Below are 56,032 nucleotides of genomic sequence, written 5' to 3' on the forward strand. Positions count from 1 at the left end.
CCTCCGGATGCAAAGCATCCGGCAGATGCTGGCGTTGGTTATCGACGCTGACCTCCACGCCGCTGGCGGCGAGATCGTCGCTCAGCTCAGGATGATAGCGGCCATCGATAAACACCAGCCGCCAGGCGTCCAGCGGCAGCGCCAGCGCATCTCGCTGTTCAGCGCTGAGCGATGCCCCCTCGTCGGCGACAAAGTGACCGTTGAGTAGCGCGTCCAGCGGGGTGTATTTCCAGTCCTCGTGCTTGCGTGTCGGCAGCCCCAGGCGCAGCAGCTGCTGCAGATGCTGGGTGGCCTCCGCCGTACGCTGGCCGCCCTGCGCTTCAAACAGGTGGTGCCACTGCTGCAGCGCGTTACTGCTGTTCGGTAAGCCAGCCATAGCCCTGCTCCTCCAGCTGTTTGACGAGGGTGAAATCCCCCGACTTCACAATCCGCCCCTGATACAGAACATGGACGTAGTCCGGCTTGATATAGTCAAGAATGCGCTGATAGTGGGTGACAATGATGAAGGCGCGTTTGCCGTCGCGTAGCGAGTTGACACCTTCCGAGACAATCTTCAGTGCATCAATATCTAGCCCGGAATCTGACTCATCAAGAATGCACAGCTCCGGCTCCAGCACCGCCATTTGCAGAATATCGTTACGCTTTTTCTCACCGCCGGAGAAGCCAACGTTCACCGAGCGGGTCAGCAGATCTGCCGGCATCTGCAGCAGCCTGATTTTCTCTTCCATCAGATCCTGGAAGTCGAAGCGATCCAGCGGCTCCTGGCCGCGATAGTTGCGCACGGCATTCAGCGCGGTCTGCAGGAAGAACTGGTTGCTGACGCCGGGAATTTCCACCGGATACTGGAAGGCCATAAAGATACCTTCTCCGGCGCGATCTTCCGGGGCAAGTTCCAGCAGCTCTTTACCCTTAAATTCGACGCGGCCGCCGGTCACCTCGTAATCCTCACGCCCGGCCAGGGTGGCCGAAAGCGTACTTTTCCCCGAGCCGTTTGGCCCCATAATGGCGTGGACCTCCCCCGGGCGCACCTCAAGGTTCAGCCCGCGCAGGATCGCTTTATCTTCGACGGCGACGTGTAAATCTTGAATACTTAACATCTTTTTTCCTTAATTATCAGCCGACGCTATGTTCAAGGCTAATGGCCAGCAATTTTTGCGCTTCGACGGCGAACTCCAGCGGCAGTTCGGAGAAGACGTCTTTACAGAAACCGTTGACGATCATCGAGATGGCATCGTCTTCGCTGATCCCACGCTGCAAACAGTAGAACAGCTGATCTTCGCCAATCCGCGAAGTGGTCGCTTCATGTTCCAGCTGGGCGCTGTTGTTGCGGCATTCCACATACGGGAAGGTATGCGCCCCGCAGTCCGGGCCGATCAGCATCGAATCGCACTGGGTGAAGTTGCGGGCGTTAGTCGCGGTCGGCATGATTTTGACCAGCCCGCGATAGCTGTTCTGGCTGTGTCCGGCGGAGATCCCTTTCGAGATGATGGTCGAGCGGGTGTTCTTGCCGATATGGATCATTTTGGTGCCGGTGTCCGCCTGCTGGTGACCACTGGTCAGCGCTACCGAGAAGAATTCGCCGATCGAGTTATCGCCGCGCAGAATGCAGCTAGGGTATTTCCAGGTGATGGCCGAGCCGGTTTCCGACTGGGTCCATGACATCTTGCTGTTCTCCCCTTCGCACAGCGCACGCTTGGTGACGAAGTTGAGAATGCCGCCGGTGTTGTTGTCGCCGGGGAACCAGTTCTGCACCGTGGAGTATTTCACTTCCGCATCTTTATGAATGATGACTTCAACGACCGCCGCATGCAGCTGATAGCTGTCGCGCACCGGCGCCGAGCAGCCCTCAATATAGCTGACGTAGCTGCCTTCATCGGCCACCAGAATGGTACGTTCAAACTGCCCGGTCTTTTCGGCGTTGATGCGGAAATAGGTCGACAGCTCCATCGGGCAGCGGACGCCCTTCGGCACATAAATAAAGGTGCCATCCGAGGCCACCGCGGCGTTCAGCGCGGCAAAGAAGTTGTCATTGCCTGGCACCACGGTGCCCAGATACTTTTTCACCAGTTCCGGATGGTCGTGGATCGCCTCGCCGAAAGAACAGAAGATGATCCCCTGCTCCGCCAGCTTTTCGCGGTAGGTGGTCGCCACCGACACGGAGTCGAATATGGCGTCCACCGCCACCTCGCGCCCTTCTCGTACCGGCACGCCCAGCTGGTTAAAGGCTTCTTCCACCTCGCTGGTCAGGAAGGTGTTGGCCCCGGTCTGCTGCACCGCGCCCGGCTCTGAAGCGCAGGTCTCATCGCAGTTGCCGCAGGAGGGGGCGGAATAGTAGCTGTAGTCCTGATAATTCAGCTTATCGTAATGCGCCTTCAGCCAGTGCGGCTCCTCCATCTCCAGCCATGCCCGGAAAGCATTGAGCCTAAACTCCAGCATCCACTGCGGCTCATTGCGACGGGCGGAAATGGCCCGGACCACCTCTTCATTAATCCCTTTGGCCAGCTCATCGGTCTGCAGCCGGGTGAAAAAGCCCTCTTTATAATTGAGCGGGCCGCCGGTCCAGGTTTTGACATCGTCAGTTGCTTCAGTATTACGCGACATAGTTACTCCGCCTGCACCCCAAAACTTTCGCCACAACCGCACTCGTGCTGCGCTTTCGGGTTATGAAATTTAAAGATTTCATTTAAACCTTCCCGGACGTAATCGAGCTCCGTACCGTCAATGAACGGCATCGCCTGCAGCGGCGCCCACAGTTTCGCCCCGTCATGTTCAAAGAGCAGATCGTCGGCTGCCGGCTCGGCAATCATTTCGAGCACATAGCCAAAACCGGCGCAGCCGCTGGTTTTTATCCCCAGCCGCAGCCCTTTTTTGTCCGGTTGCTTGCGCATCAGATCGCGAATATGCGCGGCAGCGGCCGGCGTCATGGTCAGTCCCTGCCAGCTAAAATCGGCGGGATTAAAGGTTCCTGCTTGTACTTCCATCGATAGACCTCCAGGTTGGCGCCATCAAGGCATACCGCCATGTTAGTGATAATGATTATCACTTCAACCCATCTGCAGCAGGGGTATTGCCCCTTTTAGCGCTTTTTATAAGCATAGACCCTCGCCCGGGGATTATCAGGGTGTGCAGGGTGAACTTAATCTTTTGATTTATAATATGTTATTCTGAAATTGTTCTATATTCGCACGCAATGGTAAAGATGTATCGAAAATACCGATTTATGCAATAGCAGATGACCCGGTTCCTGTTTATCGCACAGCCTGGAGAAGGAAAAGTGACAGCGTCACCTAAAGGCCAACAAGGCCGAGAAGGCGCAGGGCCTGCGGTTCAGGATAAGAAAGCGCCAGTCCGTGACGCTTTCAGAAAGCAACAATCGCCGCTCGCCAAGCCGCGATCCAGGGAATGAAAACTGTGATGAAACGGGTAAATGGATTGCCAGGCAGGGTAGCGGTTGGCTAGGTGCCTTTTCTGACCAGGCGGGCGGCCTGAACAAAAACCTCATCTTCCACCCCGTCCCCCTTCTGTCTGCCCAGTCTCACCAGTTCATCCACGATACTCCCCTGATTAATCTGCTTCTGTGTAGCCACTAAGCTAATGACCGCCGCGCCGATGGCCATGCCAATCAATGCCGTTTGTTCATCTTTATCTTTCATGGTGTCGCTCCGTCTGTCCTCCAGAGAAAGGCTAGCAAAAGATACCACCAGCTCAATTTCAAATTCATCTTCTTTACACCTCCCGGAAAACGCAGACGCCGCGCAGACCTCTCCTTCCCCCTGGTGGCGATGGCGCAAAGCGCTGTCGCCTCATACCGGGTCTTTATTTTGCCAGCTTCACGTTGCGCGGAAATAAATAAAAATAACGCGCGCGCCGAAGAGTAAAAAAAGGAAATAACAGCCTCAGCGATAAAACCAGATTATTCCAGCAGGGAATAGCTGGGATGCTAATATTTCATTTCCCCACCGGTTTTTAGAAGCCTATAGTTTTTTTGCCTGCAGAACATCCACTTAGGTTAAAAGACATAAGGACATAATAATGATTGTTTCAGCCCCCAGCGATTATCGCGAAGCCGCTCGTCGCCGTCTGCCCCGCTTCCTTTTTGATTATATTGACGGTGGCGCGGTGGCGGAAAATACCATGAACGCCAACGCCACCGAGCTTGCCTCGGTAGCCCTTCGCCAGCGCGTGCTGTGCGGGGCGGGCGAACCGACGCTGGCCACCACGATCCTTGATGCTTCATGGGCGATGCCCGTGGCGCTGGGGCCCGTCGGCGCCACCGGGATGTACGCCCGCCGCGGCGAAGTTCAGGCGGCCCGCGCCGCCTCCCGCGCCGGGATCCCGTACACCCTGTCCACGGTGTCGGTCTGCTCGATTGAAGAGGTGGCGAGCCAGGCCAGCGGCGCGCTCTGGTCCCAGCTGTACGTGCTGAAAGATCGCGGCTACATGCGTAATGCGCTGGAGCGCGCGTGGGCCGCCGGCATGAAAACCCTGGTATTCACCGTCGATATGCCGATCCCCGGCTCGCGGTATCGGGATAATCGCTCAGGCATGTCCGGGCCGCACGCCACCCTGCGACAGTATCTCCAGGCCTGTACTCATCCACGCTGGGCAATGAACGTCGGGCTGGCGGGCAGGCCCCTGTCGTTCGGTAATATCGAAGCCTACACCGGCCACAAAATGACCATGGACGACTACATGGGGTTCATCAGCAACAACTTCGACCCGTCCATCGCCTGGCACGATCTGGAGTGGATCCGCGACAGCTGGCAAGGGAAATTAATCATCAAAGGGATCCTCGATGCCGACGATGCGCGCAATGCCGTGCGCCTCGGTGCCGATGGCATTGTGGTGTCGAATCATGGCGGCAGACAGCTCGATGGCGCCATCCCCACTGCCCGGGCGCTACCAAGGGTGGTAGATGCGGTCGGCGACGATCTGACGGTGCTTGCTGATTCCGGGGTGCGCTCCGGCGTGGACGTCATTCGCCTGCTGGCCCTCGGCGCGAAGGGTGTGCTGCTCGGGCGGGCCTATATTTATGCCCTGGCCGCGGCGGGCGAAGCGGGCGTGGCGCATCTGCTGCGCTTATTTGCCGAGGATATGAAGGTCACCATGACCCTCACCGGCGCGACCTCGCCATCGGCCATCAGCCTCGATTGCCTTGACCGTCTCGAACAGGATCAACATCGCACTCATGCGGTGCCGGTATCCTTACCCGCCTGACGCTGCCCAGGGCCGGGCCTGACCGCGTTTATCGGCCAGGTCCGGCAAGAGGGAATTACCCCTGCGGGTGCAGCGCCGGGTGTTGCACTGCGTCAGCCGGGGGCTGAGGTCGGATGCGGAACCAGATCGCGTACATGGCCGGCAGGAAAATAAGGGTCATGATGGTTCCCCCCAGCGTCCCGCCAATCAGCGTATAGGCGAGCGTTCCCCAGAAGACCGAATGGGTGAGCGGAATGAACGCCAGGATCGCCGCCAGCGCGGTCAGCAGAACCGGGCGGGCGCGCTGCACCGTCGCCTCCACCACCGCGTGGAACGGATCGAGCCCTGCCTGTTCGTTGTGGTGGATTTGGCCAATCAGGATCAGCGTATTGCGCATCAGGATCCCCGACAGGGCGATCAGGCCCACAAGAGCATTGATGCCAAACGGCTGATTGAACAGCAGCAGTGTCGGCACCACGCCAATCAGCCCCAGCGGCGCGGTCAGGAAAACCATGACCATCGCCGACAGCGAACGCACCTGCAGGATAATGATCAGCAGCGTGAGGGCGATCATGATGGGAAATAACGGCACCATCGCCCGCGTGGCTTTGCCTGACTCCTCGATCGACCCCGCCGTCTCGATGCGATACCCCGGCGGCAGCGAGTCGATAATGGGCTGCAGCGATTTCATCAGCGCGGTGGAGACATCCGGCGGCTGCAGGGTATCCGCGACATCTCCGCGGACGGTGATGGTCGGCGTGCGATCGCGACGGCGAAGCAGCGGGTCCTCCATTCTGATCGACACGTCGCCAATCTGTGACAAGGGAACCCGCTGCCCGCCGCTGCCCACCAGAGTGAAGTCGGCGATTTTCGCCGGATCCAGACGGATATCGCCCGCCGCGCGGCCGATGACCTGCACGGCGCGAATATCTTCCCGAACAGTGGTGATGGGGATCCCTGACAGCAGGAACTGCAGCTGCTGGGCGACGGACTGGGAGCTGAGTCCGCTCGCCTGCAGCCGGTCCTGATTGAGGCTGAAATGCATCACCGGCACCCGCGAACCCCAGTCGCTATTGACGGTGCGCATCAGCGGACTGGCCTGCAGTACCGATTTAACCCGTTCGGCGATGTCGAGCAAGGTGTGCGGATCGGGCCCCATCACCCGCCAGGCAACCGGATAGGGCGAATAAGGGCCAAAGACCAGCTGAGTGACGCGCACCCGCGCTTCCGGCGCCAGGCCATTGGCCACCGCCTCCCGCAGCCGCCGCTTGAGCGCCTCGCGGGCGTCCTGACCGTCGGTCAACACCACCAGTTTGGCAAAGGAGGGATCGGGCAACTCCGGGGCCATCGCCAGGTAAAAGCGCGGCGCGCCCTGGCCGATATAGCTGGTGACAATCTTCGCCTCCGGCTGCTGCTGCAGCCAGTGCTCAATTTTCGCCGTCGCGGCGCTGGTCTGGATAATCGACGACCCGTAAGGCATCTGTACTTCAACCAGTACTTCCGGACGATCGGAGGTGGGGAAAAACTGCTTTTTCACCGCGCTCATTCCCAGTATCGCCACCATAAACAGCACCACCACGCTGGCGGCCACGCGCCATTTGCGGGCGATAACCCGGGTCAGCAGCCGACGGAAACGCTGATAGCGTGGGGTGTCATACAGCGCGGCGTGGCCTGCCGCCGCGGGCTTTCTGTCCGGCAACAGGTGCACCCCCAGCCAGGGGGTAAAAATCACCGCCACGATCCAGGAGGCAATCAGCGCGATACCGACGATCCAGAACACGTTGCTGGCGTACTCCCCGGCGGTGGACTGCGCAAATCCATTGGGCATAAAGCCCACGGCCGTCACCAGGGTACCGGCCAGCATGGGCGCCGCGGTATGGCTCCAGGCATAGGCGGAGGCTTTGAGGCGGTCGTACCCCTCCTCCATTTTGACCACCATCATTTCGATGGCAATGATGGCATCATCCACCAGCAGGCCCAGGGCGAGGATCAGCGAGCCGAGAGTGATGCGGTCGAAGTTTTTGCCGGTCGCCTCCATTACCACAAACACCGCGGCCAGGGTTAAAGGCACCGCCGCCGCGACCACCACCCCCACGCGCCACCCCATGCTGACAAAGCACACCGCCATCACCACCAGCAGGGCGACAAAGAATTTGATCATGAACTCATCGACTGCGGCGCTGATATTCACCGACTGATCGGTCACTTTGGTCAACGACATGCCGAGCGGCAGGCTCTGATTGATGCTGGCCGTTTCGGCGTCCAGCGCTTTCCCCAGCGCCAGACCATTCCAGCCCTCGCGCATCACCACCCCCAGCAGCAGCGCCGGTTCGCCCTGATTGCGGATCAGGAAGGTCGCGGGATCTTCATACCCTCGCTCAACCGTGGCGACATCGGCCAGTTTCAGCGTTCTGCCCCCGGCAATAATCGGCGTGTCGCGGATCTGCTGCAGGCGGTCGAACGCCCCGTCGAGGCGGATAAAGATCTGCCCGCCCCGGGTCTCAATGGCCCCGGCGGCGGTCAGCACATTCTGGCTGTTCAGCGCGGCAAAAATCGCCTCTGGCGAAAGGCCCAGGGTGGCGAGACGATCATGAGAAAAGGAGAGATAAATGCGCTCCGCCTGTTCGCCGAGGATATTCACTTTTTTCACCCCGGGTACATGCAGCAGCTGCTGGCGCAGGGCTTCAGCGTCACGCACCAGCTGCCGCGGCGGCTCTCCCCGCGCTTTCAGAGCAAAGAGGGCAAAGGTGACATCGGCGAATTCGTCATTCATCATCGGGCCGGAGACGCCGGCAGGCAGGTTTTTCGCCTCATCCCCGAGCTTTTTGCGCGCCTGATAAAACTGCTCCGGCACCTCGGACGGCGGAGTCTGATCCTGCAGCGACAAGGTGATCAACGCCATACCAGGGCGGGTATAGGTCTCAGTGCGATCGTACCACTTCAGCTCCTGGAGCCGTTTTTCCAGCGGCTCGGCGACCTGATCCTGCATCTCCTGCGCGGTGGCGCCGGGCCAGACGGTAATGACCGTCATTTGCTTGACCGTGAAGGGCGGATCTTCCGCCCGCCCGAGTCCGAAGAACGCCACCAGCCCGGCGACGGAGATGAGGATAATCAAAAACAGGGTCACCGACCGCTCGCGGACGGCCAGCGCGGAGAGATTAAAACGCCCGGCGCTCATGGCTGGCTCCCGGCGGCATTATGCTCGCGTCGTTCCGCCAGACGCACCGCCTCGCCCTGGTGCAGAAGATGGGCGCCCAGGGCGACGATGGGCTCGCCGGGCTTCAGCGGGCCGGTCACCCGCGCCGTTTCATCATTCAGGCCGAGCACGGTCACCGGTTGCCAGGAGACGGTGGCCGGACGCGAGGCAATGCGCCAGACGCCAGGGCCGTTGCCCGGATCGTAGACCGACGCCAGGGGTACCTCCAGCACCTGGCCTGGCGCCTGGTCGCTGCCGATACGCAGGGTCACGGTAGACCCCAGCGGGGCGTTTGCCAGCGCGCCGTTCAGCACATAGCGCGCTTCAAAGGTGCGGGTGGTGGCGTCAGCCGCGTCCGAAAGCAGTCGCAGGGTCGCCGTGACCGGCTGAGATTCGCTGCCATAGCGTGTCGCCAGCGCCTCGCTGCCGACCGCCGGGCGCAGCGTCTCCGGAAGCTGCACCCGCGCTTCGCGCTGCCCCGCCCGCGCCAGGCGGATCACCACCTGTCCGGCGCTGACCACCTGCCCCGGTTCGGCAAGCGTTTCCACCACCACGCCGTCAGCGTCCGCCAGCAGTCCGGCATAGCCGGTGGCGTTTTGCGCCACATTGGCCTGCGCCTGGGCCGCGCTGAGGTCGGCTCTCGCCGCCTCTGCCGCTGCGTTAACCTGGTCGAATTCCGCGGCCGAGACGGCGCCACTCGCCACCAGGCCGCGATAGCGGGCCAGATCGTTGGTCGCCTTTTTGGCTCGCGCCCGTGCGGCATCCACGGCCCGCTGTTGAGACTGCGCCTGCAAGGTTAAATCAGCCGGATCCAGACGCAGCAGCAGTTGACCGCGCTTGACGCTCTGCCCGGTCTCCACCAGCCGGGCAAGGATTTTTCCCGATACCCGGAAGCCGAGATCGCTTTGGGTACGAGCGACCACCACGCCGGTAAAGGCCCGCGAGCTGGCCTCCGCGCGCTCGACGGTCGCCACCCGGACCAGCGGCGGCCGGGTGCGGGGATCGTCATGATCGGCAGGTTCGCCGCAGCCCGCGAGGGCCAGCGGCAGGAGGCAGACGGCAAGATGGACGGCATTGAGCCTGAGCATGGGTCACCTTAATGAAAAGACCGGACAGTGACCGCATTCTCAGACTAGTGACCAATAAAGTCAATAGTCACTAATCAGGGGGAGAGACTTCTCAGGATCAGGGAGGCAAGCAGCACCGCCGCGGTGGGCGCGGTGTCGAGATTGTATTGCAACTGCACCGGGTTGATGAAAGGACACATCACCATATAGACCGCCAGGGTTGCCTCATCCAGCGGGGTTTTGCGCTCGAACTCACCCGCCTGGCGGCCTTCGACAAGGATTTGACCAATCAGCTGCTGCAGATGACCGGCATACTGTTCCGTTGAAGGCCATTTATCGCGCGCTGCGACGGCGGCGATGTCGTACAGTTTGCGATCCTCAAAAAACAGTTCACTGCCGGCCTCGGTCAGTGCCCGGAACAGGCGGCGCAGTTTCTCGCTGGCGGACGGCGCATCGGCGATAGCCGCGCTGACGGCCACCATGATCTTCTCCAGCCGGCTGGCGCAAATCGCCTCGCCAATCGCCTGCTTGGAGTCAAAGAATTTATAGATATAGGCTTTGGAAAAGCCTATCGCTTTGGCGAGATCGGTGACCGTCGTTTTCTCATAGCCATAGCGACTAAAGTGCGCCATGGCCGCGTCAAGAATCTGGTCCCGAACGCTGTGGTCATGGGGACCACGGCTTGCAGGGGTGGGGGTATTTTTCGTCATCCGTTTAGCTTAATGCGATCGCTATCGTTTGACAACGAGTGACGTTATTATGATTTGGTCACAATAACACCCCGCTCTGTGATCCTCTTGCCGCGTTACGCCTCACCCGCCTCTTGGTTTATCGCGCCGGCGGGCAGACAACCCATGCCTTGCAGCGTCTGAAGCACCGCGCTGTCGAGTGGGGTATGCGGCTCCGCACCTAAAAAATCAACCAGTTTATCGTTGCGCAGGCGTACCGGCAGACGCCAGAGATAGTGCATCTCGACCATTTCCCGCAGGGTGGCGTTAAAGGGCGCCGCCAGCTTTACCAGCCACCAGGGAAAAGACTTCACTGCCGCTCGGCCGCCATAGCGGGCGACCACCCGCTGGATCGCCTGACTCATTTCGCTGCCGTCCGGGTCCCAGTGGCCCTGCATATGAAAACGAGCAAACGGCTCAAGCTCATGCCTGCGGGCCAGCAGCGCGGCGATGGTGTCGGCGACGTCGGGCAGATAAGCCCACTGATGCCCGACGCCGATCGCCCCGGGGCGGCTAATGACGCGGGGAAGCTGACCAGGCTTGACCAGCCCCTGAGAAAACCAGTTATTTCCGGCGCGTGGACCAAAAAAATCGCCCGCCCGAACAATCAACGCCCGGCCGCCGCGCTGCACGTAATCCTCCAGCGCCAGCTCCATCTCCACCCGAATAGCGCCTTTACGGGTCACCGGTTGCTGAGGGGCCGCTTCAGCAATCAGCGGAAAGGCATCCGGTCCATAGTTGTAGACCGTGCCGGGCAGAACAACTAACGCCCGCTGTTGTTCGGCGGCCTGCAGGGTGTTGTGCAGCATGGGCAGTACCTGTTGCCGCCAGTGCCGGTAGCCCGGCGGATTGACCGCATGGACGATAACGTCGCAACCGGCAGCCGCCGCCGCAACCTGCCCGGCATTCAGCGCGTCGCCGGCTATCCACTGCATGCCATCTGCGGGACCGCGAATCTGAGCGCCGCGCTTCAGCGCCCGAACCTGCCAGTTGTCCGCCACCAGCCGGCGCGCCACTTCCCCGCCAATCCCCCCGCTTGCTCCCAGAATAAGTACTTTGCCGCTGCTGTTCATCCTCTTTCCCCGTTCACTAATGGATGCTTGACAGCCTACCTGCCGCTCATATCAAATGAAATTGCATACCATCATCGAGCAGCTATACATTTTTGTATGAATACCTCTATTCCCTGGGAGTGGTACCGAACCTTTCTCGCCGTCCTGCAGGAAGGTTCCTTATCGGGCGCATCGCGCACCCTGAACATCACCCAGCCGACGGCGGGGCGCCATATTGCCGGGCTGGAGGCCGCGCTCGGCCAGGCCTTATTTACCCGCTCGCAGACCGGCCTGCTGGCGACCGACGCGGCGCTGGCGCTGCGGGTGCACGCCGAGGCGATGGACAATACCGCCCGGGCGCTGGAACGCACGGCGGCTAACTTTAGTCGCGACCGAACCGAACTGCGTGGCGTGGTGCGGGTGGCCGCCAGCGAGGTGGTCGGCGCCGAGGTGCTGCCGCCGCTGGTTGCCCGGCTCAGGCAGGCGTGCCCGAATATCGTCATCGAACTGATGCTCTCCAATCGGTTTCAGGATCTGCTTCACCGGGAGGCGGATATTGCGGTGCGGATGGTCGCCCCGCAGCAGGAGCAGCTTATCGCCCGCCGTCTCGGCAGGATCGAGCTTGGGTTACATGCCACCGCCGCCTACCTGACGCGCCAGGGGCTGCCCGCAACCCTCGACGATCTGGCCAGCCACGCGCTGATTGGTTTCGATAGCGCCACCCCACTTGTTCGCCGGGCCCTGCAGGCTTACCCCCGATTTCAGCGCGAAGCGTTCGCGATGCGGACCGATAGCGACCTCGCCCAGTTGAGCCTGATCCGCGCCGGGGCGGGGATCGGCATCTGCCAGGTGCCCCTTGCGGATGGCATTATTCCCCTGCAGCGAGTGCTGGCGGCCGACTTTTCCCTGAATCTCGATACCTGGCTGGTAATGCATGAGGATCTGCGCCACAGCCCAGCCTGTAAGCGGGTATTTGATTTTCTCGCCCAGGGGTTGCAGGCGTATATTCGTGGCCCACTGGCGAGCTGATCCGCCCCATCGCGCGGGCATTTCATTGCCTGCCGAAATAGTCACTCATTGACACTGTAAATATGGCATTGTATAAAACCCCGCCCCAATAATGAGTTTCATTTGCATTACTCCCATTTGCTGGTCATCCACTCGCCTGTTTACAAGGATAGCGTTTAATGAAGAAGGTCCTCTGCGCGTTAGGCTTGATGTTCACCGCCGTCAGTTCCGCGCTGGCAACAACCTACCCCCTGACGATTGAAAACTGTGGCTATCAGGAGACCTTCACCCGGCCGCCGGAGCGCGTGGTCGCGCTGGGGCAAAATACGGTCGAAATTCTGCTGCTGCTCGGGCTGCAAAAGCAGGTGGTCGCCAGCGCCTTCTGGCCGACCAGCGTTTTACCGCAGCTGGCTGAGCAAAACGCGAAGATTAAAACCCTGACGGTGGAAATTCCGAGCCTGGAATCCGTGCTGGCGCAAAATCCCGATTTCGTTCCCGCCCAGTTACCTCTGCTACTGGGGCCGGAAAGCAAAGTCGCTAAGCGTGAAGATCTCGCTACCGTCGGCGTAAACAGCTACGTCTCACCGGGGATGTGCGCCACCAAAAAGGCCACCGGCGATATGTATGGCAGCCGGCAAAAGCTGTGGGATATGACCTGGCTGTATCAGGAAATTAGCGATTTTGCCCGCATTTTCAACGTCGAAGATCGTGGTCAGGCGCTGATTGCCGATTTCAAAAAACGTGAAGCCGACCTGCGCCAGGAGTTTGGTAAAAGCAAAAAGGATCTCTCCTTCGTCTTCTGGTTCTCCAGCGCCTCACCTTCGGCCGATGCCTATGTTGGCGGCAAAAACAGCGCCTCCGGATTTATCGCCAGTGTGCTGGGCGGACATAATGCGATTACCTCCGAAACCGAGTGGCCCACGGTGAGCTGGGAGAGCATTATTGCCGCCAACCCGGATGTGATCGTGGTCTCCAGCCTGGATCGTAACCGCTGGGCGCTGGATAAGGCCGAGGAGAAGATCAAATTCCTCAAAAGCGATCCCGCCGTCAGCCAGCTGGAGGCCGTGAAAAAAGGCCATATCGTGGTCATGGACGGTCAGGCGATGAACCCGACCATCCGCACGCTTTATGGCGCGGAACAGGTGGGCGAGCAGCTGAGAAAAATGGGGCTGAACTGATGAGCGTCGCCGTGCTTCAGACGCGCCGCAGCATGCTGCTCACCGGCTGGTGTTTACTGGCCGTGATCGTGCTGGCGCTGGTGATAGCGGTGGGCGTCAGCGTCGGCGAGCTGGCCATCCCGCTGCAGAATGTCTTTTACGCTATCAGCAACAGAACCGGCTTAACCGCTGAGCCTCTCAACCGTATCTATGAGAGCGTGATCTGGGATTTCCGCCTCAGCCGCGCGCTGGTCGCCGCCTGCTGCGGCGCAGGCCTCGCTATCTGCGGCGTCGTGCTGCAAAGCCTGCTGAAAAATGCCCTCGCGGAACCCTACGTCCTCGGCGTCTCCGCCGGGGCCTCCACCGGCGCGGTGTCGATCGTGGTGTTGGGCCTTGGCGCTGGCGCGATTTCCCTCTCGGCAGGCGCCTTTGCCGGGGCCTTCGCCGCCTTCGCCTTTGTCGCCTTGCTGACTAATGGCGCGCGCGGCGGCAATGAGCGTACGATTCTGGCGGGCGTTGCCGCGTCACAGTTATTTAACGCCATCACGGCTTACACCATCAGCACCTCCGCCAGCGCGCAGCAGGCGCGCGATGTGATGTTCTGGCTGCTGGGCAGCTTCAGCGGCGTCCGCTGGCCCGAATTCCAGCTGGTCATCGTGGTGGTGCTCGCGGGCCTGGCGGTCTGCCTGTGGTATGCCCGGGCGCTGGATGCATTCACCTTCGGCGATGATGCCGCCGCCTCGCTGGGGATTGCCGTGCCACAGGTACGCCTGATCCTCTTCACCACCGCGGCGCTGATCACCGCCACCATCGTCAGTATGGCCGGCTCGATCGGCTTTGTCGGCCTGGTGGTGCCGCACGTGATGCGCTTCTTCTTTGGCCCGCTACACCGGACGTTGCTGATCGCCAGCGCGCTGGCAGGGGCGATATTGATGGTACTGGCGGACATTGCGTCGCGCCTGCTGATTGCCCCGCAGAGTCTGCCCGTTGGGGTGGTAACCGCCCTGGTTGGGGTGCCTTTCTTTGCCGTGATTATCTACCGCTCAAGGAATAAGTGATGAGTATTTGCGCTGAAAATATCACCTGGAAGGCAGGCAAAAAGGTCATCGTCAATAATGTCTCGCTGCGGGTGTCGCGCGGCGAAACGGTCGGACTGCTGGGGCCCAACGGCTGCGGCAAATCCTCGCTGCTGCGCGTTCTGGCGGGCCTGCGCCGCCCGGATGCGGGTCGCGTCACCCTCGACGGCCAGGACATCACCCGGATGGCGAAAAAGCAGCTCGCCCGCCGCGTGGCTTTCGTCGAGCAACACGGCATGACCGAGGCCAATATGCGGGTGCGCGACGTCGTGCGCCTGGGGCGCATTCCCCACCACTCCCCGTTTTCAAACTGGAGCGCTCAGGATGATGAGGCGATCACCGCCGCGCTGCAGCGGGTAGCGATGCTGGAGAAAAGCGAGCAGGGATGGTTAAGCCTCTCCGGCGGCGAGCGGCAGCGGGTGCATATCGCCCGCGCGCTGGCGCAGAGCCCGAGCGAAATCCTGCTGGATGAGCCTACCAACCATCTGGATATACACCATCAGATGCAGTTAATGCAGTTGATCAGCGAGCTGCCGGTGACCAGCATTGTGGCCATTCACGATCTTAACCATGCCGCGATGTTCTGCGATTCGCTGATCGTGATGCAGCAGGGGCAGATCCTCGCCAGCGGGACGCCGGAGGAGATTTTGTCCGAAGCGCTGCTGTGGGACGTTTTCCGGGTGAAAACCAAAATCGAGATCTCCCCTTACCACGGTAAAAAACACATTCATTTCATCGTTTAGGTTGGGCGGATATGCCTCTCTTCTCCCTGCGCCCTGCGGCAACCCTCTGGCCTCCCGTGTTACTGGGAAGTCAGTTCGTTTTTAATATTGGCTTTTACGCGGTCGTTCCTTTCCTCGCCCTCTTCCTGCGCGACGACATGCTGCTCTCGGGGGGACTTATCGGCCTGATCCTCGGGCTGCGCACCTTCTCTCAGCAGGGCATGTTTATCATCGGCGGGACGCTGGCCGACCGCTATGGCGCTAAGGCCATCATCCTCGCCGGCTGCGTCGTTCGCGTCGCCGGTTATCTGCTGCTGGCGTGCGCTACGTCGCTGTGGCCCATTATCCTCGGCGCCTGCCTGACCGGCGTCGGCGGCGCTCTGTTTTCCCCGTCGATCGAGGCCCTGCTGGCGCGGACCGGTACCCACAGCCAGGCCAACGGGAAACGCAGCCGCGCCGAGTGGTTTGCGCTGTTTGCGGTGTGCGGTGAGCTGGGGGCGGTTATCGGCCCGGTGGCCGGAGGGCTGCTGAGCGGGATCGGCTTTCGGCATATCGCCCTCGCCGGCGCGGGAATCTTTCTCCTGGCGCTGCTGGTGCTCTTTTTCTGTCTGCCCGCCGACGGGCACACGACAACAACGCGCAGACGAGTCCCATGGTGGATGCCTTTGCGCCAGCCGCGCTTTGTCGCGTTTATTCTCGCCTACAGCTCCTGGCTGTTGAGCTACAACCAGCTGTACCTCGCCCTGCCGGTGGAGATCCAACGTTCCGGCGGTCGTGAGCAGGATCTGGCGCCGCTCTTTATGCTGGCCTCGCTGTTGATTATCACCCTGCAGCTCCCTCTCGCCCGCTTCGCCCGACGAATTGGCGCCGTGCGCATCCTGCCGGTGGGCTTTCTGCTGCTGTCGGCTTCTTTTGTCAGCGTGGCGTTATTTGCCGCCACCCCGCCCGCCGAAGGCTGGCTGCGATTATTGCCGTCGGCCTGCTTTGTCACGCTGCTCACCCTCGGCCAGATGTTGCTGGTGCCCTCAGCCAAGGATCTGATCCCGCTGTTCGCCGATGAGTCGACGCTGGGCGCCCACTACGGGGCGCTCGCCACCGCGGGGGGTTGCGCGGTGTTAGCCGGAAATTTACTGCTCGGTCATTTGCTTGACCAGGCGCTCACCCCCTCGCCGCAGGCGGTTTATCCCTGGCTTCTGCTGGCGCTGTTTCCGCTGTGCAGTGCCGTCGCCCTGCGGACGATCTGCCGCCCGCTGGCGGCAACATGACGCTGAGCGGGCAACAGCCCGCTCAGGAGGTGAACCGGCGATGAGTGACACCGCCAGGGAAAGATAACGGGAATGCGCCCCGCCTTACTTTGCCGCCAGCTCGCGGCGAACGATCTCGGCGCCGGCGCTCAGGGCATGCAGTTTGCCGGTCGCGACATGGCGCGGCAGCGGCGCCATACCGCAGTTGGTGGACGGGTAGAGTTTGTCGGCATCGACGAACGCCAGCGCCTTGCGCAGGGTTTCAGCCACCTCTTCCGGGGTTTCGATAGCATGACTGGCGACATCGATCGCCCCGACCATCACCTTTTTACCGCGGATCAGTTCCAGCAGATCCATCGGCACCCGCGAGTTGTGGCACTCGAGAGAGATAATATCGAGGGAGGATTTCTGCAGCTGCGGGAAGGCCTCCTCATACTGTCGCCACTCAGAACCCAGCGTTTTTTTCCAGTCGGTATTCGCCTTGATGCCGTAGCCGTAGCAGATATGCACCGCCGTTTCACACTTCAGCCCTTCGGTCGCTCTTTCTAAGGCGGCGATCCCCCAGTCGTTGACTTCATCAAAGAAGACGTTGAAGGCCGGCTCATCGAACTGAATAATATCGACCCCGGCGGCCTCTAACTCTTTCGCTTCCTGATTAAGGATTTTGGCGAACTCCCAGGCCAGCTTTTCCCGGCTTTTATAGTGGTTGTCATACAGCGTGTCGATCATGGTCATTGGGCCTGGCAGCGCCCATTTGATCGGCTGACTGGTGAGCTGACGCAGATAGCGCGCGTCCTCCACGAAGACCGGTTTCTGGCGCTCCACGGCGCCCACCACGGTTGGAACACTGGCCTCATAGCGGTTACGAATTTTCACGATCTCGCGTTTGGCAAAATCAACGCCGCTGAGGTGCTCAATAAAGGTGGTGACAAAGTGCTGCCGCGTTTGCTCGCCGTCGCTGACAATATCGATCCCGGCACGCAGCTGGTCGTCGAGGGACAAACGCAGGGCATCGCGCTTGCCGGCCAGTAATTCCTCGCTGGACAGTTTCCAGGGCGACCACAGGGTCTCTGGCTGCGCCAGCCAGGACGGTTTCGGTAAACTGCCGGCGGTCGATGTCGGAAGCCATGTTTTCATAATAAGTAGCCTTTTATTTTGGTTTAGCAAAGCGCGAAGTTAGCAGACCATTGCTCAAGCAACGTCTTGTGCGGGTTGATAAAATGTTGTTGTGTAAATTTACCCTGCTCTATCGCCAACAGGCTGCGCTCTTCCCGGTCATAAACAATTTTTGTTAATGAATGATCCAGGTGGTTGAGATTGGGTTGATAGTATTGCCCCGCCGCGGAATTGGCATTGTAGATCTCCGGGCGGTATATTTTCTGGAACGTCTCCATCGTGCTGATGGTCGCGATCAGCTCCAGGCTGGTGTAATCGCTAAGCAGATCGCCGGTAAAATAAAAGGCTAACGGCGCGACACTGTGCTTCGGCATAAAATAGCGCACCTGCAGGCCCATTTTGCTGAAATAGCGCTCCGTCAGCGACACGCCTTCCTGAGCATATTCAATGCCGAGGACCGGATGTTCATTACCGGTACGCCGGTAAACATCTTTGCTGGAGACGCTCAGGCAAATCACCGGCGCCTTGCTGAAGCTGGCCTTATAGGCGCTGGATTGCACGAAATCCTTAAAGATATTGCCATGCAGCTCGCCAAAGTTATCGGGCACGCTAAAGCTACCCCGGTTTTTATTATGTTCCAGCAGCAGCACGCTAAAATCATAATCCCGCACATAGGAGGAGAAGTTATTACCGGCGATACCGGCATGGCGCTCTCCGCTCTTTTTATCGACAATATGCGTTTGCAGGATCTCTATCACCGGGAAGCTGGCGCCATCCTGAGCAATATTCATCTCGACAGAAATAATATCCAGTTCCACCGCATAGCGATCGTTATGAGGATTATCCCAGTGCGCCAGGGTATTAAACCGGTTATTCATCATGATTAACGTATTGCGCAGATTTTCCTGACGGTTCTCCCCTCTGGCTAAATTGGCAAAGTTGGTGGTAATACGCGTATTTTCCGCGGGGTTATAGTTTTCATCAAAACGACTGCGCTTAATCGTATAGGTAAATTCGTTAGTCATGGCGATTGTCCATTCTGGTGTTGGGTATGAAGCTGAATGAGCAGATTGCCATTCCACAAGCAACGCGGGGTCAGGCCTGGCGCGCTTCAACCGATAAATGTTGTTGATTCGTTAATGAGTCTATTTTTGCCAGAGTCGGCGGTGGAGGGAAAGCGACTTAAATTCATTGCAACATGAGCCATCCTCATGTTGCTCCGCTGAACGCTGGTTGCAAGGTGTGGAACCGGTCGTGGTCATGGCGCTATGGTCAGGCGCGGGCAACTCAGGCAACGTCTGGCGAATAATCATTTGTCCAGTGAATATATGCCAGGGTACAATCTTTAACCACTATAATACGTGCTTTGACGTCGCCGCCGTGCCGTACCCGTTTGCTGGAGCTTTTGTCGTAAAGAATGATTGTTGATATCAGTATTATGTCGATGTGCATGGCCGTGCTGCTGATTATGAGCGTACTGCTGAACTAAAATGCTTCCCCAATGACACAAGCTCTCATCTGACCTTCACATTCGCGAAGAAAAAAGGAGATTCAGAGGATTCGCGTCGCATGGGATTGTCCCGCCTGCCGCCGCCCTCTACTCTTTTGGTACTTGCTAATCGAGGAATACCAGATGAAAAAAGCTTTGACTGCCCTGTTCGCCATCGCCGCGGTTGCCGCCGCCAGCGCCTTTGCGGCCGATAAAACCGACGTCCCGGCGCCCGCCGTTGATAACGGGGCCCGCCCCCCGCTGGAGATGGGCCGTGGCCCCCTGCCGCCGTTCCCGCCGCAGCTTCCGCCGCACAGACCGGTGCTGTTTTCGGCCACGGTAGCGACCGATACGCCGGCAGAAACCATTAACAAACTGACCGCGCTGATCCCGGCCAGCCCGGCGAAGCACTACGAAGTTCACGTTGAGGTGGTGCCCGTTACCGGCGATGCCGACGGGCAATAGCCCTTGCGCGGGTCGCCTGACCTGGGCACTGCAATAAAAAAGCTGCCGCTTATCGCGGCAGCTTTGTTAACGAGAATGAAACAGAATGGCTGAGAATTAACCGCGCACTTTCCGGTAGATAAACAGCACGACCAGCGCGCCGATTACCGCAACCACAAAGCTGCCGAAATTAAACCCGTCGACCTTGCCAAAACCAAACAGGGTACTGATCCAGCCGCCGACCACGGCGCCGATGATCCCCAGAATAACGGTGACAATAAACCCGCCGCCGTCTTTCCCCGGCATAATCCACTTGGCTAAAATACCGGCAATAAGTCCAAAAATGATCCAGGAAAGAATACCCATGGTTAACCGTCCTCTTGTTACCTTTAAGCATTTAGTATTGAAAAGAGTAGCATATATAACGAGAGTGGATCGGCAATAATATATTTATTAGATAATTCCTTGCCGCTGCAGGGTGGTCCGTGCGACAAAATCTCTGGTCCTGACAAACCCGTTACCGTTTATTACCCTGAAAAAAGGGAGGCTATTCGCCTCCCGGTCACGGCTTATATTACTGCGGTGGTTAGCCGCGATGAACAGCATAATCGCGACTGTTCGTCGAAGATTTCGATTTGCCAGACCTGATGACGAGTGCCGACATGCAGCGCTTTACAGACCCCCCGCACCCGGCCCCCGCGCGCCGAACGAATGTGGTTGGCGTTAACCTCCAGCCCCACCACCTTCTGTTCGCCTTCGCTGCACAGATAACCCGCTACCGACCCCAGGGTCTCCGCCAGCACCACCGAGGCCCCGCCGTGCAGCAGGCCAAACGGCTGCTGCGTACGGCTATCCACCGGCATCGTGGCCTCCAGCGTATCGTCGGTAAAGGTCTCAAAGCGAATATCGAGCAGCCCTACCATGTTTCCCTCACCGAGCCGGTTGAGCTGCTCCAGCGTGGCCTGACGTTTCCAAATCATCCTATTATCTCCAGTAACGCCTGCAGCGGATGGCGAACGCCGCTGCCTTCAATGCGCTTCACCTGACTGCGGCAGGAGTAGCCCGTCACCAGACAGCGGTTACGCGGCAGCCGCTGCATCGCCTGCTGCCAGGAGAGCGCGTAAATGGCCAGCGAGTTGGCATGGTTTTTCACTTCATGGCCATAGGTCCCTGCCATCCCGCAACACCCAACGCTGACGTTTTCCAGTTTCGCGCCAAAGTGGGCAAAAATCTCTGCCCACTGTTTTGTCGCCGCCGGTAGCGCGGTCACTTCCGTACAGTGACCGAACAGGTACCAGGGCTCGCCTCCCTGTTCGGGACGAGCGGCGGTCGTCAACGCCTTCGGCAACCACTCATGGACTAACAGCACCTGGAAATCGCCGCGCTTATCGCCAAGGGTTTGCTTATACTCATCGCGGTAGCAGAGCACCAGCGCCGGATCGACGCCGACCAGCGGCATGCCAAGCTGCGCCACGCGATTGAGGAAGTCAGCCGTCTTCTGCGCGGTGCGAGCAAAGCGGGTGAGGAACCCTTTGATATGCTGCGCTTTGCCGTTCGGCGAGAATGGCAGCAGCACCGGCTGATAGCCTAACGCTTCGACGAGGCGAATAAAGTCAGCCACCACCTGGGCGTCGTAATAGCTGGTGAAGGGATCCTGTACCACCAGCACCATCTTCGCTTTTTGTTCGTCGCTCAGCGTTTCGAGCTGCTCAAGCGTCATGTTGGCGGAGCGGTGGCCGGCCATCTGCTGCTTCAGCGACGGCGCCGAGAGCAGCGGCAGATCAACCATCCCGATGTGCTTCTCCGACAGCTTTTTCAGCCACGGCTGGTTAATAAAAAAGTTAAAAGTCTTCGGCGCCTGCGCCATCAGCGGCGCATAGGATTCGACCGAGGCCACCAGATGGTCGCGTACCGGGCGCAGGTAGCGGCTGTGATACAGCTGCAGGAAGCGCGAACGGAACTCGGGCACATCGATTTTGATCGGGCACTGGGTCGAACAGGCTTTGCAGGCCAGACAGCCGGACATCGCCTCTTTGACCTCGTGCGAGAAGTCATATTCCCCTTTACGCGCATGCCAGCTGTTCCGCGTGCGCGCCACCAGCGAACGCAGGCTGACGCCCTGCTCCGGCAGCGCCTTCTCCAGCTGGTTGGGATCGACGCCGCGGTCGGCCAGCAGGCGCAGCCATTCACGCACCAGCGTCGCGCGCCCTTTCGGCGAGTGGATGCGCTGGTTGCTGACTTTCATCGACGGACACATCGGACTCTTGACGTCAAAGTTGAAGCACAACCCGTTGCCATTACACTCCATCGCCCCGCGCCAGCTGCTGCGCACCGCGATGGGGATCTGCCGATCCCAGGTGCCGCGCTTCACCGCATCGACTTTCATCATCGGCGCGTCGACCCCTTCCGGAGGACAGATTTTCCCTGGGTTCAGGCGGTTATCGGGATCGAAGACTGCTTTGATCTTCCTAAGTTCGCCGTACAGCGCCTCGCCAAAGAAGGCCGGGCTGTACTCCGCGCGGAAGCCTTTGCCGTGTTCGCCCCACAGCAGGCCGCCATACTTCGCCGTCAGCGCCACCACGTCATCGGAGATCTGCTTCATCAGCACCTCCTGCTGCGGATCGCACATATCCAGCGCCGGGCGCACGTGCAGCACCCCGGCATCAACGTGGCCAAACATGCCGTAGCTCAGGCCGTGGCTGTCGAGCAGCGCGCGGAACTCGACGATGTAATCCGCCAGATGCTCAGGCGGTACGCAAGTGTCTTCAGCGAAAGGAATAGGCTTGGCGGCGCCTTTGGCATTGCCCAACAGGCCGACGGCCTTCTTGCGCATGGCGTAGATCCGCTCTACGCCATCGAGATCGTGACAGACCTGCCAGCCGATGACGCCCGCCTCGCTGCCGGCCATCAGCTCATCCAGCCGCTGGCACAGGGTAGTGACCTGCTGGTCAATCAGCGTAGCGTCATCCCCGGCGAATTCGACGATATTGAGCCCGAGCATCTCTTTATCCGGCACGTCGGTGATCAGTTCGCTTACCGAGTGCCAGACGATATCCTCGCGCGCCAGATTCAGTACCTTGGAGTCGACAGTCTCCACCGACAGCGCTTTCGCCTGCACCATAAAGGGCGCATTACGCAACGCGGAGTCAAAGGAGTCATATTTAACGTTGACCAGACGGCGCACCTTCGGCAGGCGGGTGATATCCAGCCGCGCTTCGGTAATAAACGCCAGCGTGCCTTCCGAACCGGTTAAAATACGGGTCAGATCGAACTCGCTCATCTCATCGTTAAAGACATGGCGCAGATCGTACCCGGTGAGGAAGCGGTTAAGTTTAGGAAACTTATCAATGATCAGTTCACGCTGCGTCTTGCAGCGCTGGTAGACCGTGTTATAGATCCGGCCAATCGTCGATGGGGTGTTGCCCAGCGTCTCCGCCAGCCCTACCGGCACCGCCTGGGTATCGAGGATATCGCCGCCCATCAGCACCGCTCGCAGACCGAGCACGTGATCCGACGTTTTACCGTACACCAGCGATCCCTGTCCGGACGCGTCGGTGTTTATCATCCCGCCCAGCGTGGCGCGGTTGCTGGTGGAAAGCTCAGGTGCAAAGAAGTAACCATAGGGTTTAAGAAACTGGTTCAGCTGATCTTTGATGACCCCGGCTTCAACGCGCACCCAGCCCTCTTCGGGGTTAATCTCAATGATGCGATTCATATAGCGGGACATATCGACAATAATCCCGCCGTTCAGCGCCTGGCCGTTGGTGCCGGTGCCGCCGCCGCGCGGCGTGAAGACCAGCGATGTAAAGCGCGGTTCGGCGGCGACGCGCGCCAGCAAGGCCACGTCCGCCGTAGAACGCGGGAAAAGGACCGCATCCGGCAGCAGCTGATAGACGCTGTTGTCGGTGGCCATCGTCAGCCTGTCGGCATAGCTGGTGGCGGTATCGCCGGTAAAACCCTGTTGCTCCAGTACCTGCAAAAAATTCAGCACCAGCTGAACTACCCCTGGTGCCTGAGAAATTTGTGGGATCATCACACTTGACCCTGCCTGACTATGTTGTGTTTGAAAATATTGTGTTGGTGCTAACTAAACGTTTGCGTAGCGCATTCAACTTTTTATCACATTTTTTTCATATGCGCCCACGTGTTTTCTGTGCAAAATCAGCCCGGCAATATTATTGATATTATTATCAGTACATGGATTTACGCGGCGCCAGCTTTTTGGCGCGACTGGAAAGGTAAAATTTCTCTATGATAAACCCCCATCAGCCTCGGGACATTCCGCAAATACTGCTGTCGGTGCTGTTCCTGGCCCTGATTATCATATCCTGCCTGTGGGTTGTGCAGCCGTTTATTCTGTCCTTCGCCTGGGCCGGTACGGTGGTGATCGCCACCTGGCCGGTGCTACTGCGTCTGCAGCGCGTGCTGTTCGGCAAACGACTGCTGGCGGTGCTGGCGATGACCCTGCTGCTGTTTTTGCTATTCGTTATTCCTATCGCTCTGCTGGTCAACAGCCTGGTGGATAACAGCGTCCCGCTGATCAAACTTATCAGCAGTGGAAATGTGACGCTGCCGGATTTCGCCTGGCTGAACAGCGTGCCGCTGGTCGGCGATAAGCTGTACTCCGCCTGGCATGGTCTGCTGGATATGGGCGGCTCGGCGATTATGGCCAAGGTTCGCCCCTATATTGGCACTACCACCAGCTGGTTTGTCGGGCAAGCGGCGCACATCGGCAAGCTGCTGGTCTACTGCGGTCTGATGCTGTTGTTCAGCGCGCTGCTCTACTGGCGCGGCGAGCAGGTGGCCTACGGTTTCCGCTACTTCGCTACACGCCTCGCAGCCAAACGCGGCGATGCGGCGGTGCTGCTGGCCGGCCAGGCCGTGCGCGCCGTGGCGCTGGGCGTGGTGGTGACGGCCCTCACTCAGGCGGTGCTGGGCGGGATCGGCCTTGCCATCTCCGGCGTCCCCTACGCCGCTCTGCTGACCGTGGTAATGATCTTTACCTGTCTGGTCCAGCTCGGCCCTTTGCTGGTTCTGGTGCCGTCGATTATCTGGCTTTACTGGAGCGGGGACACCACCTGGGGGACCGTGCTGCTGGTGTGGAGCTGCGTGGTTGGCACCATGGACAACGTCATTCGTCCGGTGCTTATCCGCATGGGCGCCGACCTGCCGATGATCCTCATTCTTACCGGCGTCATTGGCGGACTGATCGCCTTCGGCATGATCGGTCTGTTTATCGGTCCAGTGCTGCTGGCCGTCTCCTGGCGTCTGTATGACGCCTGGGTACACGAAGTGCCGCCGCCGCCGAAAGACCCCGATGTCGTCCTCGAAGAGCTTAGCGAGCTGGAGGCTGGGCGCAAGTAATGCCCTGGCAGGCGGGGAGACCCGCCTGTTTCCTTGCCCGCCTATTGTTAAGCAAAATTTATTGATCGCCGGCAAAGCGCTGGCCCTGAGCGCCATTCCCCTCGCTTTCCTCCCCCGGTCCTTCACAACAATTTAACTATTGAGAGGAATCTGATCGACGGCAAAGGCCCCGCTGCCTACTATTAGCTCACGGTTATAAATCAACACCTTGATTTATAAGCATGGAAATCCCCTGAGTGAAACAACGAATTGCTGTGTGTAGTCTTTGCCCATCTCCCACGATGGGCTTTTTTTTGTCCTGCGCATCGCCACACCGGACAGCCTGCAACAGGCAAAAAAAATCCCCGGCATCGCTGCCGGGGATCGGTGCTGTCAGGGCGAACTTATTTTTTCAGTTCCGCCAGACCTAACCAGGTTTGCACCACGGTATCCGGGTTGAGGGACAGACTGTCGATCCCTTCTTCCATCAGCCAGGCGGCAAAATCTTCATGGTCAGACGGCCCCTGGCCGCAGATGCCGACGTATTTGCCCTGTTTTTTCGCTGCGCGGATCGCCATCGACAGCAGGGCTTTCACCGCGTCGTTGCGCTCATCAAACAGCTCAGAGACCACGCCGGAGTCGCGATCCAGACCGAGCGCCAGCTGGGTCATGTCGTTCGAACCGATGGAGAAGCCGTCGAAGTACTCGAGGAACTGCTCGGCCAGCAAGGCGTTCGATGGGATCTCACACATCATAATGATCTTCAGCCCGTTCTCGCCGCGCTTCAGCCCCTGGCGCTCCAGCTCTTCGACCACCGCTTTCGCCTGGGCGACGGTACGCACAAACGGCACCATCACTTCAACGTTGGTCAGCCCCATGTCGTTACGCACGCGCTTCATCGCTTCACACTCCAGCGCGAAGCAGTCGCGGAAGCTTTCGGAAACGTAGCGTCCGGCGCCACGGAAGCCGAGCATCGGGTTCTCTTCTTCCGGCTCATAACGCTCGCCGCCCACCAGGTTGGCATATTCGTTCGACTTGAAGTCCGACAAACGCACGATGACGCGTTTCGGGTAGAAGGCGGCGCCAAGGGTAGCGATCCCTTCGGTCAGACGGCCGACGTAGAACTCTCTCGGCGAATCGTAGCCTTTCATCAGCTCACGGATTTCGTTCTGCAGGCCCGGCTCCTGGTCGTCAAACTCCAGCAGCGCGCGCGGGTGAACGCCAATCATGCGGTTGATGATAAATTCCAGCCGCGCCAGCCCCACGCCTTCGTTCGGCAGGCAGGCGAAGTCAAATGCACGATCCGGGTTGCCGACGTTCATCATCACCTTCAGCGGCAGATCCGGCATCTCGCCAACGCTGGAGCTCTTGACGCTGAAGTCCAGCAGCTCGGCGTAAACGTAGCCGGTGTCGCCTTCGGCGCAGGAGACGGTCACGTTCTGGTTTTCCTGAATGCGATCGGTGGCATCGCCGCAACCGACCACCGCCGGGATCCCCAGCTCACGGGCGATAATCGCCGCGTGGCAGGTACGTCCGCCGCGGTTGGTGACGATCGCCGAGGCTTTCTTCATGATCGGTTCCCAGTCCGGGTCGGTCATGTCGGTGACCAGCACGTCGCCAGGTTCGATGCGGTTCATCTCGCTGATATCGTGGATCACCTTCACCGGGCCGGCGCCAATGCGGTGGCCGATGGCGCGCCCTTCGGCGATGATCTGCCCCTGAGCGTGGAGGGTATAACGCTCCATCACCTGGCCGCGGGAACGCACGGTTTCCGGACGCGCCTGGACGATAAACAGCTTACCGGTGTGGCCATCTTTCGCCCACTCGATATCCATCGGACGGCCGTAGTGCTTCTCGATCTGCACCGCCTGCTTCGCCAGCTCCTGCACCTCCTCGTTAGTTAACGAGAAAACATCGCGCTGCGCCTGCGGCACATCTTCGATACGCACCTGCTTGCCGTGCTCCTGAGTCGGCGCGTATACCATGCGGATCTTTTTCGACCCCATGGTACGGCGCACGATGGCCGGGCGGCCAGCGGCCAGCGTCGGCTTGTGGACGTAGAATTCATCCGGGTTCACCGCGCCCTGCACCACCATCTCGCCGAGGCCCCACGCCGAGGTGATAAACACCACCTGGTCAAAACCGGACTCGGTATCGATAGAGAACATGACGCCGGAGGAGGCCAGATCGGAGCGGACCATCCTCTGCACCCCGGCGGAAAGCGCCACGCCGCGGTGATCGTAACCCTGATGCACGCGATAGGAGATCGCGCGATCGTTAAACAGTGAGGCAAACACGTGCTTCACGGCAACGAGCACGGCGTCAAAGCCCTGCACGTTGAGGAATGTCTCTTGCTGCCCGGCGAAGGAGGCGTCCGGCATATCTTCCGCAGTAGCGGAAGAGCGCACGGCAAATGAGGCCTCGGCGTCATCGGCGGACAGCAGGTCATAAGCATCGCGAATCGCGTTTTCCAGTTCGCTCTGGAAAGGGGTGTCGATGATCCACTGACGGATCTGCGCGCCCGCTTTCGCTAATGCGGAAACGTCGTCAATGTCGGTTTCATCCAGCAGTGCATAAATGCGCTGGTTAACACCGCTTTGGTCCAGGAACTGATCAAAAGCATCAGCGGTGGTGGCAAACCCGTTAGGCACGGAAACACCCATACCGGACAGGTTTGTAATCATTTCACCAAGGGAGGCATTTTTGCCCCCAACTCTGTCTACATCATTCATGCCGAGTTGGTTATACCAAAGCACCAGCGGTGACGAGCCATTGTTGGACATCGAGACAATCCTTTTGTGATTTAATACCAGTGAAAAAAATTTCACGATCGACTGCAGGATTATCCTGACATATTTATGGGGCTGAAAAAAACGGTGAATCGTTCAAGCAAATTATTTTTTCATTTTTCGGACTGTTCCCGCGATATAGCTAACTTGATGATTTTTAGGAATTATGACGAAAAACGCTGGAAATAACGGCAAAAAGAAGAAAATGAACCACCCTTTTCATAAAAAACAAAAATAGCGTTTCAATTTTAACAAGAGACAAATCAAACAGGGATATGCTTAAATTTAATATCCGTATTCAGGCAATTAAACTCATTATACCGGATGGTCAAAATGGAAAGTGCTGTAGATCGCCACGTATTTTATATTTCTGACGGTACCGCCATTACGGCAGAAGTGCTGGGGCATGCCGTGATGTCGCAATTCCCGGTTGCCATCAGCAGCGTGACTCTGCCGTTTGTCGAAAACATCAGCCGCGCGCGGGCGGTAAAGGAGCAGATCGACGCCATCTACCAGCAAACGGGTATTCGCCCGCTGGTGTTCTATTCCATCGTCATCCCGGAAATCCGCGACATTATTCTGCAAAGTGAAGGTTTTTGTCAGGACATCGTGCAGGCGCTGGTGGCCCCGCTGCAGCAGGAGCTCAACCTCGACCCGACGCCAGTGGCCCACCGTACTCACGGCCTGAACCCCGGGAACCTGATCAAATACGATGCGCGTATCGCCGCCATCGATTACACCCTCGCCCACGACGATGGCATCTCCCTGCGTAACCTCGATCAGGCCCAGGTGATCCTCCTCGGTGTGTCGCGCTGCGGCAAGACGCCCACCAGTCTGTACCTCGCCATGCAGTACGGCATTCGCGCCGCCAACTATCCGTTTATCGCCGACGATATGGACAATCTGGTGCTGCCGGCGTCGCTGAAGCCCCTGCAACATAAGATGTTCGGCCTGACCATCAACCCCGAACGGCTGGCGGCCATCCGCGAAGAGCGTCGGGAAAACAGCCGCTACGCCTCTCTGCGTCAGTGTCGGATGGAGGTGACCGAAGTGGAGGCCCTGTATCGCAAAAATAAAATCCCGTGCCTGAACAGTACCAATTATTCTGTTGAGGAAATTGCGACAAAAATCATGGACATCATGGGGCTGAATCGCAGAATGTACTAACACACTAGTACATTATTAAAAATTTGTTTATGCTATCACCCGTGGCCTATACAGGATCATGCCCTGCTCTTGCAATAAGCAGGGATTGGTTTATCGTGATGCGCATCACTTCCCGGCATTTTCGCCGCGGAAGAAACAGATTTTTGAGACCCCAATGAATAAAACAGACGAATTGCGTACCGCGCGCATTGAAAGCCTGGTAACGCCCGCGGAACTGGCCCAGCGCCATCCCGTCACGGCCGACGTGGCCGCCCACGTTTCGGCCTCCCGCCGCCGAATTGAAAAAATCCTCAACGGCGAAGACCGCCGCCTGCTGGTGATTATCGGCCCCTGCTCCATTCACGATACCGACGCGGCGCTGGAGTATGCCCGCCGCCTGCAGGGCATGCGCGAGCGCTACCAGCCGCAGCTGGAGATCGTGATGCGCACCTACTTTGAAAAACCGCGTACCGTGGTGGGCTGGAAAGGCTTAATCTCCGATCCGGACCTCAACGGCAGCTACCGGGTCAATCACGGAATTGAGCTGGCGCGGCGCCTGCTGCTGCAGGTTAATGAGCTGGGGGTACCGACGGCCACCGAGTTTCTCGATATGGTGACCGGTCAGTTTATCGCCGATCTCATCAGCTGGGGTGCCATCGGGGCGCGCACCACCGAAAGCCAGATCCACCGTGAGATGGCCTCAGCGCTCTCCTGCCCGGTCGGGTTTAAAAACGGCACCGATGGCAATACGCGCATCGCGGTGGACGCCATTCGCGCCTCCCGCGCCAGCCATATGTTCCTCTCCCCGGACAAGCAGGGGCAGATGACGATTTACCAGACCAGCGGCAACCCGTACGGGCATATCATTATGCGCGGCGGCAAACAGCCAAACTATCATGCCGAGGATATCGCTGCCGCCGGCGAGGCGCTGCGTGAATTCGATCTGCCGGAACAGCTGGTCGTTGATTTCAGCCATGGCAACTGCCAGAAGCAGCACCGCCGTCAGCTGGAGGTGTGCGCCGATATCTGTCAGCAAATTCGCGCGGGCTCCACCGCCATCGCCGGGATTATGGCAGAGAGCTTCCTGCAGGAAGGCACCCAGAAAGTGGTCCCCGGCCAGCCGCTGACCTGGGGCCAGTCGATCACCGACCCCTGCCTGAGCTGGGATGACAGCGAAAGGTTATTGAGCGAGCTGGCCGCCGCCACCGCTACCCGTCTGTAACCGCTCCGCCCGTCGCGCCTGCGGCGGGCAATTTCCTTCGGTGACTCCCCTACCAAATCCGGTAACACGATAAATAACGCTTGCCGTCAAAAACAACATTATTGATAATGATTATCATTGTTGCTTTGATTTTTATTTTGAGAGCTATGACGCGTATGGATAACACTGCCACAGCTGAAAAACCAAAAGACAATGCCCCCTATCCCGTGGCGACGGACAGGCAGATTAGCAGTCGGGTGCTGTTAGGTAGCGAAGGACGGGTAGTCATCGAACATGGCGGCCAGCGCTATCTGCTGCGCCAGACCAACGCCGGGAAGTTAATTCTGACCAAGTAAGCGCCCCGCTGAGCGCGGGGCGAGGCGAGTTAGCTCGAGCAGCTGACTTCCAGACGTTTCCCCCAGTCCGGTGGGCGGCGGACGTAGTCGTCCTCGCGATCGGTAAAGGGGTCTGCCAGCGCGGCATGCAGGCGCTCCAGCTCGCCCATATCGCCCGCCTCGGCCTGCTCTATCGCCCGCTGCGCCAGCCAGTTGCGTAACACCAGCGCCGGATTTACGCCCTGCATCCGCTGCTGGCGCTGCGCGTCATCCACCTGTTCATCACGCAGGCGCGCACGATACCCGGCAAACCAGATGTCGAAAGCCGCCCGATCGATAAACTCGTCGCGCAGCGGCGAGGCGGCGCTGAGCTGTTCGCTGTGGCTCAGCAGGCGGAACGTTCGGGTATAGTCGCTCTTCTCACGGATCATCAGGGCAAACAGCCCGTCCAGCAGGTCGTTATCCCCTTTCTGCTGGCTGAACAGGCCGAGTTTATCGCGCATCCGCTGGCCATAAGCGGTCAGCAAGGCGTGCTGATACTCATCCAGCGCCGCGTTTAACGCTTCAGCGCTGATAAACGGCGACAGCGATTGGGCGAGACGCTGCAGATTCCACAGCCCCACCGCCGGCTGGTTTTCAAAACTGTAGCGCCCCTGATAATCGGAGTGGTTGCAGATGAAGTCCGGTTGAAAATCGTCAAGGAAGCCATACGGGCCGTAGTCGATGGTCAGACCGAGAATCGACATGTTGTCGGTATTCATCACCCCATGGGCAAAGCCCACGGTTTGCCAGCTGGCGATGGTCTGCGCGGTGCGCGTGACAACGTCACGGAACCATAACAGATACTTGTCTGCCTCATCCTGCAGCTGCGGCCAGTGGTGGCGAATAACATAGTCGGCCAATTGCTGGACCTTCTGCGGCTCACGGCGATAGTAAAAATGTTCGAAATGGCCGAAGCGGACATGACTCTCGGCCACCCGCATCAGCATCGCGCCAGGCTCCACGCGCTCGCGGTAGATCGGGGTATCGCTGGTCACCATCGCCAGGGCGCGCGTCGTCGGGATCCCCAGGGCGTGCATCGCCTCCGACGCCAGACTTTCCCGGATCGTCGAGCGCAGTACAGCGCGCCCGTCCCCCATCCGCGAATAGGGGGTCAGGCCGGCGCCTTTCAGATGCCAGTCGTAACGGCGACCATCCGCAAGCTGCTGCTCACCGAGCAGGATCCCGCGTCCGTCGCCCAGCTGGCCGGCCCAGGCGCCAAACTGATGGCCGCTGTATACCTGCGCCAGCGGCGACATGCCCGGAAGCAGCGCTTCGCCGCCCCAGACACCGGCCCCATTTTCAGGCGCGAACAGGGCGTCGGGCACCCCCAGCTGTTGCGCCAGCGGGGCGTTACGCCAGATGAGTCGGGCGTTATCCAGCGGCGTCGGTGACAGGGAAGTGTAAAAATCCGGCAGTTCATCCCGCCAGTGGGTGGTAAAAGAAAGGGTCATGGTTCCTCCTTCCTTCAGTGTAGTGCCTCAAACAGCGGATTAACACGGGCGGAGTGCAGGGTTATCGGCATAAAAAAGGGAAGCGCTCGCTTCCCTCTTGCTTCTGAATGACGTCAGATACGCCGCGCCTGCCAGAACTTTTTGTTCCAGTAGACGTTATCCAGCGAGGAACGGGTGACGCCCTGGCTGGTGGAGGCATGGATAAACTGGTTATCGGTATCGTAGATGCCGACGTGCAAACCGCTCTCCCCTGAGCCGGTTTTGAAGAACACCAGATCGCCGGGCAGCAGATCGCGCTTATCGATGCGGGTGCCGATTTCCGCCTGCTCGCGGGTTTCACGCGGCAGCTGGAGGGCAAATTTATCGCGAAACGTGCGCACCACGAAGCCGGAGCAGTCGACGCCGCGCGGCGTCATGCCGCCGTAGCGATACGGTGCGCCACGCCAGCTACGCAACTGCTCGTTCAGATTCGCCACCACCGTGATGGAGTCAGCCAGCCGTGGATTCGGCGGCGGTGCCCGATGGCTGCTGCAGCCGGCTAAAATTAACGCCGCCGCCAACATGAACCAGAAGCGCATTTCAGATGATCCCTCTGTCCCTAGTCTCTTTATCGCAATAATTTAGCTTGTTTATCAATACAGTGACAAGATAACTGCGTGCTACTGTGACGCGATGAGCATAATATGACCGGCCACCTCCACGCGCTGGAACGGGATCGCATAGGCAGCGGTTAAATTTTCCTCATTCAGCACCTCGGCGGTCTCTCCGCAGGCGATGGCTTCCCCCTGGCAGAGCAGCCAGCTTTGTCCGGCATGGCGCAGGGTATGGTTGAGATCGTGGCTGCTCATCACCACCGCAATCCCCGCCGCGCTCAGCTCACGTAACAGCCGATCCAGCGCCGCCTGCTGGGCCACATCCAGACTGTTCATCGGCTCATCCAGCAGCAGCAGTTGACCCGCGGGATGACTCAAGGGATCGATCTGCAGGATCACTGCCGCCAGCCGCACGCGCTGCCACTCACCGCCCGAAAGCTGATTAACCTGACGGTCCAGCTTATTGTCAAGACCAAGCCTGGCCGCGATATTGCTCAGACGGCCGCTATCGCCCTGCTGCTGCATATGCAGCGTCAGGTAGTGCCACACCGGCATGGCGAACGGCGGGGTCTGGTGTTGACATAGATATCCGCGACGGCGCGCCAGCTCCGCCGCCGGCCACTCGTCAAGCCGCCGTTCGTTAAAATGAATCGTGCCGGGGCCCTCGGACAGCCCCGCCATGCGGGCCAGCAGCGTGCTCTTCCCTGCGCCGTTCGGCCCCACCAGGTGGACGATCTCCCCGGCGCGAAAGGCCGCAGAAAACGGGGCCAGACGCCCCGCCGCTTCTACATCCTGTAGCTGCATCAGAAACGCCATTATTTCGCCAGCGCTCCTTTAATCGCCGCCACCAGCTGCGGATCGTCCGGCGTCATATCCGGAGAGAAGCGCTCAATGACGTTGCCCTGGCGATCGACGAGGAATTTTTCGAAATTCCACAGAATGTCGTCCACATACAGCGGCGCCCGGCCTTTGCTGGCCATCCGCTCATAAAAACCGCTGCCTTCCGGGGCCACCGCTTTCGGCGCGGCGGCAATCAGTTTTTGATACAGCGGCGCGCGATGTTCACCGTTGACGTCAATTTTGCTGAACAGCGGGAAGGTGACGCCGTAGGTGGTGCTGCAGAAGGTCTTAATCTCTTCTTCACTGCCCGGCTCCTGGCCGAGGAACTGGTTGCAGGGGAACCCCAGCACGCTAAAGCCCTCCCCGGCAAACTGCTTTTGCAGATCCTCAAGTTGCTCATACTGCGGCGTCAGGCCGCATTTCGAGGCCACATTGACGATCAACAGCACCTTGCCGGCAAAGGATGCCAGGGTGGTTTTCTCGCCATCAATGGTCGTCACTTCGGTATTCAGAATGTCATGTTGCATAGCCTGTCCTCAATGGATAAACCGGTTTCCGGTGAAGGTGATCCCTATCTACTGTAGCGGATTCAGCGGCCGCCATTCTACTGCCAATCCCCCCGAGTTGTCGCATGATGTAACAGCGCTTCGCTGGCCGCCAGCAACATGAAATCCTCTCAATTGGGCAGTCGACCATTTCCGTGTACAGTGTCCCGGTAATGTAATATGGTTTCGTTACTTGTTAATTTAAGAGAGTTTTATTGATGAAGAAGTTGTTTAGCCTGGCGTTAATCGCCACCTCTGTCGCCCTGCTGAGCGCCTGCTCTCCGGATGAAGATAATAAAGTGAAAGTCGCTATCAATACCGGGCCGGACGAAGCCATCTGGAAAGTGGTGGAGCAGGTGGCGAAGGATAAATATCATCTCGACGTCGAAGTGGTCTCCTTCAATGATTATGTGCTGCCCAACGAAGCACTGAACAACAAAGATGTGGATGCCAACGCCTTCCAGACCCTGCCGTACCTTGAGGCGCAGTCGAAAGAGCGCGGCTATAAATTTGCGGTGGTCGGTAAAACCTTTGTCTTCCCTATCGCCGCCTATTCTCACCGGATCAAAAACATCAGCGAACTGCCCGAAGGGGCGACGGTGACCATTTCTAATGAAACCACCACCCTGGGCCGCAGCCTGCTGCTGCTCCAGGCGCAGGGGTTACTCAAGCTGAAGCCGGGCGTCGGCTATTTACCGACCACGCTGGATATCATCGACAACCCGAAACAGCTGAAAATTGTTGAAGTGGATACCCCACAGCTGACCCGTACCCTTGATGATCCGAACGTTAGCTTGTCAATCATTAACACCAACTTCTCCGCCCAGGCGGGCCTGTCGGCCGCCCGCGACGGTCTGTTTATGGAGGGGCCGGATTCTCCTTACGTGAATGCGATTGTCGCCCGCGAGGATAATAAGGACAGCAAGAAAATTCAGGAGCTGAAAGCCGCCTTCCAGACCAGCGAAGTCGCGGAAAAAGCGAAGGAAGTCTACAAAGGCGACGCGATCAAAGGCTGGTAAGCCTGAACCGGCGCCGTCCCTGCCGACGGCGCCGCGCTATCCCCGCCCCCGCGAACGCAGCAGCAACCAGATAAAGACCGGCGCGCCCAGCGTCGCCGTCACCACGCCAATCGGCAGCTCTGCGGCGGAAAGCGCCAGTCGGGCAATGATATCCGCCCCCAGCAAGGCGCTCGCCCCGGCCAGCATGCAGGCCGGGAGCAACACCCGGTGATCGCTTAAACCGCATAGCCGCAGAATGTGCGGGATCACCAGGCCGATAAAGCCAATTGCCCCCGCCAGCGCGACGCTAACGCCGACCAACCAGCCGGTCGCCACCACCAGCAGCTTGCGCCATAGCCACAGCGGCAGCCCAAGCTGACGAGCGGAGATCTCACCCAGCGCCAGTAAATTCAGGGGTTGCGACTGCAGACAAACCCAGCAAAGCACCGGCAGGAGGGCTATCATCAGCCACAGCTGCTGCCAGTCGACGCCGCCAAACCCGCCCATCATCCAGTACATCAGCTGACGCAGGTCAAAAGAGGTGGAGAAGTAGACCGCCCAGGTCATCAGGGCGCTGCAGATGATCCCCAGCGCCACCCCCGCCAGCAGCAGACGGCTGGTAGAGAGATGGCGGCGGGCAAAACGCAGCAAAATAAAGGTGATCAGCAGCGCGCCGAGGATCGCGCACAGCCCGAGCGCCCAGCCGGGCAAGACTCCTTTGCCCAGCAGGACGGCGGCAATCAGCCCGACGCCCGCCCCGTTGGAGACGCCCAGCAGACCCGGCTCCGCCAGCGGATTTTCAAACAGCGCCTGCATAATCGCCCCGGAGAGCGCCAGCGCCGCCCCCACCAGCACCACCGCCAGGGTTCGCGGCAGGCGGATCTGCCAGATGAACAACTGGCCTTTCGCGCTCAGCCATTCCCCAGGCGGGATCCATTGATCGCCCGCGCACAGGCTGATCAGTAGCGTAACCAGGAGCAACAGCGTTAATCCAAAGAGCCAACGCCGGCTGCGGCGCTGTTGAAGATGGGCGAGAGTCAGCATAGATTCCATTACGCAGTGGGAACAAGAGGCTGATTTTACGGTGGGTGTCGCGGTGAGAAAAGGAAAACCTCGCGCCCGAATGTCGACGCGGAGGAGGCCTCCCCCGCGTCTGCGGTCATTCGTTACACCAGGATCTGAAACAGCAGCGCAAAGAGAATGATATTCGCCACCACGATTGCCCAGCCGTTATAGAGCATATATTTCAGATGCGTGGACTGCGCCAGCCCCATCTGGCCGAACATGTCCGATGAGGGAAACGGACCGAACCAGTCCACCTGAGACGAGGCGAGCAGCACCGCGGTGGTCCCCTGCGGCGGCACGCCGGCGGCCATCAGCATCGGGCCAAAGATTTTATGGGTAAACGTCATTTGCGCCACCGCCGCACCGGGCACATGGCCGATAATATTGAACGCAAAGATGCTAAAGCACAGCCAGGCCGGGGAGATCCCCTCGAGCAGCGGTTGGGTATACTCCAGCAGCCCCTGATAGGCATGCAGACCATCCATCAGTTCAAGGATTGGGTTATACAGCCAGTAGAGGATAAACATCCACACCAGACGGCCGCAGCCGTGATACAGCGCCTGCAGGATCTGCGTCGGTCGCAGGCCGCCTACCAGCCCGGTCATCAGCGCCACCAGCAGCATCACGATAATCGCAAAGCTGAAGCCAGCTTTGATCACCACGCCAACCACCGCCATCACAATGATCGTCGCGGCGAAGGCCAGCGCGCTTAATTTACGCCGACGCTGCTGCGCGGCGCTGAGATCCTCTTTTGGCTTCTCCGAAAGATCGACGTCATAGCGCAGTTTGCCTTCAGTCATCTTCTGGATCCGCCCCGCCATTATCCAGCCGGCCAGCAGCGTCACCGCACTCATCGGCAGACCGACGTACAGCAGATAATCCGGATAGCTCAACCCGCCGAGGCTGAGGATTGTCACGGTGCTGGGGGTGAAGGGCCCGGTAAAGAGCCCAACGGAGCCGGCGGTCATCATCAGCGCGGCGACCGTCGGCGGCGTTAAGCGTACCGCTGCCGCCACCGGAATGATCACGGCCACGATAATGGCGTTACCACCGGCCATGGTGCCCAGCGAACCACAAATTAAAATCGATGACACCACAATGCCGAACTTAACCCGCGTCTGGCTCGACAGCCCAATACGATGAACCACGAATTTCACCAGCTCAACCGCTGCGCCGGTGCGGGTGGCCACTTCCCCCACGCCGGCGCCGAGCATAATGATAAGCCCTACCGTGGCGATAAATGACCCGGTGGATTTCGCCAGCATCGTGCCCATTTCCGGCAGGCCGGTCGAGGTCATTATCATGGCGATAATAATCGAGGAGATCACCGCCAGCACAATATCAACGCCGATCAGCGATAATATCGCTAGTGCCACCAGCGGCGTAAATCCCAGCAGGCCAAGCTCACTGCCCGGTCGACCGTGGCACCACAGCGCGATCAACACGAACAGCAGCAATAACAGACCAGTAATAACGTTTTTCCGCGTGATATTTCGTCTGACAGGCGCATTGCCTGTGAGCGTTGAGTCACTCATAACACTCCTTAATGCCAATCAATCCGACCGTAAGGGTCAGGAGGTGTATTGGGACCTGCTCAGAAAACATCCCCCCTCTTTTTCATTATTGGCCGCGAGCCTGAGGGTGCGTTTGGGTACAAAGGAATAGATTCTGAGAGCGTAATATTCCGCCATCAGGCGGGGTCTACAGCACAATATGTAACCGGAGCGCTGATTGGAGATTAAATTTATGTTAACTTTGTGTTAGTGGATAATGACTTTTTATCGGTAGGCTATAACCCTGAGTTAACTGTTCATGAAACTGCGTCATCTGGAAATCTTTCACGCCGTAATGACCTGCGGCTCGCTGTCACGGGCGGCGGAAGCGCTGAATATCTCTCAGCCAGCGGCCAGCAAAGCGCTAAAAAGCGCCGAGATGAAACTGGGTTTTACCCTCTTTCAGCGGGTGCGCGGCAAGCTGCTGCCGACCAGCGAGGCGATCACACTTTTCGAAAAAGCGCAGAGCATTTATCAGGACCTCGATAACCTGCGCCTGTTGGCCGACAATCTGGCCCGCGATCCGCGCGCCAAAATCACCTTAGGCTGCCTGCCGAGTCTGGGATTAAGCCTGGTGCCAGAGCTGGTGACCGACTTTTATCAGCAAAACAGCAACCTGGTGATGACGCTCACCACCGAGCACACCGAGACGCTGGTCAGAAAACTGGATTTGCGCGAGATAGATTTGGCGCTGACGCTACAGCCGGTGCAGCAGGGAGAGATCCTGACCACCCTGATTGCCGAAGTACCGCTGGTGTACATCGACCGTCATTATCGTCAGGGGGCGGTGGACATCGGCCAGATCGACCAGCAGCGCTGGATCTCGCCAGGGCCGCACTCGCTCTCTGCCGCCATCGCCACCCGTCGCGACTTTTCCACCACCCGGCTTAACGTTCAGACCTACTATATGGCTACCGAGTTCGTGAAGCGCGGCATGGGCTGCAGCATCACAGATATCTTTTCCGCCCAGCACAACCTGGCTCCAGAGATGATCCACCCCATTACGCCGCCGATTGCCATCAACCTCTGCCTGCTGCGCCGGGCCGATGTTTCGCTGAGTCCAATGGCGCAAAAGTTCGTCGATTTTCTCTGCCAGCGTCTGCGCCAGCAACTCAAGGAGATTAACCTGCGGTTATACCCTGACCATAAAAAGTCAATTGCGCCGCTGGGGTAAATGCTTTGACATAACCCGATAAATTGATTAGCGGTGGATATATCGGGTTATGAACAAACGCATTGTCATTATCGGCGGCGGCGTGGTCGGTCTGGCCACGGCCTGGGAACTGATTAAGCGCGGCCATCAGGTGCAATTACTGGAGCGCAATGCTGAACCGGGCAGTGCCACCAGTTTTGCTAACGGCGGACAATTAAGTTATCGCTACGTTGCCCCCCTTGCCGATAGCGGCGTTCCCCTGCAAGGGATTAAATGGATGGGCAAAGCCGATTCGCCGCTGAATATGCGTCTTAAGATGTCTTTCCAGCAGTGGCGCTGGCTGCTGCAGTTCCTGCGTGCCTGTAATAGCCAGACCAATAAAATGAACGGCGATCATATTTTGCGCCTGTCGTTGCTCAGCCGTCAGGTCATGCAGTCGTGGCTGGATGAGGATAATCTTGCCGATTTTCACTGGCGGCGCAGCGGTAAATTAATTATCCATCGCCGCGAATATGATTTTAATAAAGCGGCAAAAGGGATAGATCCTCAGTATCAACAAGCGCTGAATGCTGACGCCTGTCTGCAACTGGAGCCGGCACTCAGACATATCAGCCCTTCGCTGCAGGGCGGGATTTATTCGCCGGGCGATGAAACGGCAGATTGCCATCAGTTCTGCCTTGCCCTGCTCGACAAGCTCAATGCCAGCAACGACTTTAGCCTGCTGACGCACTGTGAGGTGCAGCGGCTCAATAAGCGCGGCGGACGCATCATCGCCCTGGAGACCAACCGGGGAACCATCACCGGCGATGATTATGTCGTTGCCGCCGGTAACGGCAGTGGTCCTCTGCTTGGGCATCTGGGAGTTCGCGTGCCGCTGTGCGCCCTGAAGGGGTACAGCCTGACCCTGCCCTATCCTGAAAAAGCAGGTATTGCCCCTGACATCAGCGTCACCGACTACGGGCACAAAATCGTTTATGCCCGCCTTGGCCAACAACTGCGCATCGCGGCGATGGTGGACATCGGCTACGACGGCGACCAACTGCGCGAGAGCCGCATTCAGGCGCTGAAAAACATCGTCGCCCGCAGCTTTCCCGAACTCGAAGGGCTGGACAAGGCCGAAGCCTGGACCGGCATGCGCCCGTCAACACCAGCAGGCCCGCCGATGCTGGGTCGCGCCGGATACCCCAATCTGTGGATGAACCTCGGCCAGGGTAGTCTCGGCTTTACCCTCGCCGCCGGCAGCGCGGTGGTGCTGGGCGCGTTAATCGACAATCAGGCACCCACTATTTCTTTAGAAGGTCTCACATGGAAACAAACCGCATGACCATTATTCGCAATAATCCACAACCTCGCCTTTCCGCCAGCGTTGCGTATGGCAATCTGTTGTTCCTCTCCGGGCAGACGCCAAAAAGCAGCGAAGACGATATCGTTTTACAAACCCGTGAAGTGCTGGAGAAGATCGATGCCCTGTTGGCGGCTGCCGGGAGCGATAAGCGCCAAATTCTCTCCGCGCAGATCTGGCTGAAAGATATCGAACGTGATTTTGTCGCATTCAATGACGTGTGGGTACAGTGGATGCCGGAAGGCCAGAGCCCGGCGCGAGCAGCAGTACAGGCGGAGATGGCGCGACCGGATATCCTGGTGGAGATCATGCTCACCGCCGTCAAAGCGTAAGGACGTATAGAAAAGAAAAAGGCCGCAATGCGGCCTTTTTAATTAGTTCAGATTATTTGTCTTTCGGCGACGCGTTTTCGACACGGCTTTTCAGTTTCTGACCGGGTCTGAAGGTCACCACGCGCCGGGCTGTAATGGGAATATCCTCCCCCGTCTTCGGGTTACGTCCCGGGCGTTGGTTTTTATCCCGCAAATCGAAGTTGCCGAACCCGGAGAGTTTGACCTGTTCTCCGTTTTCCAGAGCACGACGGATCTCTTCGAAAAACAACTCGACCAGTTCTTTGGCATCCCGCTTGCTAAGCCCAAGCTTATCAAACAGATATTCTGACATTTCAGCTTTTGTAAGCGCCATAGGTTCAATCCCTCAATGATGCCTGGAATCGCTCTTTTAATGCCTCTACACATCTGGCAACGGTAGCGGCAATCTCCTCTTCTTCGAGTGTACGGCTGGTATCCTGCAGGATCAGGCTAATCGCAAGGCTCTTATACCCTTCCGCCACACCTTTACCACGGTACACGTCAAATAAGTTTACGCCAACTACCTGATTTACGCCAACTTTCTTACATTCGGCTAAAACATCGGCAGCAGCCACGTTTTCCGCGACCAGTACCGCGATGTCGCGACGGTTCGCCGGGAAGCGGGAAATATCGCGCGCCTGAGGCACCACGCGGTCTGCGAGCTTGTCCCACTCCAGTTCGAACACCAGAGTGCGACCGTTCAGATCCAGTTTACGTTCCAGTTCCGGATGAACAACCCCAATGAAACCAATGCGTTCACCTTTAAGATAAATCGCTGCGGATTGGCCTGGATGCAGCGCGGCGATCGCTTCGCCACGGAACTCGATGTCGGCCAATTTACCGGTTAAATCCAGTACGGATTCCAGATCGCCCTTCAGATCATAGAAATCGACCGTCTCTTTCGCCAGCGTCCAGTGCTCTTCGTAGCGGTTACCGCAGATCGCCCCGGCCAGCATCACATCCTGACGAATGCCCAGCGGCGCCTGAGTATCCGGCACGAAGCGCAGGCCACTCTCAAAGATGCGCACGCGGCTCTGCTGACGGTTCTGGTTGTAGACCACGGTACCCAGCAGGCCGGTCCACAGCGACAGACGCATCGCCGACATTTCGCTGGAGATCGGGCTTGGCAGGATCAGCGCCTCTTCCCCGGCGTGGATCAGCTGCTGGATTTTCGGGTCAACAAAGCTGTAGGTGATCACTTCCTGATAGCCTTTGTCGTTCAGCAGCGTTTTTACGCGCTTCAGCGACAGGTCGGCTTCACGATGGGTACCCATGATCAGACCCGCCTGTACTGGCGCATCAGGAATGTTGTTGTAGCCATAAACGCGAGCCACTTCTTCGACCAGATCTTCTTCGATCTCCATGTCGAAACGCCAGCTCGGGGCGACTGCCTGCCATTCGTCCTGACCCACCGTCACTTCGCAGCCGAGGCGCTGCAGAATGTCGGTGACCTGCGCGTCATCGATATGGTGGCCAATCAGGCGATCCAGTTTGCTACGACGCAGGGTAATGGTGGCGCGTTTTGGCAAGGTCTCTTCGTTTGTCACGTCGATCACCGGGCCAGCTTCACCGCCGCAGAGGTCGATCAGCAGACGCGTGGCACGCTCCAGCGCTTTATACTGCAGCGCCGGATCGACGCCGCGCTCATAGCGATGAGAGGCATCGGTGTGCAGGCCATGACGGCGCGCGCGGCCGGTAATGGACAGCGGGCTGAAGAACGCGCATTCCAGCAGCACGTTCTGGGTTTCGTCGTTAACGCCGGAGTGTTCCCCGCCGAAGATCCCGCCCATCGCCAGCGCTTTGTTATGGTCAGCAATAACCAGGGTGTCACTGTCGAGCTTCGCTTCAGAGCCATCGAGCAGCACCAGGGTTTCACCCTCTTTCGCCATGCGCACCACGATCCCGCCTTCGATACGGTCGCGGTCAAAGGCGTGCATCGGCTGGCCCAGCTCAAGCAGGACATAGTTAGTCACGTCAACCACCGCGTCGATGGAGCGGATCCCGCAGCGGCGCAGCTTCTCTTTCATCCACAGCGGGGTCGGCGCTTTGACGTTGATGCCTTTCACCACGCGGCCCAGATAGCGCGGGCACGCCTGCGGCGCGTCAACCTGAATCGGCAGCACGTCGTCAATGGTCGCGGCAACCGGCGTAATTTCCGGCGCGTTCAGCGGCGCTTTGTTCAGCACAGCGACATCGCGCGCCACGCCGATGATACCCAGGCAGTCGGCACGGTTTGGCGTGACGCTGATTTCGATAGTGTTATCGTCAAGCTTGAGGTATTCACGAATATCAGTGCCGATCGGCGCATCCGCCGGCAGTTCGATGATACCGCTATGGTCGTCGGAAATACCCAGCTCGGAGAAAGAGCACAGCATCCCTTCTGACGGTTCGCCGCGCAGCTTCGCCGCTTTAATTTTAAAATCGCCCGGCAGCACGGCGCCGATGGTCGCCACGGCGACTTTCAGCCCCTGACGGCAGTTTGGCGCGCCGCAGACGATGTCCAGCAGGCGTTCACCGCCCACGTTGACTTTGGTGACGCGCAGTTTGTCAGCATTTGGATGCTGGCCGCACTCCACCACTTCACCGACCACTACGCCGTTGAAGCTGCCGGCAACCGGCTCAACGCCGTCGACCTCGAGGCCCGCCATGGTGATCTGATCGGAAAGCGCTTCGCTGTCGATCGCCGGGTTAACCCACTCGCGTAACCACAGTTCACTGAATTTCATTGTTCTGTCCTGCCCTTATTTAAACTGTTTGAGGAAACGCAGATCGTTTTCGAAGAACGCGCGCAGATCGGTCACGCCATAACGCAGCATGGTCAGACGCTCCATCCCCATACCGAAGGCGAAGCCGGAGTAAACTTCCGGATCGATACCGACGTTACGCAGCACGTTCGGGTGTACCATCCCGCAGCCCAGCACTTCCAGCCATTTGCCGTTTTTACCCATCACGTCAACTTCTGCGGACGGCTCGGTGAACGGGAAGTAGGACGGACGGAAGCGCACCTGCAGGTCTTCTTCAAAGAAGTTGTTCAGGAAGTCGTGCAGCGTCCCTTTCAGGTTGGTGAAGCTGATGTTTTTATCAACAATCAGACCTTCCATCTGGTGGAACATCGGGGTATGGGTCTGGTCGTAGTCGTTACGATAGACGCGGCCCGGCGCGATAATGCGGATGGGCGGCTGCTGGTTTTCCATGGTGCGGATCTGCACGCCGGAGGTCTGCGTACGCAGCAGGCGAGTGGCATCGAACCAGAAAGTGTCGTGGTCAGCGCGCGCCGGATGATGACCCGGAATATTCAGCGCATCGAAGTTGTGGTAATCATCTTCGATTTCCGGGCCAGTCGCCACGGTAAAGCCGAGCTCACCGAAGAAACTTTCAATACGGTCGATGGTGCGAGTGACCGGATGCAGGCCGCCATTTTCAATGCGGCGTCCCGGCAGCGAGACGTCAATGGTCTCTGCGGCCAGACGCGCATTCAGCGCTGCGCCTTCCAGATCAGCTTTGCGCGCGTTCAGCGCCTGCTGCACCTGCTCTTTCGCTTCGTTGATGACCGCGCCGGCTGCCGGACGCTCTTCCGGCGGTAACTCACGCAGGGTGGTCATTTGCAGGGTCAGATGCCCTTTTTTACCCAGGTATTCCACGCGGACGTTGTCCAGCGCAGCAACATCTGATGCCTCGTTAATGGCTGCCTTGGCACTGGCAACCAGCTCTGCGAGATGTGACATGGTTTTCCTCATTATGTCGGTGCAGACACCGGTTATAGTGAAATAAATATCCCGAATCCATATACGAAAAAAGCCTCCACAGGGGAGGCTTTCTGGCGCTGTTTTCCGTTTCTTCTTTCACGCGCTAGCCTCCTGAGTTCAGGTGCTAAAGTAAAAAAAGAAGCGGAAAATAGCAGCATTCATGCTTGCATTACCTTGTCTGGTAAGAAACGTCAGACCTGTATTGAAAAGCCTGCGCCGATAAAAGTCAATGTATTGATGGTGTTGAAACGAAAAGAGGGAGACAAGCTCCCTCTTTCAACTGGCTTATGCCAGAGCTGCTTTCGCTTTTTCGACCAGAGCGGTGAACGCTACTTTGTCGAATACGGCGATGTCAGCCAGGATCTTACGGTCGATTTCAACAGAGGCTTTTTTCAGGCCATTGATGAATTTGCTGTAAGAAATACCGTTCTGACGTGCTGCTGCGTTGATACGTGCAATCCACAGTTGACGGAACTGACGTTTACGTTGACGACGGTCACGGTAAGCGTACTGACCAGCTTTGATAACAGCCTGGAAGGCAACGCGGTATACGCGAGAACGCGCACCGTAGTAGCCTTTAGCTTGTTTCAAAATTTTCTTGTGACGTGCACGTGCAATTACACCACGTTTTACGCGAGCCATGTGTGCTCTCCTGTATCTATTCTAAGTTAAAAAAGTTAAACGTTAACGACTTATGCGTACGGCAGGCACGCGATAACCAGGCCCAGATCGCCTTTGGAAACCATGGCTTTCGGACGCAGGTGACGTTTACGCTTGGTAGCTTTTTTAGTCAGAATGTGACGCAGGTTAGCGTGCTTGTGCTTAAAACCACCTTTACCGGTTTTTTTGAAGCGCTTAGCAGCACCGCGTACGGTCTTAATTTTTGGCATCTTAATAACTTCCACTTCGCATTGTTAATAAACGAAACATAGGCGAACAACATCAGTGAAGCCCTAAGGCTCCACTGACATCGCTACTTGAAGGCCTTACTGTTTCTTCTTAGGAGCGAGCACCATGATCATCTGGCGGCCTTCGATCTTCGTAGGGAAGGATTCGACTACTGCCAGTTCACTCAGATCGTCACGGACGCGCGTAAGCACTTCCATACCGATCTGCTGGTGGGCCATCTCACGACCGCGGAAACGCAGTGTGATCTTAGCCTTATCGCCATCTTCGAGAAAGCGAACCAGGCTGCGGAGTTTTACCTGGTAATCACCATCATCGGTCCCAGGACGGAATTTAATTTCCTTAACCTGGATAACTTTTTGCTTTTTCTTCTGTTCCTTAGAAGACTTACTCTTTTCATAAAGGAACTTGCCGTAGTCCATGATACGACAAACTGGCGGTTCGGCGTTAGGGCTGATTTCAACTAAATCTACTCCGGCCTCTTCAGCCTTTTCGAGAGCTTCTCTCAGACTCACAATACCCAAAGCTTCGCCTTCCAGACCTGTCAAGCGAACTTCCAGGGCGCGAATCTCGCCATTGATACGATTCGGACGTGCCGTTTGAACTCGTTTTCCGCCTTTAATACCTTATTCCTCCAGTTGTTGAAGACTGCGGCTGCGAATCTCTTGTTGCAGCTTCTCAATCACTTCACTTACGTCCATGCTGCCGAGGTCTTTCCCGCGACGGGTGCGCACGGCCACTTTGCCGGCTTCGACTTCTTTGTCGCCACAGACCAACATATACGGGACACGACGTAAAGTGTGCTCGCGGATTTTAAAGCCAATCTTCTCATTTCTCAAGTCTGCTTTTACACGAATGCCCGCATTTTGTAGTTTACGCGTCAATTCGTTAACGTATTCAGCCTGAGAATCGGTAATATTCATGACCACTACCTGCACTGGTGCAATCCAGGTTGGGAAGAAGCCAGCGAACTCTTCGGTCAGGATGCCAATGAAGCGCTCCAGGGAACCGAGAATCGCACGGTGAATCATGACCGGTACCTGACGCTCGTTGTTTTCGCCCACATAGGAGGCGCTTAAACGCTGCGGCAGAGAGAAGTCCAGCTGTACCGTTCCGCACTGCCATGCGCGATCGAGGCAGTCATACAGGGTAAATTCAATTTTCGGGCCGTAGAACGCCCCTTCGCCCAGTTGATACTCAAATGGGATGTTATTTTCTTCCAGCGCCACCGCCAGATCCGCTTCCGCGCGATCCCAGGTCTCATCGCTACCGATACGTTTTTCCGGGCGAGTTGACAGTTTGACGACGATCTTCTCGAAGCCAAAGGTGCTGTACATATCGTAGACCATACGAATACAGGCGTTCACTTCATCGCGAACCTGATCTTCAGTACAGAAGATATGCGCATCATCCTGGGTAAAGCCGCGAACGCGCATCAGACCGTGCAGCGCGCCAGACGGTTCGTTACGGTGGCAGCTACCGAATTCCGCCATACGCAGCGGCAGATCGCGGTAGGATTTCAATCCCTGGTTGAAGATCTGCACGTGGCCCGGGCAGTTCATCGGCTTGATGCAGTATTCACGGTTCTCAGAAGAGGTGGTGAACATCGCATCTTTATAGTTGTCCCAGTGGCCGGTTTTTTCCCACAGGACACGGTCCATCATGAACGGACCTTTGACTTCCTGATACTGGTACTCTTTCAGTTTAGAACGAACAAAGGTTTCCAGTTCACGGAAGATAGTCCAGCCGTCGTTGTGCCAGAACACCATCCCCGGCGCCTCTTCCTGCATATGATACAGGTCAAGCTGCTTGCCAATTTTACGGTGGTCACGCTTGGCGGCTTCTTCAAGACGCTGCAGATAGGCATTCAGCGCTTTTTTATCTGCCCACGCGGTACCGTAGATACGCTGCAACATTTTATTGTTGCTGTCGCCGCGCCAGTAGGCACCGGCGGTTTTCATCAGCTTGAAGTGATGACAGAAGCGCATATTCGGTACGTGCGGGCCGCGGCACATATCGATATATTCTTCATGATGATACAGACCCGGCTTATCATCATGAGCAATGTTTTCGTCAAGAATAGAAACTTTATAGGTTTCGCCGCGCTTCACGAAGGTTTCACGCGCTTCGTGCCAGCTGACTTTCTTCTTGATGACATCGTAGTTTTTCTCGGCGAGCTCATGCATACGTTTTTCGAGCGCGTCGATATCTTCCTGAGTCAGGGTGTGGTCGAGGTCTACGTCATAGTAGAAGCCATTATCAACAACCGGACCGATAGCCATTTTGGTGTTGGGCCACAGCTGTTTAATGGCATGGCCTAACAGGTGCGCACAGGAGTGACGAATGATCTCCAGCCCTTCTTCATCTTTCGCAGTGATAATAGAGAGAGTGGAATCGGTTTCGATCGGGTCGCAGGCGTCTACCAGTTCACCGTTTACCCGCCCGGCAATGGTGGCTTTCGCCAGGCCTGGACCGATATCCAGCGCAACATCCATGGGGCTAACAGCGTGGTCAAAATGGCGTTGACTGCCATCAGGAAGCGTAATTACAGGCATTTTATGTCCTTATTTGCAGTGGTGCCCCACACGAAAGAGCACATACAAAACTATATAATCATAATTATCATCAGGTTAAGGCGCAGTTCCCGCTTCACTCTGCGAAAATAGGAGGACGACCGGATAGACCGTTCCCGCCTGCCACCGCCTGCTGATAACACCAGGGAGTAGTTTACACATCATTGGTACGTGATTAAAGCCGCAAGCGTATAAATGATGGCGGAATGTGGAGAAAACAAGAGAGATTGAGATAAAAAGACGAATATCCTGCTACTGCAGGCAAGAATAATCCCCGGCAAAGCCGGATAATATTATTCGGACGTGATAGAAGAGACGCAATGATATTGCATACTTAATCTTTAACGCAGCGCGTTAAACCGGTACCGCTTCACCCGGCTTAATTGACGTACGGCGAAATAAAGGTCTGGTATATTATGACCACTCGCCGGCCACCAGCGTATGCACATTAAAGGCATCGCTCATGGATTGTCCGGTGGTCCGGGAACCGGGGGCGATATTCGAGCCAGCCTCAACGTCAGTCGCTTTGGCGATGCCAACCTGAGTATGGTCCTGGTTGCCTGATGGCGGAACGGGCGTGGCAGCGGATGCGCCAAAAGAAAGCACGCACAGCGCCAGGGCTGCGATGGTAAATGAAGTGTTTTTCATGATATTCATTCTCTTATTACGGAAGACAGACCGCGCGATTTCTCCGCTCGGTCAGTGCATATCATTATAGATCCAGATCACATATTTGTCCGTCGAATATTTAGCTTTTCGTGTCAAATAGAATGAATATTTGTCAACAAACCGGGAATAATGGAGAAAAGATGGAGGGCTATTTCTTTTTATAAAAACTAAAACGAAAGGCCAGAAAAAATAATGGCACTCATTGCTAAATTTAAAACGAACAGGCCGGGGAAACCCGGCCTGAAAATATTACATTTTATACCCAAGGGACAGCGACGTCCGGCGATCGGTATGCTCCGGCGCAGAGGAAGGCGGTGCCGAGTTCCAGGTCACGTTGTAGGCGACCTTCAGCGCGAAATGGGCGTTAATCGCCACGTTTAACGCGCTCTCAGAGTTGACGGTGGTGTCCTCAGCGCCAAACACCGAGACCCCTTGCGTAAATTTGGCGTTATCGGTCATCTGCCAGGCCCAGGTGCCGGAGGCGTAACCCAGCGGCTGAGTGTCGGTATCTCCATCGGTAAACTCGTCATAGCGAACGCCAGGACCGAATTCAAACCGTAAGCTGTGTACCGGACCGTTGAGGATCTGACGACCATAACCCGCCGTCAGGACATCACGCTGCTGATAGCCATTATAGCGGTCGGTCAGCCAGCTCCCCTGACCAAAAATATAGTTCATATCGGTCAGGTTATAGCGACTACGCCCACCGAAAGCATATTTTTCTGAGGATCGCTCATCGTTGGAAGAAGTGTTGCTGGCGTTCCCCCACAGCGACCAGGCAGTGGTATTACCATACCAGGTCAAGGTGGAATCTGCCGTCATCGAGGAGTTTTTGGTGTTGCCGGACTGCGCCAGGTAGCCTGCGTTAACCACACCTTCGAAAGGTTTTTTAGCAGCGGAAGGGTCATCCATGACGGTAAATACAGAATCATCGGCCATTGCGCCAACAGACGCAAAAAGCCCCCCCGCCAGCATAACCGCTGCGGGTACTGTCTTTAAAAGCTTCATTATAACTCTCTAAAATACATTTTTTAGGACAGTACAAATGATGAACAGGCACAACTTACCCGCTCATTGAATTTAGCGTCCGTACAACATAAAAGAGACCTGAGGGTCCCGGAAACTTTCGCGAGGATCGCGGTGTGCAGGTCCTAAGAAAGGTAGCAAATTATAAAAAAGCACGAATAACATAGCAATCACTTACTCTTTCGTTTTTTGAATAAGACAGCTCCGGAAACAATCTTTATTTCATAATGAAAATACAGGCTTCTTTGCAAATCTCGCAGGAACATCACTTTCCCTCCCGGAGTCATCGTGCCATGCTTAAATAAAGTACAGTCGCCGTATTAAGGAGGAGAAGGAATGACCAAAATTTATACGTTAACGCTGGCCCCCTCGCTGGATAGCGCCACGCAGACCCCGCAGATTTATCCCGAAGGTAAACTCCGCTGCAGCGCGCCGGTATTTGAGCCCGGCGGCGGCGGGATCAACGTTGCCCGTGCCGTGACCTTTCTTGGCGGCAAAGCCACCGCCATTTTCCCGGTTGGCGGCGCCACCGGCGAGCACTTAGCAGCCCTGCTGGCCGATGAGCAGGTGCCGGTCGAGACCGTCGAAACCCGAGACTGGACGCGGCAAAACCTGCACGTTCACGTGGCCGCCAGCGGCGAACAATATCGCTTTGTCATGCCCGGCGCAGCGTTGACGGATGATGAGTTCCGTCGGCTGGAAGAGAAAGTCCTGACTATCGAACCCGGCTCACTGCTGGTGGTAAGCGGCAGCCTGCCGCCAGGTATCAGCGTCGAAAACCTGATGCAACTGGTGAAAAATGCGCAACAGCAGGGACTGCGCTGCATTATCGACAGCTCCGGCGACGCGCTGGCTGCGGCGCTGGACGTAGGCAATATTGAGCTGGTGAAGCCGAACCAGAAAGAGCTCAGCGCCCTCGTACAGCGCGATCTGAGCCAACCCGATGACGTACGCCTTGCCGCCCAGTCGTTGATCCAGTCCGGTAAAGTACGCCGGGTGGTGGTTTCGCTCGGGCCGCAGGGGGCGTTAGGCGTTGACGCCAGCGGCAGCGTTCAGGTGGTGCCGCCGCCGATGAAAAGCCAGAGCACCGTCGGCGCCGGCGACAGCATGGTGGGCGCCATTACCCTGCGTCTGGCGGAAAACGCCGGGCTGGAAGATATGGTTCGCTTTGGCGTCGCTGCCGGTAGCGCCGCGACAATCAATCAGGGCACCCGTCTCTGCTCGCAGGCCAATACGCAAAAAATCTACGATTATCTCTGCGGTCGCTGATCTTCCCTGCCCCTCCGCGCTGGCGGAGGGAGCCACGATATTGGCTGGATGGTCTATGCTGGAAAGGCTATGGATAACAATGGGGTGTAGAGATGAGCAATGAGATAACCGCCTGGGTCGTCAGCGTCACCTTTCACGAACAGGCGCTGACGGAGATCAACGAGGTCAGCAACCACTTTACCCGCGCCGGGTTCGTACTGACGCTCAATGATGAAGACGGCAATCCCCATGAGCTGGGGACCAACACTTTTGGCCTGCTCAGCGCCCAGGATGCTGATGAAGTTAAGGCCCTCAGCGCAGGGCTGGCGGAATCGGCTCTGGGCCGCCCGGCAGAGATTACGGTCAGCACATTCGCCGAGTGGTTAAAAGCTCAATAAGTGCGTTTAACGCAACGGAAAGCGTCAGTTGTGCGTCAGTTCCAGGTTTACCCGGTAGCAGTGCGCTAACCTTATGATATGGTGGAAAACATGGGGAGAGACAGCATGTGGCAAGCAATCAGTACACTTTTACGCGATTGGCATTCCGAAAACGCTGAAATCGAACTGAAAACCGAGCTGCCCGGTGGGGAAATCCATTCGGCCTGGCATTTACGCTTCGGCGGGAAAGATTACTTCGTGAAATGCGACGAACGTGAGCTTCTGCCCATCTTCACCGCCGAGGCCGATCAGCTGGAACTGCTGTCGCGAAGCAAAACCGTTCGCGTGCCGCAGGTCTATGCGGTCGGCAGCGACCGTGACTACAGTTTTGTGGTCATGGAATACCTCCCTCCCCGTCCGCTGGATGCGCATAATGCCTTCCTGCTCGGCCAGCAGTTAGCGCATCTGCACCAGTGGAGCGATCAGCCGCAGTTTGGTCTGGATTTCGACAACGATCTTTCCACCACGCCGCAGCCCAACGCCTGGCAGCGTCGCTGGTCGGTGTTCTTTGCCGAGCAGCGTATCGGCTGGCAACTGGAGCTGGCGGCGGAGAAAGGGCTGCACTTTGGCGATATCGATACCTTAGTCGATGTGGTTCAGCAGCGGCTGGCCAACCATCAGCCGCAACCTTCACTGCTCCATGGTGACCTGTGGTCCGGTAACTGCGCCTTAGGACCAGATGGCCCCTATATCTTCGATCCGGCCTGCTACTGGGGCGATCGCGAGTGCGATTTAGCCATGCTGCCGATGCACCCGGAACAACCGCCGCAGATCTATGACGGCTACCAGTCCGTTTCACCGCTGCCAGCAGGTTTTCTCGATCGTCAGCCCATCTATCAGCTGTACACCCTGCTGAACCGGGCGATTTTGTTTGGTGGCCAGCACCTGGTGACGGTCCAGCAGGCGCTGGACGATGTATTGACGGAAAAAACGCGTTAGACAAGACTCACGGCGGACCCCTGGTCCGCCGCAACGCATTATCAGTTGATCTCGACCCCACTCAGACGGAATTTGATAGTCATCGTCACGCCGGTTCCCGGTCTTGCCTGCTCGTAACGCCATCTGCGCATCGCGCTTTTCACTTCGCGCTCAAACATATTGGCCGGCTGGGCAGAGAGGATCTGTAGGTTGTCGATTCGGCCATCTGGCGTCACGTCAAACTTCACCCGTACCGTCCCTTCGATGCGCAGCGCCTGGGCGCGGGCCGGATAGGTCGGCTGGACACGGCTGATCGCCCGCGGGCCGCTCGGGGCAGTAACGGTGGGTTTGGCGGCCGCGGTCGAGGTGCTTGGCGCGGTGCGCGCTGGCGTCGTGTTGTTGTTTTCAAACGGCGAGGCCGGACGCGGCTCTGCTGCCGGCTTCACGTCCCGCTTCGGCTGCTCAACCTTTTTCTCCGGCTTGGGTTTCGGTTTGGGTTTGGGTTTAGGCTTCGGCTTCGGTTCCGGTTTATGGATCACCACCGGCGCTTCTTTCGGCGGTTCAGGCACCACCTCGGGTTCCGGCTCAGGATCAGGTTCGACAACGGGCTCCACGACTGGCTGTGCCGCCGGGGGCGGTTCAAGATCGGCCGGCGCGACCATCGTAATCTCAATCGGCTGCGTCGGAGAAGGCTGTTCAATAACCTGATGTACCGAGGTATAAAGCAGCCCCGCCACAACGGCACCGTGGATAGCCACGGACAGCAGCGTTGGCCACGGGAAGCGGCGAGGTAAATCAAGAGTCATTGCGCTCATAGTCGTTTCTGTTGAAAAATGATGCTCCGATTTTAAATGCAAATAGCAATCATATTCAATAAGGCATCTTAACCTGAGTCAATTTTTGCCACCATTTGCAGAAAAAAGCCGCGTCGGCAGCGCATTCGACACCGGTATGCATCTTTGCATTGCAGTCCAGGGCGGTTTAACTTAACGTAATTCGCCTGATTATTGATAAGGAGCTTTGCCGTGCTTTACGTTATCTACGCTGAAGATATCGCCGATTCTCTGGAAAAGCGGCTCTCGGTTCGCCCTGCGCATCTCGCGCGTCTGCAACTCTTACACGATGAAGGCCGGCTGCTTACCGCCGGGCCAATGCCGGCCGTTGACAGCAACGAACCGGGCGCAGCAGGGTTCAGCGGCTCAACGGTGATTGCCGAGTTTGAGTCGCTGGAAGCGGCGCAGTCCTGGGCCAATGATGATCCGTATATTGCGGCTGGCGTCTACCGCCAGGTCTCTGTTAAGCCTTATAAGAAAGTGTTTTGATAAATATTCCCTGCTATTTTTCTGGTTAGCCATAAAAAGACACCAGGCCATCAGATTAAAGGGCGCATTTTGGTACACAACATTAAAATGTCGCCCTTTTCCATCACGCGAAAAATTTGGCTGTTCTCTCACTGACATGTCCTGTACAGGGTCAGATCCCCTCTCCTGCCTCAACATCGTCGCCTAACGCAATGCCTCACCATCCATGCATTAATATGAAAAGCCCCCGCTGTCCGGCGGGGGCCTCTGATCGTTATCGCTGATCCAATTATCTGTTACTTATCGAGCGCATAGGCAATCACGTAGTCACCGCGATCCGGCGACTGGCGGGCTCCACCGGCGGAAATCAAAATGTATTGTTTGCCGGTCTTCGGCGAAACATAGCTGATGGGTCCCCCCTGGCTTCCTACCGGAAGACGGGCTTTCCAGACTTCTTCACCCGTAGATGAATCGAAGGCGCGCAGGTAATAGTCCTGGGTTCCGGCAATGAACACCAGGCCGCCCTGAGTTGCCAGGGTTCCACCCAGCGTCGGCATACCGATCGGCATCTGAGCACGCATTTTTATGCCAAACGGACCGGTATCCTGGACGGTACCGACCGGCACCTGCCAGACGATTTTCTGTGTTTTCAGGTCAATCGCGGACAGCGTACCAAACGGCGGTTTCTGACATGGGATCCCCAGCGGCGACATGAAACGGTTTTTGTTGACCGAGTACGGTGTTCCTTTCATCGGGACCGCCCCCATCCCGGCGTTCACCGCTTCACCACCGGTGTTAGCCACCGCGCTTTGTGGGTCCTGCTTAATCAACTGCACCCACAGACCCAGACGCATATCATTGACGAAGATATAGTGGTTGTTCGGATCGGTAGACAGGCTGCCCCAGTTCATTCCTCCCAAAGAGCCCGGGAAGCTGAGGGAAACATCGGTCCCCGGCATGGTGTACAGCCCGTCATAACGCATCGATTTGAAGCTGATACGACAGACCAGCTGATCAAACGGCGTTGCCCCCCACATATCAGATTCTTTCAGGGTTTCCGCCCCAATCTGCGGCATCCCAACAGAGCGCGGCTGCGTCGCCGGATATTGTTCATTTGGGATATCAGCCGGTTTCACCGGGACCTCTTTCACTTCGGTAAGCGGTTGACCCGTCAGGCGATCAAGTACATAGATTTGACCCGCTTTGGTCCCCACCACCACGGCGGGTTTGTTGCCCTCTTTGGTCGGGAAATCGACCAGGCTTGGCTGCATCGGGACATCGAAGTCCCACAGATCGTTACGCACGGTCTTGTATACCCACTTCTCTTTCCCGGTGGTCGCATCCAGCGCCAGGATTGAAGTGGCGTATTTGTGATCGCCCTGAATACGGTCCGCGCCCCACAGGTCAACAGAGGAGCTCCCCATCGGAATAAAGAGGGTATTCATCGACGCATCCCAGGACATGGGCGCCCAGGAGTTAGCGGAACTGCGTTTGTAATGTTCCCCCGGTTGCAGAACATGATTGGGATCCGGATTACGCGGATCAAATGCCCAGCGCTGCTGGCCGGTAATCACGTCATAACCGCGCACCACGCCGCCAGGCATGTCAGTACTGACGTTATCCGCCACGCGGCCTCCAACCACCACCGTGGTGCCAGCCAGCGTCGGGGCTGAAGTCAACACATAGCTTGGATCTGCCGCTGCGCCCATCCCTTCTCGCAGATTCACGCTGCCGTTCGTCCCGAAGTCCGGGCAGAATTGGCCGTTATCTGCGTCTAAGGCGATCAATCTGTCATCAATCGTATTCATCAGGATGCGACGCTGGCATGCTGCACCTGGCGCGACCTGTGCCGGCAGAACCGGTGTGGAGCCTGCCACAGTGGGCTGCGTCAGTGGCTTCGTCGCATCAAAATACGCCAGGCCTCGGCAGCGCATCCAGATGGCGGATTTCGCATTAATTTCCGTTCTCCAGATCTCTTTTCCACTATCGGCATCGACGGCGATCACATTGTTATGCGGGGTACAGAGGAAAACACGATCGCCTACCTGCAGCGGTGTTTGCTGATCTTCTGCGCCATTGCCATCCGGGCTTAACGGGGTGTCGCCAGTATGGAAGGTCCAGACGGGTTTCAGGTTTTTTACATTGTCACGCGTGATCTGGTCCAACGCCACAAAGCGGCTACCGCCGGCAGTATTACCGTAGTGGTCCCAGTTTTGCTGTTTAGCGTCTTCTTTTACCGGCACCAGCGGTAATTTCTCGCCGCTGAACGCCACTGTGGGATGGGGCTGAAACATCTGAACAAAGGTGACGCCCATGGCGATAACCAGAACAACGCAGACCCCCCATGCCCCTTTGGTGCTGTAAGGCTTTCCTTCATGCTTACGTAGCGCAGGCCAGGTGGCCGCCGCCAGCAGCATCAACCCGGCGGGTACCATCAAACGGGAAACGAGCGGCCAGAAGTCGAAGCCGGCATCAAACAGTGCCCAAATCAGGGTACCCACGAATACCAGAGCAAACAGCCACACCGCGGACGACCTGCGGCGGAAAAACTGAATCGCGGCGAGCAGGGTAATAACCCCGGCAATAAGGAAATACCAGCTTCCCCCCAGGGAAACCAGTTTATAACCGCCGATGACAAAGAACAGGCCTGTCGCAAGCAGTATCACGCCGACCAGCAGGCACCACAGGCCTAACCAGCCGGATGAGCGGGGATTCGTATCTGACATAATAACTCTCCTGATAACACCATGAAATAAAACTATTTCTTATTTAACTATCGATGTTTTCCCCGCAGTAAGCCAAACGGCATAAATGAAGCATAATGCCGGGATAGAAAATGGCGATAAAACATCGATGTCGGGAATTATATTTAATTGTTAATAAATTGTGTAAGTCCGTTATGTAAGATCTTGTATTTTATTTATTTATTGATTGTTTTTTGCTCGACACTATTGTGATAAAGCTAAA

53 protein-coding genes, 1 other RNA gene and 1 other annotated feature (1 of these 55 cut by a window edge) are annotated in these 56,032 nt (G+C 57.6%); of the genes, 21 read left to right on the forward strand and 33 right to left on the reverse strand.

Annotation, left to right across the window (positions count from 1 at the left end; genetic code table 11):
* From sufD to SPE70_RS15340, 5 genes are all read right to left on the reverse strand, one after another.
* On the reverse strand, positions 1–376 hold the start of the coding sequence (gene sufD / locus SPE70_RS15320; protein WP_012541393.1) for a Fe-S cluster assembly protein SufD. The gene continues 899 nt to the left of window position 1, outside the view; only the first 376 of its 1,275 coding nucleotides appear in the window; the start codon lies at positions 374–376; its stop codon lies beyond the left edge, outside the window.
* Positions 351–1,097 (reverse strand): Fe-S cluster assembly ATPase SufC, encoded by a 747-nt coding sequence (gene sufC / locus SPE70_RS15325; protein WP_064170339.1) that lies wholly within the window; start codon positions 1,095–1,097, stop codon positions 351–353. The genes sufD and sufC overlap by 26 nt, the downstream gene beginning before the upstream one ends.
* Positions 1,098–1,113: 16 nt before the next feature.
* Positions 1,114–2,601, reverse strand: coding sequence for a Fe-S cluster assembly protein SufB (gene sufB, locus SPE70_RS15330; protein WP_008804465.1), 1,488 nt, complete (start codon positions 2,599–2,601; stop codon positions 1,114–1,116).
* Positions 2,602–2,603: 2 nt separating this feature from the next.
* A complete protein-coding gene (sufA, locus tag SPE70_RS15335) occupies positions 2,604–2,981 on the reverse strand; it encodes a Fe-S cluster assembly scaffold SufA (RefSeq protein WP_008804464.1) in 378 nt (125 codons plus the stop codon).
* A 474-nt stretch (positions 2,982–3,455) separates the two neighbouring features.
* Positions 3,456–3,653, reverse strand: a complete 198-nt coding sequence (locus SPE70_RS15340; RefSeq protein WP_004203090.1) for a hypothetical protein — start codon at positions 3,651–3,653, stop codon at positions 3,456–3,458.
* 379 nt (positions 3,654–4,032) lie between these two features.
* On the opposite strand from SPE70_RS15340, the gene lldD reads away from it, so the two are divergent.
* Complete coding sequence (gene lldD / locus SPE70_RS15350; RefSeq protein ID WP_008804462.1) at positions 4,033–5,217, forward strand: FMN-dependent L-lactate dehydrogenase LldD; 1,185 nt, start codon at positions 4,033–4,035, stop codon at positions 5,215–5,217.
* 55 nt (positions 5,218–5,272) lie between these two features.
* Here the strand turns inward: lldD and SPE70_RS15355 are convergent, their stop codons facing one another.
* The 4 genes from SPE70_RS15355 to SPE70_RS15370 all read right to left on the reverse strand — a co-directional run bounded on the left by SPE70_RS15355 (position 5,273) and on the right by SPE70_RS15370 (position 11,260).
* Positions 5,273–8,374 carry an efflux RND transporter permease subunit gene (locus tag SPE70_RS15355; RefSeq protein WP_324726346.1) on the reverse strand — a complete coding sequence of 1,034 codons (3,102 nt, stop codon included), beginning with the start codon at positions 8,372–8,374 and terminating at the stop codon, positions 5,273–5,275.
* Complete coding sequence (locus tag SPE70_RS15360; protein ID WP_012541388.1) at positions 8,371–9,480, reverse strand: efflux RND transporter periplasmic adaptor subunit; 1,110 nt, start codon at positions 9,478–9,480, stop codon at positions 8,371–8,373. The genes SPE70_RS15355 and SPE70_RS15360 overlap by 4 nt, the downstream gene beginning before the upstream one ends.
* A gap of 74 nt (positions 9,481–9,554) precedes the next feature.
* Entirely contained in the window at positions 9,555–10,091 is a 537-nt protein-coding gene (locus SPE70_RS15365; protein WP_015958592.1) for a TetR/AcrR family transcriptional regulator, read from the reverse strand.
* Positions 10,092–10,264: 173 nt separating this feature from the next.
* Positions 10,265–11,260: an NAD-dependent epimerase/dehydratase family protein gene (locus SPE70_RS15370; protein WP_022065345.1), complete on the reverse strand. Its 996-nt coding sequence runs from the start codon at positions 11,258–11,260 to the stop codon at positions 10,265–10,267.
* A 96-nt stretch (positions 11,261–11,356) separates the two neighbouring features.
* On the opposite strand from SPE70_RS15370, the gene SPE70_RS15375 reads away from it, so the two are divergent.
* From SPE70_RS15375 to SPE70_RS15395, 5 genes are all read left to right on the forward strand, one after another.
* The gene (locus SPE70_RS15375; protein ID WP_012541385.1) at positions 11,357–12,268 is read left to right on the forward strand and encodes a LysR family transcriptional regulator; all 912 of its coding nucleotides are present in this window, start codon (positions 11,357–11,359) and stop codon (positions 12,266–12,268) included.
* A 158-nt stretch (positions 12,269–12,426) separates the two neighbouring features.
* Positions 12,427–13,425: a siderophore ABC transporter substrate-binding protein EitA gene (locus SPE70_RS15380; RefSeq protein ID WP_012967850.1), complete on the forward strand. Its 999-nt coding sequence runs from the start codon at positions 12,427–12,429 to the stop codon at positions 13,423–13,425.
* A complete protein-coding gene (locus tag SPE70_RS15385) occupies positions 13,425–14,462 on the forward strand; it encodes a FecCD family ABC transporter permease (RefSeq protein ID WP_012541383.1) in 1,038 nt (345 codons plus the stop codon). The genes SPE70_RS15380 and SPE70_RS15385 overlap by 1 nt, the downstream gene beginning before the upstream one ends.
* The gene (locus SPE70_RS15390; RefSeq protein ID WP_008804455.1) at positions 14,462–15,223 is read left to right on the forward strand and encodes a siderophore ABC transporter ATP-binding protein EitC; all 762 of its coding nucleotides are present in this window, start codon (positions 14,462–14,464) and stop codon (positions 15,221–15,223) included. Before SPE70_RS15385 ends, SPE70_RS15390 begins: the two co-directional genes overlap by 1 nt.
* 56 nt (positions 15,224–15,279) lie before the next feature.
* Positions 15,280–16,467 carry an MFS transporter EitD gene (locus SPE70_RS15395; protein ID WP_162542901.1) on the forward strand — a complete coding sequence of 396 codons (1,188 nt, stop codon included), beginning with the start codon at positions 15,280–15,282 and terminating at the stop codon, positions 16,465–16,467.
* A gap of 84 nt (positions 16,468–16,551) precedes the next feature.
* Here SPE70_RS15395 and SPE70_RS15400 read toward each other — a convergent pair whose 3' ends face one another.
* A complete protein-coding gene (locus tag SPE70_RS15400) occupies positions 16,552–17,583 on the reverse strand; it encodes a methionine synthase (RefSeq protein WP_008804453.1) in 1,032 nt (343 codons plus the stop codon).
* A 23-nt stretch (positions 17,584–17,606) separates the two neighbouring features.
* Positions 17,607–18,587, reverse strand: a complete 981-nt coding sequence (locus SPE70_RS15405) for a DUF1852 domain-containing protein (RefSeq protein ID WP_008804452.1) — start codon at positions 18,585–18,587, stop codon at positions 17,607–17,609.
* Between the two features lie 608 nt (positions 18,588–19,195).
* Between SPE70_RS15405 and SPE70_RS15410 the strand changes: the two genes are divergently transcribed.
* Positions 19,196–19,516 carry a hypothetical protein gene (locus SPE70_RS15410; RefSeq protein ID WP_012967847.1) on the forward strand — a complete coding sequence of 107 codons (321 nt, stop codon included), beginning with the start codon at positions 19,196–19,198 and terminating at the stop codon, positions 19,514–19,516.
* Positions 19,517–19,612: 96 nt separating this feature from the next.
* Here the strand turns inward: SPE70_RS15410 and SPE70_RS15415 are convergent, their stop codons facing one another.
* From SPE70_RS15415 to SPE70_RS15425, 3 genes are all read right to left on the reverse strand, one after another.
* Positions 19,613–19,861, reverse strand: a complete 249-nt coding sequence (locus SPE70_RS15415) for a GlsB/YeaQ/YmgE family stress response membrane protein (RefSeq protein ID WP_064165863.1) — start codon at positions 19,859–19,861, stop codon at positions 19,613–19,615.
* 203 nt (positions 19,862–20,064) lie between these two features.
* Positions 20,065–20,475 (reverse strand): 1,4-dihydroxy-2-naphthoyl-CoA hydrolase, encoded by a 411-nt coding sequence (menI, locus tag SPE70_RS15420; protein ID WP_008804450.1) that lies wholly within the window; start codon positions 20,473–20,475, stop codon positions 20,065–20,067.
* Positions 20,472–23,528 carry a D-2-hydroxyglutarate dehydrogenase YdiJ gene (locus SPE70_RS15425; protein ID WP_064165864.1) on the reverse strand — a complete coding sequence of 1,019 codons (3,057 nt, stop codon included), beginning with the start codon at positions 23,526–23,528 and terminating at the stop codon, positions 20,472–20,474. The genes menI and SPE70_RS15425 overlap by 4 nt, the downstream gene beginning before the upstream one ends.
* A gap of 218 nt (positions 23,529–23,746) precedes the next feature.
* Here SPE70_RS15425 and ydiK point away from each other — a divergent pair, with 218 nt between their 5' ends.
* A complete protein-coding gene (gene ydiK / locus SPE70_RS15430) occupies positions 23,747–24,859 on the forward strand; it encodes an AI-2E family transporter YdiK (protein ID WP_023322844.1) in 1,113 nt (370 codons plus the stop codon).
* Between the two features lie 189 nt (positions 24,860–25,048).
* Positions 25,049–25,156, forward strand: an RNA gene (gene rprA, locus SPE70_RS15435) — antisense sRNA RprA.
* An 86-nt stretch (positions 25,157–25,242) separates the two neighbouring features.
* Here rprA and ppsA read toward each other — a convergent pair.
* Complete coding sequence (ppsA, locus tag SPE70_RS15440; protein ID WP_012541376.1) at positions 25,243–27,621, reverse strand: phosphoenolpyruvate synthase; 2,379 nt, start codon at positions 27,619–27,621, stop codon at positions 25,243–25,245.
* A 75-nt stretch (positions 27,622–27,696) separates the two neighbouring features.
* On the opposite strand from ppsA, the gene SPE70_RS15445 reads away from it, so the two are divergent.
* The 4 genes from SPE70_RS15445 to hemP all read left to right on the forward strand — a co-directional run bounded on the left by SPE70_RS15445 (position 27,697) and on the right by hemP (position 30,330).
* Positions 27,697–27,816, forward strand: coding sequence for a hypothetical protein (locus tag SPE70_RS15445; protein ID WP_012541375.1), 120 nt, complete (start codon positions 27,697–27,699; stop codon positions 27,814–27,816).
* A gap of 144 nt (positions 27,817–27,960) precedes the next feature.
* Positions 27,961–28,794: a posphoenolpyruvate synthetase regulatory kinase/phosphorylase PpsR gene (gene ppsR, locus SPE70_RS15450; RefSeq protein WP_002909061.1), complete on the forward strand. Its 834-nt coding sequence runs from the start codon at positions 27,961–27,963 to the stop codon at positions 28,792–28,794.
* A gap of 154 nt (positions 28,795–28,948) precedes the next feature.
* Positions 28,949–29,995, forward strand: a complete 1,047-nt coding sequence (gene aroH / locus SPE70_RS15455) for a 3-deoxy-7-phosphoheptulonate synthase AroH (RefSeq protein ID WP_008804446.1) — start codon at positions 28,949–28,951, stop codon at positions 29,993–29,995.
* Positions 29,996–30,150: 155 nt separating this feature from the next.
* The gene (gene hemP / locus SPE70_RS15460; protein WP_012967843.1) at positions 30,151–30,330 is read left to right on the forward strand and encodes a hemin uptake protein HemP; all 180 of its coding nucleotides are present in this window, start codon (positions 30,151–30,153) and stop codon (positions 30,328–30,330) included.
* 29 nt (positions 30,331–30,359) lie between these two features.
* Here the strand turns inward: hemP and selO are convergent, their stop codons facing one another.
* The 4 genes from selO to SPE70_RS15480 form a co-directional block, all read right to left on the reverse strand.
* Positions 30,360–31,802, reverse strand: coding sequence for a protein adenylyltransferase SelO (gene selO, locus SPE70_RS15465; RefSeq protein WP_040968623.1), 1,443 nt, complete (start codon positions 31,800–31,802; stop codon positions 30,360–30,362).
* 113 nt (positions 31,803–31,915) lie between these two features.
* Positions 31,916–32,380, reverse strand: a complete 465-nt coding sequence (locus tag SPE70_RS15470; RefSeq protein ID WP_002909082.1) for an NlpC/P60 family protein — start codon at positions 32,378–32,380, stop codon at positions 31,916–31,918.
* Positions 32,381–32,461: 81 nt separating this feature from the next.
* A complete protein-coding gene (gene btuD / locus SPE70_RS15475; protein WP_040968624.1) occupies positions 32,462–33,211 on the reverse strand; it encodes a vitamin B12 ABC transporter ATP-binding protein BtuD in 750 nt (249 codons plus the stop codon).
* Positions 33,211–33,762: a glutathione peroxidase gene (locus SPE70_RS15480; protein ID WP_008804442.1), complete on the reverse strand. Its 552-nt coding sequence runs from the start codon at positions 33,760–33,762 to the stop codon at positions 33,211–33,213. The genes btuD and SPE70_RS15480 overlap by 1 nt, the downstream gene beginning before the upstream one ends.
* Before the next feature lie 236 nt (positions 33,763–33,998).
* Here SPE70_RS15480 and SPE70_RS15485 point away from each other — a divergent pair, with 236 nt between their 5' ends.
* On the forward strand, positions 33,999–34,799 hold the full coding sequence (locus tag SPE70_RS15485) for a MetQ/NlpA family ABC transporter substrate-binding protein (RefSeq protein WP_002909085.1): 801 nt from the start codon (positions 33,999–34,001) through the stop codon (positions 34,797–34,799).
* Between the two features lie 36 nt (positions 34,800–34,835).
* Here SPE70_RS15485 and btuC read toward each other — a convergent pair whose 3' ends face one another.
* Positions 34,836–35,822 carry a vitamin B12 ABC transporter permease BtuC gene (gene btuC, locus SPE70_RS15490; protein ID WP_012541372.1) on the reverse strand — a complete coding sequence of 329 codons (987 nt, stop codon included), beginning with the start codon at positions 35,820–35,822 and terminating at the stop codon, positions 34,836–34,838.
* A 122-nt stretch (positions 35,823–35,944) separates the two neighbouring features.
* The gene (locus tag SPE70_RS15495; RefSeq protein WP_022065337.1) at positions 35,945–37,378 is read right to left on the reverse strand and encodes a citrate transporter family protein; all 1,434 of its coding nucleotides are present in this window, start codon (positions 37,376–37,378) and stop codon (positions 35,945–35,947) included.
* A 277-nt stretch (positions 37,379–37,655) separates the two neighbouring features.
* Here SPE70_RS15495 and SPE70_RS15500 point away from each other — a divergent pair, with 277 nt between their 5' ends.
* From SPE70_RS15500 to SPE70_RS15510, 3 genes are read left to right on the forward strand one after another with little or no spacing between them, the layout of a single operon-like run.
* Positions 37,656–38,570 carry an HTH-type transcriptional regulator AdmX gene (locus SPE70_RS15500; protein ID WP_023340350.1) on the forward strand — a complete coding sequence of 305 codons (915 nt, stop codon included), beginning with the start codon at positions 37,656–37,658 and terminating at the stop codon, positions 38,568–38,570.
* Between the two features lie 49 nt (positions 38,571–38,619).
* Positions 38,620–39,873 (forward strand): D-amino acid dehydrogenase, encoded by a 1,254-nt coding sequence (locus SPE70_RS15505; protein WP_012541370.1) that lies wholly within the window; start codon positions 38,620–38,622, stop codon positions 39,871–39,873.
* Positions 39,870–40,223, forward strand: a complete 354-nt coding sequence (locus SPE70_RS15510) for a RidA family protein (protein WP_008804437.1) — start codon at positions 39,870–39,872, stop codon at positions 40,221–40,223. Before SPE70_RS15505 ends, SPE70_RS15510 begins: the two co-directional genes overlap by 4 nt.
* A gap of 52 nt (positions 40,224–40,275) precedes the next feature.
* Here the strand turns inward: SPE70_RS15510 and ihfA are convergent, their stop codons facing one another.
* The 10 genes from ihfA to SPE70_RS15560 all read right to left on the reverse strand — a co-directional run bounded on the left by ihfA (position 40,276) and on the right by SPE70_RS15560 (position 49,143).
* Positions 40,276–40,575, reverse strand: a complete 300-nt coding sequence (gene ihfA / locus SPE70_RS15515) for an integration host factor subunit alpha (RefSeq protein ID WP_002909098.1) — start codon at positions 40,573–40,575, stop codon at positions 40,276–40,278.
* Between the two features lie 4 nt (positions 40,576–40,579).
* Positions 40,580–42,967, reverse strand: a complete 2,388-nt coding sequence (pheT, locus tag SPE70_RS15520) for a phenylalanine--tRNA ligase subunit beta (protein ID WP_016161312.1) — start codon at positions 42,965–42,967, stop codon at positions 40,580–40,582.
* A gap of 15 nt (positions 42,968–42,982) precedes the next feature.
* Positions 42,983–43,966 carry a phenylalanine--tRNA ligase subunit alpha gene (gene pheS / locus SPE70_RS15525; RefSeq protein ID WP_008804435.1) on the reverse strand — a complete coding sequence of 328 codons (984 nt, stop codon included), beginning with the start codon at positions 43,964–43,966 and terminating at the stop codon, positions 42,983–42,985.
* Positions 43,967–44,029: 63 nt separating this feature from the next.
* Positions 44,030–44,154, reverse strand: a sequence feature (Phe leader region).
* Positions 44,105–44,149: a pheST operon leader peptide PheM gene (gene pheM, locus SPE70_RS15530; RefSeq protein ID WP_001386830.1), complete on the reverse strand. Its 45-nt coding sequence runs from the start codon at positions 44,147–44,149 to the stop codon at positions 44,105–44,107. Its footprint overlaps the feature before it by 45 nt.
* Before the next feature lie 118 nt (positions 44,155–44,272).
* Positions 44,273–44,629 carry a 50S ribosomal protein L20 gene (gene rplT, locus SPE70_RS15535; protein WP_000124850.1) on the reverse strand — a complete coding sequence of 119 codons (357 nt, stop codon included), beginning with the start codon at positions 44,627–44,629 and terminating at the stop codon, positions 44,273–44,275.
* A gap of 50 nt (positions 44,630–44,679) precedes the next feature.
* Entirely contained in the window at positions 44,680–44,877 is a 198-nt protein-coding gene (gene rpmI, locus SPE70_RS15540) for a 50S ribosomal protein L35 (RefSeq protein WP_001124225.1), read from the reverse strand.
* 96 nt (positions 44,878–44,973) lie between these two features.
* Entirely contained in the window at positions 44,974–45,516 is a 543-nt protein-coding gene (gene infC, locus SPE70_RS15545; protein ID WP_012967832.1) for a translation initiation factor IF-3, read from the reverse strand.
* A gap of 3 nt (positions 45,517–45,519) precedes the next feature.
* Positions 45,520–47,448 (reverse strand): threonine--tRNA ligase, encoded by a 1,929-nt coding sequence (thrS, locus tag SPE70_RS15550; RefSeq protein ID WP_008804433.1) that lies wholly within the window; start codon positions 47,446–47,448, stop codon positions 45,520–45,522.
* Between the two features lie 432 nt (positions 47,449–47,880).
* Positions 47,881–48,114 (reverse strand): YdgH/BhsA/McbA family protein, encoded by a 234-nt coding sequence (locus SPE70_RS15555; RefSeq protein WP_012541368.1) that lies wholly within the window; start codon positions 48,112–48,114, stop codon positions 47,881–47,883.
* Positions 48,115–48,384: 270 nt separating this feature from the next.
* Complete coding sequence (locus SPE70_RS15560) at positions 48,385–49,143, reverse strand: DUF481 domain-containing protein (protein WP_064170342.1); 759 nt, start codon at positions 49,141–49,143, stop codon at positions 48,385–48,387.
* Positions 49,144–49,497: 354 nt separating this feature from the next.
* Between SPE70_RS15560 and pfkB the strand changes: the two genes are divergently transcribed.
* The 3 genes from pfkB (at position 49,498) to SPE70_RS15575 (ending at position 51,785) form a co-directional block, all read left to right on the forward strand.
* Complete coding sequence (pfkB, locus tag SPE70_RS15565; protein WP_064170343.1) at positions 49,498–50,430, forward strand: 6-phosphofructokinase II; 933 nt, start codon at positions 49,498–49,500, stop codon at positions 50,428–50,430.
* Between the two features lie 92 nt (positions 50,431–50,522).
* On the forward strand, positions 50,523–50,807 hold the full coding sequence (gene ghoS / locus SPE70_RS15570; protein WP_008804429.1) for a type V toxin-antitoxin system endoribonuclease antitoxin GhoS: 285 nt from the start codon (positions 50,523–50,525) through the stop codon (positions 50,805–50,807).
* Between the two features lie 105 nt (positions 50,808–50,912).
* A complete protein-coding gene (locus SPE70_RS15575) occupies positions 50,913–51,785 on the forward strand; it encodes a fructosamine kinase family protein (protein WP_012541366.1) in 873 nt (290 codons plus the stop codon).
* Positions 51,786–51,826: 41 nt separating this feature from the next.
* Here SPE70_RS15575 and tonB read toward each other — a convergent pair whose 3' ends face one another.
* Positions 51,827–52,579: a TonB system transport protein TonB gene (gene tonB, locus SPE70_RS15580; RefSeq protein ID WP_048268547.1), complete on the reverse strand. Its 753-nt coding sequence runs from the start codon at positions 52,577–52,579 to the stop codon at positions 51,827–51,829.
* Between the two features lie 210 nt (positions 52,580–52,789).
* Between tonB and SPE70_RS15585 the strand changes: the two genes are divergently transcribed.
* The gene (locus SPE70_RS15585) at positions 52,790–53,086 is read left to right on the forward strand and encodes a YciI family protein (RefSeq protein ID WP_008804420.1); all 297 of its coding nucleotides are present in this window, start codon (positions 52,790–52,792) and stop codon (positions 53,084–53,086) included.
* 275 nt (positions 53,087–53,361) lie between these two features.
* Here the strand turns inward: SPE70_RS15585 and SPE70_RS15590 are convergent, their stop codons facing one another.
* Positions 53,362–55,791: a glucose/quinate/shikimate family membrane-bound PQQ-dependent dehydrogenase gene (locus SPE70_RS15590; protein WP_064170344.1), complete on the reverse strand. Its 2,430-nt coding sequence runs from the start codon at positions 55,789–55,791 to the stop codon at positions 53,362–53,364.
* Between the last annotated feature and the right edge of the window lie 241 nt (positions 55,792–56,032).

The sequence above is a fragment of the Klebsiella sp. ZJOU C1 genome, from assembly GCF_035620215.1.
Classification (GTDB): Bacteria; Pseudomonadota; Gammaproteobacteria; order Enterobacterales; family Enterobacteriaceae; genus Klebsiella; species Klebsiella variicola.

Excerpts from the sequence above, each read along its gene's own strand:
- sufC (WP_064170339.1), bottom strand. The coding sequence starts at position 1,097 with ATGTTAAGTATTCAAGATTTACACGTCGCCGTCGAAGATAAAGCGATC.
- sufB (WP_008804465.1), bottom strand. The coding sequence starts at position 2,601 with ATGTCGCGTAATACTGAAGCAACTGACGATGTCAAAACCTGGACCGGC.
- sufA (WP_008804464.1), bottom strand. The coding sequence starts at position 2,981 with ATGGAAGTACAAGCAGGAACCTTTAATCCCGCCGATTTTAGCTGGCAG.
- SPE70_RS15340 (WP_004203090.1), bottom strand. The coding sequence starts at position 3,653 with ATGAAAGATAAAGATGAACAAACGGCATTGATTGGCATGGCCATCGGC.
- lldD (WP_008804462.1), top strand. The coding sequence starts at position 4,033 with ATGATTGTTTCAGCCCCCAGCGATTATCGCGAAGCCGCTCGTCGCCGT.
- SPE70_RS15355 (WP_324726346.1), bottom strand. The coding sequence starts at position 8,374 with ATGAGCGCCGGGCGTTTTAATCTCTCCGCGCTGGCCGTCCGCGAGCGG.
- SPE70_RS15360 (WP_012541388.1), bottom strand. The coding sequence starts at position 9,480 with ATGCTCAGGCTCAATGCCGTCCATCTTGCCGTCTGCCTCCTGCCGCTG.
- SPE70_RS15365 (WP_015958592.1), bottom strand. The coding sequence starts at position 10,091 with ATGGCGCACTTTAGTCGCTATGGCTATGAGAAAACGACGGTCACCGAT.
- SPE70_RS15370 (WP_022065345.1), bottom strand. The coding sequence starts at position 11,260 with ATGAACAGCAGCGGCAAAGTACTTATTCTGGGAGCAAGCGGGGGGATT.
- SPE70_RS15375 (WP_012541385.1), top strand. The coding sequence starts at position 11,357 with ATGAATACCTCTATTCCCTGGGAGTGGTACCGAACCTTTCTCGCCGTC.
- SPE70_RS15380 (WP_012967850.1), top strand. The coding sequence starts at position 12,427 with ATGAAGAAGGTCCTCTGCGCGTTAGGCTTGATGTTCACCGCCGTCAGT.
- SPE70_RS15385 (WP_012541383.1), top strand. The coding sequence starts at position 13,425 with ATGAGCGTCGCCGTGCTTCAGACGCGCCGCAGCATGCTGCTCACCGGC.
- SPE70_RS15390 (WP_008804455.1), top strand. The coding sequence starts at position 14,462 with ATGAGTATTTGCGCTGAAAATATCACCTGGAAGGCAGGCAAAAAGGTC.
- SPE70_RS15400 (WP_008804453.1), bottom strand. The coding sequence starts at position 17,583 with ATGAAAACATGGCTTCCGACATCGACCGCCGGCAGTTTACCGAAACCG.
- SPE70_RS15405 (WP_008804452.1), bottom strand. The coding sequence starts at position 18,587 with ATGACTAACGAATTTACCTATACGATTAAGCGCAGTCGTTTTGATGAA.
- SPE70_RS15410 (WP_012967847.1), top strand. The coding sequence starts at position 19,196 with ATGAAAAAAGCTTTGACTGCCCTGTTCGCCATCGCCGCGGTTGCCGCC.
- SPE70_RS15415 (WP_064165863.1), bottom strand. The coding sequence starts at position 19,861 with ATGGGTATTCTTTCCTGGATCATTTTTGGACTTATTGCCGGTATTTTA.
- menI (WP_008804450.1), bottom strand. The coding sequence starts at position 20,475 with ATGATTTGGAAACGTCAGGCCACGCTGGAGCAGCTCAACCGGCTCGGT.
- SPE70_RS15425 (WP_064165864.1), bottom strand. The coding sequence starts at position 23,528 with ATGATCCCACAAATTTCTCAGGCACCAGGGGTAGTTCAGCTGGTGCTG.
- ydiK (WP_023322844.1), top strand. The coding sequence starts at position 23,747 with ATGATAAACCCCCATCAGCCTCGGGACATTCCGCAAATACTGCTGTCG.
- ppsA (WP_012541376.1), bottom strand. The coding sequence starts at position 27,621 with ATGTCCAACAATGGCTCGTCACCGCTGGTGCTTTGGTATAACCAACTC.
- SPE70_RS15445 (WP_012541375.1), top strand. The coding sequence starts at position 27,697 with ATGGGGCTGAAAAAAACGGTGAATCGTTCAAGCAAATTATTTTTTCAT.
- ppsR (WP_002909061.1), top strand. The coding sequence starts at position 27,961 with ATGGAAAGTGCTGTAGATCGCCACGTATTTTATATTTCTGACGGTACC.
- aroH (WP_008804446.1), top strand. The coding sequence starts at position 28,949 with ATGAATAAAACAGACGAATTGCGTACCGCGCGCATTGAAAGCCTGGTA.
- hemP (WP_012967843.1), top strand. The coding sequence starts at position 30,151 with ATGGATAACACTGCCACAGCTGAAAAACCAAAAGACAATGCCCCCTAT.
- selO (WP_040968623.1), bottom strand. The coding sequence starts at position 31,802 with ATGACCCTTTCTTTTACCACCCACTGGCGGGATGAACTGCCGGATTTT.
- SPE70_RS15470 (WP_002909082.1), bottom strand. The coding sequence starts at position 32,380 with ATGCGCTTCTGGTTCATGTTGGCGGCGGCGTTAATTTTAGCCGGCTGC.
- btuD (WP_040968624.1), bottom strand. The coding sequence starts at position 33,211 with ATGGCGTTTCTGATGCAGCTACAGGATGTAGAAGCGGCGGGGCGTCTG.
- SPE70_RS15480 (WP_008804442.1), bottom strand. The coding sequence starts at position 33,762 with ATGCAACATGACATTCTGAATACCGAAGTGACGACCATTGATGGCGAG.
- SPE70_RS15485 (WP_002909085.1), top strand. The coding sequence starts at position 33,999 with ATGAAGAAGTTGTTTAGCCTGGCGTTAATCGCCACCTCTGTCGCCCTG.
- btuC (WP_012541372.1), bottom strand. The coding sequence starts at position 35,822 with ATGCTGACTCTCGCCCATCTTCAACAGCGCCGCAGCCGGCGTTGGCTC.
- SPE70_RS15495 (WP_022065337.1), bottom strand. The coding sequence starts at position 37,378 with ATGAGTGACTCAACGCTCACAGGCAATGCGCCTGTCAGACGAAATATC.
- SPE70_RS15500 (WP_023340350.1), top strand. The coding sequence starts at position 37,656 with ATGAAACTGCGTCATCTGGAAATCTTTCACGCCGTAATGACCTGCGGC.
- SPE70_RS15505 (WP_012541370.1), top strand. The coding sequence starts at position 38,620 with ATGAACAAACGCATTGTCATTATCGGCGGCGGCGTGGTCGGTCTGGCC.
- SPE70_RS15510 (WP_008804437.1), top strand. The coding sequence starts at position 39,870 with ATGACCATTATTCGCAATAATCCACAACCTCGCCTTTCCGCCAGCGTT.
- ihfA (WP_002909098.1), bottom strand. The coding sequence starts at position 40,575 with ATGGCGCTTACAAAAGCTGAAATGTCAGAATATCTGTTTGATAAGCTT.
- pheT (WP_016161312.1), bottom strand. The coding sequence starts at position 42,967 with ATGAAATTCAGTGAACTGTGGTTACGCGAGTGGGTTAACCCGGCGATC.
- pheS (WP_008804435.1), bottom strand. The coding sequence starts at position 43,966 with ATGTCACATCTCGCAGAGCTGGTTGCCAGTGCCAAGGCAGCCATTAAC.
- rplT (WP_000124850.1), bottom strand. The coding sequence starts at position 44,629 with ATGGCTCGCGTAAAACGTGGTGTAATTGCACGTGCACGTCACAAGAAA.
- rpmI (WP_001124225.1), bottom strand. The coding sequence starts at position 44,877 with ATGCCAAAAATTAAGACCGTACGCGGTGCTGCTAAGCGCTTCAAAAAA.
- thrS (WP_008804433.1), bottom strand. The coding sequence starts at position 47,448 with ATGCCTGTAATTACGCTTCCTGATGGCAGTCAACGCCATTTTGACCAC.
- SPE70_RS15555 (WP_012541368.1), bottom strand. The coding sequence starts at position 48,114 with ATGAAAAACACTTCATTTACCATCGCAGCCCTGGCGCTGTGCGTGCTT.
- SPE70_RS15560 (WP_064170342.1), bottom strand. The coding sequence starts at position 49,143 with ATGAAGCTTTTAAAGACAGTACCCGCAGCGGTTATGCTGGCGGGGGGG.
- pfkB (WP_064170343.1), top strand. The coding sequence starts at position 49,498 with ATGACCAAAATTTATACGTTAACGCTGGCCCCCTCGCTGGATAGCGCC.
- ghoS (WP_008804429.1), top strand. The coding sequence starts at position 50,523 with ATGAGCAATGAGATAACCGCCTGGGTCGTCAGCGTCACCTTTCACGAA.
- SPE70_RS15575 (WP_012541366.1), top strand. The coding sequence starts at position 50,913 with ATGTGGCAAGCAATCAGTACACTTTTACGCGATTGGCATTCCGAAAAC.
- tonB (WP_048268547.1), bottom strand. The coding sequence starts at position 52,579 with ATGAGCGCAATGACTCTTGATTTACCTCGCCGCTTCCCGTGGCCAACG.
- SPE70_RS15590 (WP_064170344.1), bottom strand. The coding sequence starts at position 55,791 with ATGTCAGATACGAATCCCCGCTCATCCGGCTGGTTAGGCCTGTGGTGC.